A 57671-nucleotide genomic window follows, 5' to 3' on the forward strand; every position below is an offset into this window, starting at 1 on the left:
GTCTCTATCTAGTCTCACGGGATATGTGATCGCGGCACTTGCTGGAGCTCCGCTGCCCCGTAACACCCATAAGCACTTGAAAACCACGTAGAGACATGAGTACAATCGCGGAATTCAGTATCCCGGCGGAGGAGTTCGCCTTATCCGAGACGTTGGAGCGCCTGCCCGAGATGATGTTTACAATCGACCGGGTAGTCGCACACGAAACTGATCATGTACTGCCGTTCGTCTGGGCATCTAACGGTAATTTTGAGACGCTGACAGCGGTACTCGAAGATGACTCAAGTGTTGGGAACGTCGAGCTACTCACCGAACTCGAAGACGAACGGCTCTACCGAATGGAATGGGTCACCAAGACCCAGATCATCGCGTATATGCTGCTCGAACAAGATGCAACCGTGCAGCGGGCAACGGCGCACGACAATGAGTGGGATCTTCGTGTGCTGTTCCCCAAACAGAACAAAATTTCGGCAGTGAGTCAGTATGCGAAAGAACATGGATTCTCGCTTGATGTCTCCCGGATCTACGATGTCGATAGCGCCCAGCGCGTTCGGTTTGATCTCACCGACGACCAACAAGAAGCGCTTGCCATGGCCGTCGAACACGGTTACTATGACGTCCCGCGGGAAATCGATCAATCTGAGTTGGCCGAGAAACTTGGCGTGTCACATCAGGCACTTTCTGAACGGCTCCGCCGGGGGACGAAGGGCATCCTCAAGAAGGTCATCCCAAATATCCCTGGCGATGAGAATACGGGTCGTAATCGCTAACGGAGAATTTTGGATTCGACTTCAGTCTCGGACGTGAGATCAGTAGAACCAACCAACATCTATTTTATGTATTTTAAATTTCTAGTAATCCTAACGCCGGCTCTATTGAGGTTATTCCCACGCCGGTGGCTGAATACCCAAACGCTCAAGCTATCGAGTGACCAAGAACTGATGAGTAGTCATGGTAATATTGGATACTGTTTTCGACCTCTTCAGTAAAGAACGGCGACGATACGTGTTGTATTATCTTGACCAACAGGGAGGATCTGTTTCTGTAGAGGAGGTCATTGAACAAGTAGCTGACTGGGAGACTGAAAACTCACATAAAGATATCCCTGATGAAAAATTTGACCGAATTGAACTCTCACTTCGTCATACTCATCTCCCAAAAACAGCCGAGGTTGACTTTATTGAATATCTCCCTGATGAGGGAACCATCAATGTCCATGGTTCACCGACTGAATTCGATGCGATTGTTACCATTGCAAAGACTATCGAACAGCCAGATAAGAGTAATTGATTGGTTACTGATCCTGAGAGATCATAGTTGTGGGCTTCTGCCGCCCCAATCCCGAAACAGCCACCACTTTCCTCGGGTATCGATACCCGCCTCAGTTTTCCGTGACCGTGGAGAGATAATGTACTCGAGGGGCGTGAGTAAATTCGGTGTGAAGTCTGGAAAAGCATCTGATCCGATGCAACTTGGAAAGCACATGATTATCTTCGAAAACTCGGGTACTTTTGAGACCGCTCCAGAAGGGGCCGTTGATTCAGATGCGACAGTACGAATGCCGTTCGAGTGAATCTTCTCCCTTGTTCTGACAGATTCACCCTCCGAATCATACTCAGATAAATGATTAATTTAGATCCTATATATAAAGAAGTGGCTCCAGTGAGGGGGATTCACTTCCCCCCCTATGACATCGATATCACCTCCTGACGACGCTGATCGTGTATCGCACAGCAGACGGGCGTTTCTCGCAACAACCGCCAGCCAGAGCGAATGTGAATGCGCCAAGGTGGCTTTGTTGAAACCCTCAGACAGTGATAGGTTTCAGCGGGCGTGCGAGATACAACGCGCGTATCGATCACAGCGAGTCGCCGAACTGGCTCAGTACTCGATTGAACCGCTTGGGCTCCTCATAGGGCGGACAGTGGAGGGACTCACTCTCCCGACGTAAAATGGGTGGAGTCGTCGAACCGGTCGCGAAGCACCTTCTCATCGAACTTGCCCGTCGCGACCTTGGGTACCTCCTTGATGAAGACGATGTCGTCCGGGAGCCACCAGTTCGGATACTTCCCTTCGAGGAACGTGCGGAGATCCGCGACAGTCACGTCCACCCTGTCACGGACGACGCAGCCCACAGGGCGGTCCTGCCAGCACTCGTGAGGGACGCCGATCACGGCCGCCTAGACGACGTCCTCGTGAGCCATCAGATCATTTTCGAGTTCGGTGCTGGAAATCCACTCCCCGCCGCTATTGATCACGTCCTTCGCGCGGTCGACGATCTCGATGTACCCCCTGGTCATCCACGGTGACGATGTCGCTGGTTTTCAGCAACGTTCCGGCCGAGCGACGCGCCCGCGACCCCCCGCTAACGTCGTCTGCTCGCGCGCACTGCTCGCTCCCGCGGTCTGAAGGTGAACTCTCTCGTGCGTTCGGGCGACGATCTCCGTCTCGGGAGCAGTTCCGTGGCCCGCCAGTGAACCGCCTCGGGGTCAAACCCCGAGGCACTCGGCCTGTTCATCCTGTAGAACGAGCGGATGGTCATGTCGGTGAGCATGGTCAGTCGCTCCGGGTCACGGCTTTCCCGGACGTCAGCCGCGGCGTAACCGGCTCCAGAGGCTCCGGATACCGCCGCTGATGCCGTTCTCAAAGAACATCACGACCGCCAGCAGGATGATTCCGAACACCAGCTGCCAGCGGGCCGCGAGCGCCGGGTACTGGTCGATGTACCACCGGAGGTACTCGTAGACGAACGCGCCCACGGTCGGGCCGAGGAACGAGTACGGCCCGCCGATGACGGTCACCAGGACGGGCGTGGCCGAGAACGTCCAGTGGCCGATGCCGGGGACGACGCTGCTCTGCAACGGCGCCCACATCGTCCCGACGAGTCCGGTGAACATCGCGCTGACGACGAACGTCGCCCACGAGTGGCGCGTGACGTCGATGCCGATCGATCGGGCGCGCTCAGGGTTCTCCCGGATCGCCATACAGACCCGCCCGAACGGCGACCGGACGACCCGCCAGAGGGCGTACACCGAGACGGCGAAGAAGAACAGAACCACGAAGTAGAACGCGAGGTAATCGTTGATGTTCATGAACGTGAACGCGAGCCCGAAGAGGTTCACGTCGCCCATCGCCTGGAAGGAGACAGTAAGTCCGTCGTCCCCGTTCGTGGCGAGCAGTTCCCTGGCCGTCCCGTCAAGGCCGACGAGGCCGGCGAACTGTCCCGTGATGTCCTGGAGGAGCATAACGTACACCGCCATGCTGAACGACAGCGTGATCATCGCGAAGTATATCTCCTCCAGCCGGACGCTGAGGTAGCCGATGGGAATCGCCAGCAGCGTGGCGAACGCCACCCCCAGCAGGACGGCGAGCGCGAACGTCGCTAGCACGCTGGCGCCGCCGAACAGCTCCGGGAAGCCCAGCATCGGGCCGATGAGGTTGAACACCTTTGCCGTGGTGTACGCGGCGACCGCCAGGAACATCGCGTGCCCGAACGAGAGCAGTCCCGTGTAGCCGTACAGGAGGTTGAACGCCGTCCCGAAGATGGCGATCAGTAGCATGGTGATGAGCAACGAGGTCTCGACCGGTCCGAGGAACAGGGGTGCGCCGACCAGCGCAGCGGCGACGACGACGCCGGTGACGACGACCGGCAGGCTGCTGTCCCGGAAGCGGTCGCGTACTGTGTCTGTGTAACTCATATTGGAGTAGTGTGGAACTGTGAAGAGCGATTTCCGCTCAGACGCCCGGCGGCAGGTTGGTGTTGGCCTTGTTCAGGAGGTTGGTGAGCGTCTTGCGGTTCGCGCTGACCGACTGGGAGGGCTGGAGGCCGACGCCGTCGTACGGGACGTCGTCCTTCTTGCTGGTGGTTCCGATGATGGTCGGCGCGTCGGCCTGGTGGGAGTTGGGGTCTATCTTGATCGACCCCCGCGGGTCGTCGGCGTACTTCATGCCCTCTAACTGGGAGATGATGTCGCCGGGGTTGGTACCGCCGGCGTTCTCCATCGCCCGCTTGTACATCCAGAGCGCCGACCACGTGCTCGGTCCGGTGAACGACGGGATGCCGATGGTGTCGGTACCCTGGTACTCCTGGGTCCACGCGTCGAGGAAGTTCCGGTTGTTCTCGTTGTCGTACGTGGAGTGCCAGTACCACGAGGAGTAGTTGACCCCCTCGGGCATGGTGTTGCCGAGCGCCTGAAACACCGTCGGGTCGGCTCCGAGCGTGTCGAAGACGTCGGTCGCCTGTTCGAACAGCCCCTGCTGAGTGGCCTGCTGGACGAAGGTGACCCCGTCGCCACCCCAGAACGAGGTGAACACCAGGTCGGGGTTCGCGTTGGTCACCGAGTTTATCTGGGGCGTCATGTCGCTCGCCCCCACCTCCGGGAACTGGCTCTCGACGTACTCGTAGTTGGCACCGAGCGCGTTCGAGAACGCCTTGAAGTACTCCCAGCACTGGTGGCCGTACGCGTAGTCCGGTCCGAGGTTGGCGACGCGCTTCACGTTGAGGTTCTCGTTGGCGTACCGCGCCATCGAGTACGTGTTGACGGCCGTGTTCGCGTTCGTCCGGAAGTGGACGGGCGTCCCCTGTGCATTGTCGCCGTACGTGTCCTCGTCGTGTTCGGTGATGAACGGCGTCCCGATGTCGGTCAGCGTGAGCGGCACGCCCAGCTGGGCGACCGTCGGCGCGGTCGAGAGCGTCACGCCCGAGGAGGTCAGGCCGATCATTGCGGCGACCCTCTCACGCTGGACGAGGTCCCGGAAGTGCTGGTTCGCGGTGGCGGCGCTGTTCTCGTGGTCGCGAACGATCAGCGTGACGTCGCGGCCGAGGATACCACCCGCTTCATTGATCTTCTTGACGGTAAGTCTCGCGGCGGCGACAGAGGCGGCGCCCAGCGACTGGCCGAGCCCCGATAGCAGGTACACCGCCCCGATCTTGATGGGATTGTTCTGCGCGCTCGCGGCACCTACCGCCCCCGTTAGCCCTGCCACGCCGGCCGTGCCCGCCGCACTGAGGTACGCACGCCGGTTCCACCCCGTCGATCCCATTTCCCCATCCCCGCCATGCGGATTGTTGTCAGGTGTCATGAACCCACAAATCCGTAACGATAGAATCAGACATATACCTTCGCATGAGTACGAGGGGGAACCGCTCGCTATTCTATTCGTTAATCCGGGATACTTTTACTTCTTTAGGGGTACTCATCCAAGTTCCTTAGAAATAAAATAGTATCGGGGCATATTCTCATGACTCTCTCCCGATATCGGCGAAACGCTTAATCTCGTTGTTATGGTGGTATGTGATATGGTAAACATTGGCTTACTCGCCGATCAGGTTATCACGGGCCTCAGCATCGGAGCACAGCTGTTTCTCGTCGCTATCGGGTTGAGCCTCATCTTCGGCGTCCTCGACGTGCTCAACTTCGCGCACGGCGCGCTGTACATGATCGGGGCGTACGTCGCCGTGATACTGGTCAAGGGTAGCGATGTGTTCGGCGTACACGTTCCGACCCTCGGTTTCTGGCCCGGGACCGTGGCCGCCCTGATCGTCGTCGGACTCCTCGGCACGATAATCGAGGTTGGGTTCATCCGCAGGCTCTACGGCCGTCAGGAGGAGGTGCTCGACCAGCTGCTCCTGACGTTCGCGTTCGTGCTGATACTCACCGACCTTACGAGGGTCGTTTTCGGCACCGGACAGTTCGTCATCTCACCGCCGGCAGGGCTTCAGGGAAGCGTCCAGTTCACGAGTTCGCTCGCAGTCCCGACCTACCGCGCGTTTCTGATTCTCACGTCGGTGGCCGTGTTCGCCGGGTTGCTCGCCGTCCTCCGGCTCACCAACGTCGGGCGCCTGGTCCGGGCGACCGCGAGCGACCGAGACATGGCTCGACTGCTTGGAATCGATGTTTCCCGGCTGTACACCGGCGTGTTCTTCGTCGGGTGCGTCCTAGCCGGTCTCGGCGGGGCGCTCGCGTCCCCCGTCGGCGCAGTCAGTCCAGCGCTCGGCGATCAGGTCATCATCAACGCGTTCGTCGTCGTGGTCATCGGTGGCCTCGGTTCGTTCACCGGCGCGTTCGTCGGCGCGTACGTCATCGGCGTACTCATCGCCGTCGGGAGCATCGTCATCGCGGGCGCGGGCCAGCTACTCCCGTTCCTCGCGATGATCGCCGTGCTCGTGCTCAAACCGCAGGGGCTGTTCGGGGCCGGGGAGGGGGCGTGACGTGGCGACCGTGCTTAAGACCGCGAACCTGACGCGGGAGTTCGGCGCGCTCGTCGCCGTTGACGACGTGAGCGTGACGATAAACGACGCGGACATCACCAGCATCATAGGCCCCAACGGCGCGGGGAAGACCACCTTCTACAACCTGCTCGCCGGCCAGCTGGTGCCCACGGAGGGACGCATCGCCATCCGGCCTCGACGGGGGGACTCCGTCACCGATGGCGGGACTGCGACCGACGCGACCGGCGAGAATCCCGGAACCGCGACCGACACGAGAGCCACCACAGGCGACGGACTGGTCGACGTGACGGGGATGGAGCCGTTCGAGATCAACCGGCTCGGACTCGCGCGGGCGTTCCAGATCAACAACGTCTTCGAGCGCCTGACGGTGCTGGAGAACGTCCGCATCTCCCGGATTAGCCGCGACGGCCGGACCCTCGACGTCACCTCGGTCGCCGCCAGCGACGACGAGCTCAACGCGGAGGCCCGACGCGTGCTCGAACTGACGGGCCTCGAAGAGGTGGCCGACACCCGGTGTGCGAACCTTTCTCACGGCGACGTGCGGAAGGTGGAGATCGCGCTGGCGCTGGGCACCGACCCGTCGGTCGTCCTGCTGGACGAACCGACCGCGGGGATGAACGCGACCGAGACCCGCCGGATGGTCGATCTCATCGACGATCTGAACGACGACACCGACACGACGTTCGTCGTCACCGAACACGACATGGAGGTCGTCCTCGGCATCTCGGACCGCATCCTCGTGTTCGACAGCGGTCGGCTCATCGCGGACGGCACCCCTGACGAGGTGATGGCCGACGAGCGCGTCCGCGAGGCCTACCTTGGTGGTGAGGGGTGATGGCTCTCCTGGAGATGCAAGATGTGAACGTCTACTACGGCAACAGCCACGTGCTGTTCGACCTCTCGCTCGACGTCGCGGAGAACGAGGTCGTCGTCTTGCTCGGTCGCAACGGCGCCGGCAAGACGACCACGCTCCGGAGCATCGTCGGCACCGTGCCGCGCCGCGAGGGGCGCATCACCTTCCGCGGCACCGACATCGTCGACGCTCCGGTCAACAGGATCAGCCGAATGGGCGTCAAGCTCGTCCCGGAGGATCGTCGGATATTCCCGACGCTGACCGTCCACGAGAACCTGCAGGTCGCGGCCGAGACCGCCGTCGACCCCAGGCCGGTCGAGGAGATATACGAGATATTCCCGACGCTCGACGACCTCCGGAAAAGCCGAGGCCGGGCTCTCTCGGGCGGCGAACAGCAGATGCTCTCGGTCGGCCGCGCGCTCGTCCAGAACCCGGATCTCCTGTTGCTGGACGAGCCGACGGAGGGGCTCGCACCGGTCATCGTCGAGGACTTGCAGCGGGTGTTCCGTGAGATCGTCCGGAAGGACGTGACCGTCCTTCTGACCGAGCAGAACGTCCGGTTCGCGCTGGATCTCGCCGAGCGCGCCTACGTCATCGAGAAGGGTTCGAACGTCTGGGAGGGGAGCGTCCCCGAACTCCGCGAGCGCGACGACCTGCTGGAGGAGTACCTCTCGGTCTCGGTCGCCGAATCCGACTGACCGGGTGCGGCGAACGGTTCGGCTCTGACGGGACTCCTATTACGAACGTTCCCCGAGCTCGCCCTGAAGCCATGCGGAGCCCGCGACGAGCCCGACACCGGCGAGTCCGACGACGCCAGTCGTGAAAAAGACGGGCGTGTAAGTGCCGAACCGGTCGAATCCGAAGCCGGCCGCGAACGGTCCGAGCAGTCCGGGAACCGCGAAGGAGAGCGAGACGAGGCCGAACAGCGTGTTGAGATTACGGTCGCCGAAGAGATCCGCGAGCACGGAGGACAAGAGCGCGCCGGTGCCGCCGTAGTCGACGCCAAAGAATACCGCGATAGAGAGCAGCACCAGCGGCGCGCTCGCCAGCGGGAGTACGCACAATGCCAGCGCCATCGCGGCCCCGCAGACGACGAAGACAGCCAGTCGACCCAGACGGTCGGCGACTCCACCTACGGCGAGGCGGGTGACGGCCGTCGTGCCACCGATGACGCTGAGCGCGAGCACGCCCGTCTTTCGGATGCCCTGCTCTGCGGCGTAGTTGACGAGGTGGTTGAGCAGGACGTACAGCGTCACGTACATCAGCACATAGCCGCCGAAGAGGAGTAGGAAAGCGCGGCTCATGGCGGCTTCGCGGACGACGCGCAACTGATCGCGCCAGCCGTCGTCCGACTCCGGGCGCCCGTCAGGGAACTCGGCATCGACGGCGGCATCGACGTGTGCAGGGTTGTCAGCTATCAGTAGTGCGGTGAGGAGCAACACGAGCGCGAGACCGCCCCCGAGCAGGGGAAACGCCCCCCGCCAGCCGATTCGAGTGACGAGGATGGAGGCCGTCGGCGCGATGACGACCATGCCGACTCCGAGGCCAGCGCTCGCGAGCGCGGTCGCCATGCCGCGCCTGCGCTGGAACCACCGAGGGGGCGTCGCGTAGCCGACGACGAATGCGAGGCTCATTCCGGCCCCCGTTACGATGCTGTAGGTCAGGACGAGCACCGGGAGGCTCCCGACAATCATGCCGCCACCTAGAAGTGCGGCGGCGAGCACTAATCCATGTCGGGGGGCGAGCCACTCCACGAGGCCGCCCATCGGCGCCGCGGCGGTGTAGAGGACGAACAGTTGGGCCCCGAAGATCAGCGAGGTGTGCGCCGTCGAGACGGTGAACGTCGAGGCCAGCGGGTCGAGATAGACGCCAAAGGAGTACGTCATCCCGAAGACGACGCCGGTGACGAGGAAACACGCCGCTACGACGACCCATCCATAGTAGAAATTTCCGACGGCGAGCCGAGTCCGAATGCGAATCATTGTGATTTTATCCGCGGATGGCGCTTTCAACGGGGGCGAGCCACCCTACGCCCCGATCTCGCGGTCCCGGAGCTTGCGGCGCTGAATCTTGCCCGTCGTGGTCTGCGGAAGCTCCTCGACGAACTCGATTTCGCGGGGGTACTCGTACTTGGCGAGGTCGTCGCTGACGAGAGCCCGAATCTCCGCGCGGAGGTCGTCGTCACCCTCGACGCCACTCACCGGCTGGATGAACGCCTTTATGATTTCGCCGCGGGTCTCGTCGGGTATCCCGACGACGCCGACCTGCTCGACGTCGGGGTGTTCGAGGATGGCGCTCTCGACCTCGCCCGGCCCGACGCGGTAGCCGGCTGTGATTATGAGGTCGTCGTCGCGAGCCTTGAACCAGACGTAGCCGTCGTCGTCGCGGGAGCCGAGGTCCCCGGTCAGGTGCCACTCTGCGCCGTCGGGCCCGGTGACGCTGGCGCTCTCGGTCTTCTCCGGTCGATTCCAGTACCCCTCAAAGACGACTGGGTCGTCGTCGCGTTCGACCGCTATCATCCCCACGTCGCCCTGCGGGAGGCGCTCGCCGGTCTCCGGATCGACGACGGCCACCTCGTGACCGGGGACGGACTTGCCCATGCTCCCCGGCCGCGCCTCGAACCACTGCCGGCAGTTGGCCACGAGCAGGTTGGCCTCGGTCTGTCCGTACAGTTCGTCGACGGTGACGCCCGACAGCGCCCCGTCGGCCCAGTCGAGAATCTCGGGCGTCAGCGGTTCGCCGCCGGAACAGATGGCCTTCAAGTCGAGGTCGTACCGGTCGGCGGGGTCGTCGACCTCCATCATCATCCGAATGGCCGTCGGCGGGAGGAACGCGTCCGTGACGTCGAACTCCGTCAGCAGCTCGTAGGCTGTCTCGACGTCGAACTTCCCCACCGGGTAGCCGACGACCGGGCGGCCGTGATGCCACGCCGGGAAGACGAGGTCTCCGAGCGCGCCAATCCACGCCCAGTCGGCGGGCGTCCAGAACACGGATTCCTCGACGTCCAGCTCGAAGTACATGTAGAACGCCGGGCAGTGACCCAGCCAGACCCCGTGGGCGTGAAGGACGCCTTTCGGCGGGCCGGTCGAACCGCTGGTATACATGATGATCGCCGGAGTGTCTGTGTCGGTCTCGGCGATATCGAACTCAGTCGACTGGTCATTGTGGACGGACTCGAACGATTCGACATCCGCCGGCGGGTCGTCCTCGTCAACGGAGATGACGTGCTCGAGGTCTGGGCAGTAGTCGCGAACTTCCTGGACCGTATCGAGAACTTCCTCGTCGGCAACGACGGCGGTCGCCCCCGAATCCCTGAGGCGATACCGGAGTGCGTCGCCCCCGAACAGGACCGATAACGGCAGAGAGATGGCACCTAGTTTCCAACATGCGAGATGCGTTATCGGGTTAGCTGGTTTCTGTGGGACGACGACCGCCACGCAGTCTCCACGTTCGACGCCACGGTGGGATAGACTGCGGGCGAACGCGTCTGTGAGGTCATCAAGATCACGGAACGTGTAAGTCTCTCGCGACCCGTCGGGATAAGCCTGATACAGTGCGGGTCGGTCCGGGTCCTCGTGCTTGCGCAGCAGATCGTGGGCAATGTTGTAATCGGCTGGTATCTGGTCCCACGAGAACACATTTCTGGCTTGCTCGTAGGATTCAGCATCGAGTGTTATACGCCACGGCATGGCATTACTCTCAGTCTCCGAAACAGATTACAACAAGAATAGTATAAAGAGTGGTGGTTGATGGCATTGAGCGCGGACCAGCTAACCGAAGTTCTCGCGATGCTGACGGGAATACCAGGACCGAGGGGATGTATTGGCGCGCTAGTCACCTGGCTGTCCACCCGCCGTTAACGGTGAGGCATTCGCCGGTGACGAACGAGGCGGCGTCGCTGGTCAGGAAGACGGTGGGACCGGCGATCTCCTCCGGGTCGGCGAACCGGCCAAGCGGGGTCCGGTTGGGGATTGACTGCCGGAGGCGTAGATTAGCAACTCAATTGACGTTGTTGTCCACTCCCCCAGACGTTGCTTTATACTATTGTCTGCCCATCTATCCACCGATCGAAGAAATCTCCTCGATCCAATCATGGAACCCCGAATCACCGTCATTACATTAGGAGTCAACGATCTGTATAAGTCAGTCACATTTTACCGAGATGGATTGGGCTGACTGAGACTGGAAACAAAATGGAGTGATAGTAAAGAATTATTCACTCTGATCGCCATCTCTTTGATAGACAGTATTCGTTGTACAATATATCTACTTCCGTGGAAATGTATTATGGATTGCCAGTGAGTAGCTCTACTATTTCTCTGGAAGCAGCGGGTTCTGTCGCGACAAGCAAATTCATCCCTGGCTTGGGCATTGTCGCAGGGCTGACCACCGTTTTTTCATCCATATCTACAACAATTGAGCATCCATCCGGCACTGCAATGTCTCGAATAGCTTTCCCAACAACCGGTGCATCCTCTGTCACCTGTATTTGCAAGAGGTCAATAATACCAGTAAGTTCATCCACAGCGTCCGGAAGGCTTCCTCCTGTAATCGTACTCACGGTTGCGAGTGCGCTCGGTGAATCAACCCGGAGGACAGTTCTCACGCCTTCCATCTTCGAAGCGACCAAACAGACTGCTAAATTACTGCTAATATCGTCAGTGAGACCAGCAACGTCATCAACAGAAGCTAGGCCGGCATTTCCAAGGATTTCAGGATCGTCAGCCTCTCCATGAAGAACCGTACTGAATCCAGCTTCAATAAGCAAGTCACATCGTGTTTGATCGCGTTCGATGATGGTGAGATTGTGTCCCTGTTTAGCTAATTGTTCTGCGGTATAATATCCGACGTGCCCTCCCCCTAGAGGTGGTCACACCGCCCGTCGGCGTTGACCGCTGCTCAAACCAGTCATCCGAGGAAAATAATAGTTATTTATATATAATCACGGGTGAGATACGCTCTTGTTGACTGACGTGAATGATTAACCATGGTCAACGCTACCATCGACGTAATCGACCGTGGGGGATTGGAATGCGACCTCAACTACCTCATCGAGGGGAACACGCTCGGGAGTCGCGATGAACCAAATCTGGACACCAATTACGACGAAATTCCCGTGTTCAATCTCGTCATCGACCATCCGGAGGGGACGATTCTCTGGGACACCGGGAATCACAAGGACGCGCTCAACGGCCACTGGCCGGAGGGGTTGAAACAGGCGTTCTATCCGCACGACGTCCGAGAGCGCAGCCTCGTGGACGATCTCGGGGTCGCGGGGTACGACATCGAAGACATCGACTACGTGTTTCAAACGCACCTGCATCTCGACCACGCGGGCGGACTCCACCACTTCGACGGAACGGACACGCCGGTGTTCGTCCACGAGGAGGAGCTGAAGTTCGCCTACTACAGCACGAAGACGGACGAGGGAAGCAGCGCGTACATCCTTGGCGACTTCGACCATGACCTCAACTGGCAGGAGATCCACCAGAACCGCGAGACCCACTTCGAGGACGTTGAATTCGTCCACCTCCCTGGACACACGCCGGGGCTGACAGGCACGGTCATCTACCTCGATGGTGCGGGGACACTCGCCTTCACGGGCGACGAGATCTACCAAACGGAGAACTACGAGGATGAGACGCCGCTCGGCGCCGGCCTCCTTTGGAGCCATCGCCACTGGTTCGACAGCCTCCAGAAACTCAAGGAGATCGGGCGCAAACACGACGCGACGGTCGTGTACGGTCACGACCCCGACCAGTTCGAAACCATTCGAGAGGGGTGGTCGTAGATGGAGTATGAACGCTCGGTCTCCGCGCCGTCACACGAACTCTCGCCCGAGACGGTGTGGCACATCCAGATGCCACAGATCCGATTCGGTCGAAATGCGACGGACGAACTGGCGTTCCAATTGCACGATCTAGGCGTCGACGAGGGTGCGCACGGTCTCATCGTCACCGACAAGAACCTCGCAAACATCGGCCACGCTGGCCGGATCGAAGACCACCTTACGGAGAACGAGTTCACCGTCGACATTTACGACGGGTCGGAGCGCGAACCGTCCATCTCGGCTATCGAGAACTGCCTGGAGTTCGTCCGCGATGAGAAGAGCGAGGCGGGATACAACTTCTTCGTCGGTCTCGGCGGCGGGAGTTGTCTGGACACCGCGAAGGCGACCCGCGCGGTCATCGCCAACGGCGGCAGTCCGCTCGACTACATCGCCGAACCGACTGGGGAGGGAAAGGCCCTCGACGAGTCAGGCCCGCCGCTTGTGTTGATGCCGACGACGGCCGGAACGGGGGCGGAAATCTCGCCGGTCGCTATTCTCTCAGTGGCGGAAAAAGATATCAAGGAAGGCATTTCCAGCAATCACATCCGCGCCGACGCCGCGGTGCTCGACCCGACGCTTACGACCACGCTCCCGCCGGATCTGACCGCCAAGACGGCGATGGACGCGCTCGGACACGCCATGGAGGGGTACACGACACACGAGTATGACTCGCTCCTCCGGCCGACCGACCCCGCCGAGCGCCCGGTGTACGCCGGTCGGACACCGCTAACCGAGATGTTCTCCAAGAAGGCCATCGACCTGTTGTCGAACAACGTCCGGAAGGCGGTTCACAACGGGGATAACCTCGAAGCGCGGGAGAACATGCTCCAGGGGGCACTCTTCGGTGCCATCGCCGGGCTGACGGCGGGCGCGAGCCTCTGTCACGCGATGGCCTATCCAGTCGGAAACAAGTACCACACCTACCACGGCGAAACCATCGCGGTGTTGACCCCCGCGAGCACTATCGATTACAATTCAGCGAACGACCCGGAACGCTTCGCCTCGCTCGCCCGCCGGTTCGGCGTCGATACCGCCGGAATGAATCCGCGCGAAGCGGCCGACGCCCTAAAAGACGAGTACGTCCAACTTCAGCGGGATCTAAACGTCCTCCCCAGCGGCCTCAACGACCTGGCGGGGATCACCGAGGACGAAGTCGATTGGCTGGCGAAACAGACCGTCGACACGCAGGCGCGACTGCTTCGCTGTAATCCCCGCCCCGTGACTGAGGAGGACGTTTACGATATCTTCGTTGATGCGCTATACAACTGGGAGGACTGACTCGCCGGTTCAGTACCGGGAGGTTTCCCTCTCCCGTCTCGTACGGGACTACCCCTCCGTTTCGCGGAGGTCAGTCCGGCGAATCTTCCCCGTCGCCGTCTTCGGGAGTTCGTCGAGGAATGCAACCCCGCGGGGGTATTCGTACTGCGCTAGCCGCCCTTTGACGTACGACTGAAGTTCATTCGCGAGCGACTTGCTTGGGTTTGCTACAACCGATGTTCCTCTCATTGGTGCGTGCGACGTACAGTTTGATACTGGCACAAGGTCATGGTTTGACTGGTCGTTATCATATTGGGTCGGAATTCGTACGTCATTCTGATGCGAGTGCAGCCTTCGTCTCATCTCACTACGGCTTATAGCCGAAATTTTGGAAATGTTGATCAGTATCAGGACTTCAGCGTCGAAGTTAAACAGCACTTTATAGAATCATTGCGAAAGATCCAGCTGAGTTCACTGTTGACGAGTATGTGGTCTGGGCAATCGTTCTTGCGGCACTACTTGTTGTCTTTGGAGGCGCTATTCGACTAGTGAACTGACTTCTAAATGCGGTTGTTAAGGTCAACAGAGTGAAGAGCATAAAAGTCTAAACACTGCTCCTAGTTATACGTCCAGATTCCTCAATATTGGATCGCAAGTGGCCACCTATAGTGAGGTTGTCAATTGGGATTTAGCTAATATCGAGCCGTGGGATAAACGAGACAGAAGCAATCCACTCCCACCGTCCACTGTCATTGCTATCAGGAATAGTAGATAACATGTGAGTACGAAAATGAAGAGATTCTGCCCATACCCGGCAGTATTTGGCCAGTATGCTGTGTCGAGTAATCGATCGCCCAGTGCCAGTGAGCCACCAATAGTCGCCACTCCAATCGTTGTATAAAGGAGCATTCTGAGAGCCTGTGCGCCGCGAAAGGAAATTGTATTCATGTATGATCATTTTCGTAAGCCGTCCACGTGAGCGCGATCGTGATCTCACCCGTTGCAGGGTCGTATTTGGTGATACCAGCTTATCGTTGCACTCGGTGTGAAACCTCCCAGTCGATTGCTTCGACCGGCAGAGTCGGGAAGTGTTCCGTAATGACATCCACCGTACGTGTTCGCGCTTGATCAAGCGGGGACAATAGTATTTTGGGATAGACAGACCAAGAGGTAAACACAGTAAATAGGTAGACAACGAGACGTCATTTTTCGGGTCGAAAAAGTAAGTTCCAAACGAATCGCCCTTCCAGGTGTGGGAAAATTCGCTGCTAACAGTGGCAAAATATCACTTACGCTGTTTTGCCTCTGCAATTGCATCAGGGGCGTAGATAATACCTGCACCGATGTCGGTGTCACCCTTTCCATTACTATACCGTGCTGTATTCTCAATAATGCTCTGGATTTGGTTTGCGCTCAAGTCAGGATTAGCTTCTCGGATAAGTGCGACGAGTCCAGCAACCTGTGGGGCGGCCATTGATGTGCCTGCATACCAGGCATATGCGGTACCACCATTGAGGTCCGGCGGTACTGTCGAGTAAACTAGGTTGAATGGATACGGCCATTCCGTGTCGTCAGCCAAGGTTTTATCGAGTGTCTCATAGCCTCCACCAGGTGCGCCAACATCGATAACACTGGTACCATAATTCGAGTAAAACACGCGCTTGTTGTTCGGTCCCGTTGCGGAGACACTGATAGATCCCGGAATACTGTTCGGGAGTGTGAAGTAGCCCTTATGCTGAAGGTCTGCGCTGGAATTACCAGCACTTGTCGTTATTACCGTTCCTCGTTGTGATGCACTCTGGATGACTCGCTGGTAGGCGACGTGATCTCCACTTTTGTGCGCTTTACCTTTAATCACGCCACCTCCAAGACTCATGTTCGCTGCGTCAGCCCCGATCCTCGCTGCGTAATCAATCGCACTGAGGATGTCGAAATCGGTTGTGAAAAGCGTTGTAACGGTGACGCTTTCTTCCTGACCATCATCATCAATATCGTACTGATAGTCTGTAAGCTTCTTCCAGTAAAACACTCGAAGTGGGACAACGTCTGCGTCCGGAGCCATCCCTGCAACCCCGAGATCTCCATTTTGTGGAGTATCGTTATTTTTCGCCGTCGCGATCCCAGCACAGTGACTTCCATGAGATTGCACGTCATCTGCAGCCATCTGAGAACGCGTATCTGGCGCTCCAAGATAGGTATATGGAGCAATTTCGACTGTATCGTCGTCTGTTGCAGTATCACTTTGGGCTGCAGTCCCCGGTGGGAGTCGCGCATCAATGGTCGTATCACCGGCGACTGTTGGGCTTTTATCGGGGCTAGAAAGACCGTCAGCACGGAATAGTTGACCTCGCTCAACTTGGTTACGGAGATCAGGATGATGCGTATCAATACCGGTATCAATAATGGCAACTGTCCGTCCGTTTCCGGTTACAGTGTCGTGAGCTTCGAATGCGCCAGTCGTGTCCGACCGCTTATCCCATTGAAGGCTCGCATACTCGTCATCGAACGACTCCGCGGTCGTACGTATTTTCGGACCGACTACCTGATAGCCGACGTTGGGTTCGACGGATTTGACACCAGCAACATTGCGTACAGTAGAATCAGATTCGGCAGCAACGAGCAAAACTCGTCCATCAGCGGTTGTAGCTTGAACATCAACCCCTGCTCGGTTGAGATGCTTCCGAGTCCCTCTCCCGTGAGTAGTAACTACATATTGATTACGGCCATCTGTAGCGTTTGAAACCCCCATCGTAACCAATGCAATAGTGCTGGCTACTGTGCTTTGCAGGAATGTTCGTCGATTTAGATTCGACATATTCTCACACATTATTACCTAGACTACTTATAATTTCCCTATAATTAAGGATATAGGAAAATAGGCGCGGGGATCTATTACAGTAATGCGCGATCCGCCTCTATTACAACGGTATAATCGACTATCTTCACCAGCGACAGTCCAAGGCGACATAATTGAGTACATGTCGAAGTATTCCAAACTGACGAGTCAGCAGTTGGATTCCACCTTCCAACCATCTGTTAGGAATGGTGTGCCAGATATTGAGGATACATTCAGCAATCCGATATTGGCAGAGGAAGTATTTTCAAAACCGTTAGTGATTGACGGTGAGGACTCCAGTAGGAACCATCATCAATTTACGCGTCTCAGGCCCGCCCAGACAATGACGCTTCCCACGAACAAAGCTATCGCACCGATGACCGTCCACTGCACTGATCTTCCAGTGATCGGTTTGCAGTCTGCGACGCACAAAATGGGACCTATCTCGATGATCCCGAGGCCTTGAACTACCCATAACATCCCGAGAAGCGCCACGATGGCTCCGAGGATTGTCAATACAGTCGCTTTCGTGTTCCACGTGTAGATATTTCGATTCTCCATCAGAGAGGAAGAGGGGCCGTTTATCCTCGGGTTTAACGCCGAGCATGCACGCGATCTTTATAACCAGCCGCACTATCGCATTTGCATGATAGCGTCTGTAGCTCTTCAACCTGAGATACGATACGGGAAGGAACGAATAGACAACCGAGTAACACAAGATCGAATATCATGAGATACATAACCGTCGTCATAGCCTTGGGGGAATACATTCGGTCGAAGAACGATCAACGGATGCAGAGAGGTGTCAACGATCCGAGAGAGGTTTGGATCAATGGCACGCTCGTAGCGACACAGGAAGCGATACAGTATCTCAATCTTCTTGATGATGGGACCGTTGTTGGGGTCGCACGGTTCAGAGGCGATGCAGATCAGCTCGCAACGATAGAAGACGAGATTCCGGAGATTATTTCTTGCACTGTGACAGGTGGTGAAACATGGCTGGCGTATATGCACTATGAGCCTGACGAATTTGAAACAGCCCTTCTCGAACGTATCGATACCGAAGCTATCAGTATCGACTGGCCGATGAAGGAGACTGCTGACGGACTGGAAATCACACTTTTCGGTGAAGATGCAGCCCTTCAGCAACTGATCGCTGGCTTCCCTGACAAAGTAGACGTGACTCTCGAACGCGCAGGAGAGTATCAGCCGGACATGGGTGACCCAGCGGGGCAACTCACTGACCGGCAGAATGAAATCCTCCGGACAGCACTCGCCGCAGGATACTATGATATCCCTCGTCGTGCAACACAACGCGACTTAGCCACCGAGCTTGGACTTTCACGGGGAACGATTGGGGATCATCTTCGGCGGGCAGAAGCGAAGATTATCCGGTCGATAATTGTGTGAATCAAGCATCATTTTATCTGAAGTCAGGCGGGTAGGGTAGAAGAAAGGTGCGTACATGATCTCGGTTAGATGGGGTTGCCGATATTTGAAAGGAAACAGCCGAAGTGCGCAGAGCGTTTTTACGAAGCCTTACCATTAGTCAGACAGACTTCCAATGAGCAGGACTGATTCATCTTCGTCATTCGAGCCGGATACAACCGACGTGAGCGAACAACGAAAGTCTGCGTCCACCTTAGAGTTGTTTTTTGATCTTGTGTTCGTCTTCGCGTTTACGCAGGTCACGAGTTTTCTCGTCGAACATCAAACGTGGGGTGGCCTTGCGCGCGGTGCAGCGATACTCGCGGCAGTCTGGTGGGGATGGGCCGCCTACTCGTGGCTGACAGGGGCCGCGTCCGCAGAGGAAAACCTCGTAGAGCGATTATTCCTCTTTGGGCGATGGCGTCGATGGCTGTCGTTGCCTTGTCAGTCCCTGATGCATTTGGGGACACAGCGTTGATTTTCGGTGTTGCGTACTTCGCTGTTCGACTGCTCCATGTTCTGTTGTACCTGATTGTCGCACCGCCCGAAACACGCGCGGCAGTTCACCGAGTTGCGCCTGGTATTTTAGGAGGGCCAGCGTTGATCGTCGTTGCCGGGTTTGTCGATGGCCTGCTTGCGATCGGGCTCTGGATTGTGGCATTAGCTGTTGACTATGGGATCGCGTTATTCGGTAATAACGAAGGGTTCCGCTGTGATATCGGGCATTTCGTCGAACGTCACCAGCTCATCATGATTATCGCGCTGGGTGAGTCAATCGTGGCGATCGGTGCTGGCGTCGGGACGGAAGAGCTTACCAGCGGTCCGATGGTCGTTCTCGCGGTTTTCCTCGGATTTACCCTCATCGTCTCGCTGTGGTGGCTCTACTTCGATTATATTATTCTCGCCGCTGGGCAGCGACTTGCCGAGACGAGCGGGTATGAGCAGATATGACTGGCGATCGAATCGTACAGTGGTCTTCATCTGCCGATTGTCGGCAGCATCATCTTCATCGCCATAGGCATCGAGCAGGCGCTCGCTCACCTCAATGAACGGCTCGGACTGATTGCTGCCATTGGACTGTGCGGCGGCAGCGCGCTCTATCTCCTCGGGCATAGTGCATGGCGATATCATGATCACCGCACTGTGAGCGTTCTCCGGCTCGTCGTGGCAGTCGTCGCGCTCGGGCTGATCGTTGCGGCAGTGGAGGTCACTGCCTTTGTCGTGCTCGCTGCTCTCACGGCGCTCTTCGTCGGACTTGCCGCCTACGAGATGTTGCTTTCCGAAGATAGGAATGCAATCCGTGGACGTCACCTTTCCCAGAGCGATTGAGAAATCATACTTTAAAAAAGAGACTATTTGTGAGATCCACTGCCGCTTATATTGCTCACAGGTAGTAAACCGCCCAAAATCGACCAAATTCGAGAACTTGACCTCGTTGCCGTCGCACGTTCTACATCGGTTATAGAATTAATCAGCCATCTAGAAACGAGTCGAAATCCCAGAAATCAGACTGCTTTTTGTCTGATTGTTCGGAACAGCCGAATCTGATCATCGAATGCAACGACGTTTAGCGCCCTTATTCGACGCAATATTCAGCATCGAACACCCGCCGATAACGCGGGTGAACCCAGTCAAAATACTCCTTGCCAAGCTGTTGCACTGATTCGAGCACCTGCCCTTCCGTCCGTCGCCGGTCGATATGCCGACTCCCATTGCCATCCAATCGATCAGTCTCTATCGGCGTTTGTGTGATCAAATTCATTAATCGATCATAGGTCAGAACCGCTGTTGCGCACTCAGTCAGGCAGATTATGAGCCAGTTGTCCCCGTCATTGTCGAGCAGCCGCGTTGCAAGCCCATCAGCGTCGATCTCGTCGTTCCGCGTCTCGTCCAGGACGACAGCAAGCTCACTGTGGAGCGTATCGAACAGGGTGTCTCACGGAGCATACACAGAATTTTGCTCCGAATCGGTGTAAACAGTCGCCAGCCAAAACGAAAATGGATACGCGAAGGTTAGTATAATATACTTACCTGTAATAGCACCTATACCGCTCAAAAACGAGCGATGAAAAATGGAGGGCCGAAGTGGTGAGGATCAGCAGGTCTTCGGCCGATAAAGAATTCTGTTATCCACACATCAGGGCGTACCGGGTGCAAGCTTCCTATATTTCGAACATTCATAGTATCGTGTCGTTAACTGCTGAAATCATATCAATTCAAAAAGTCCCAGACTCGTTTCATCACTCCTATCAGGCATTATTCATACGTTGGCTTGTTTCCGTACCACATTCTTTACATTCTGCAGTACGATATGGTTCTCGTGAAAACCCATCTCCATCATCTTCGCCTTCTTCGATTATTTCTATGGAAATCTTGTGCGTGGTTTCCCCTTCACAGGTTGCACATTCTTCGACATGGGTTTCGTCATCCATACGAGATCTTCGGTAGCCAGCTATAATTAGCTGCTCGAAAACTCCCAGGCGTAAAGGACAGAATCAGCATCATCGCCATCCTTAGGTGTGACCGTCTGGGTCGTCCAACTACTAGAAATGTGAACAAGACATAGAGACGAATATCGATCTATGACCAGGTATAATAGGCTTGCAAATACAGGCCCTTTCCTTTGCTGCTCAGCGACGAAAGTCACCGTACGATGGTTGGATCTTCGCTGGAAAAACAGGTTGGCGTCACCGTCGGAAAGAAAGCACTGAAGGTTGGCTACAAGCGCTATGGAATTCCTGGTGCGATCGTCACCGGGAGTGTCGCCGCTCTCGGGTATGTTTTGATCAGACGCGCACTCAAGTCCACTACTGGCAAAGAGAACGTCGAATCTGCGATTAATATCGAAGAACTCCAGGCACAAGTGAGAGAGAAAGGGTTGGGCGCAATAACAAATCGAGAGACGTTGGAGTCCGCGATCAATGAGGATGAACTCGACACGAATGTTGAGATTGAGGATGTCCAGTCCGAAGCAGAAGAGGAAACCGATGAATTGGACGAGAATATTCCCGAGCAAAATAGAGAAAGCGAGGACGCTGCATCCGCTTCCTCGGATGCAAGCGCGTCAACTGGTTCGATCACCGAAGAAACCAATGACTCGCCGTCGGCAGCGGAACCAGCTGAGGCAGCAGGGCCCTCTCAAGACGATGATGTTCGCCCCGAAACGGACGATGAGGATAAAAACGAGTCGTGAAGAGCCCTACTGAATACGTTCAATCAGCGGTGGGGAATTATCGCTTTTAATTTCTTGTTTTCCGGTAAGAAAAAGTCAATAGACCACCTATTGGCGCACAATACAAATAAACTGCTTGAGATCGAAACCCCAGTAATAAACCAATTCCTCGTTGGGACTGGGCCTAAGATGGAAGAGAGGACCCTCTACTGCGTGGAATGTCAGTGGATAATCAGCACAAAAGATAATACGTCTGACGAGATAAATCGGCGTGCCATCCAGCATTATCATGCAACAGGTCATCAAATTAAGGATCCTACCTGGTAGCTGGTCCAACGTAGTCGTACTCCATTTGGTATGTTCCGTCTAGCTGTGGATGAAAACAGATTGCTTTGCTATTTTTTCTCCCTTTCATCAGCACCACGACCGATGATCAACGCATTTTTGACCAGACTCTCATGACCACGTCGCAAGCGCTCAGAGAGAGCCTGGTGAGAGACTCCGAGTTCATCAGCAATCTCCTCGGCAGTTGCCTTGCGTGGAATGTTGTAATACCCAGAATCGTACGCCCGTGTGAGTGCTTCTTGCTGGTCTTCCGTGATTCCAAAGCGACCTTGGCGACCCTCGTCAAGTTGGTAGATGGTTAAAATGTCGAACGAGAGCCCGTTATCTTGGCAGTAGTCGTGGGTTCGAGAGAGTGCATCCCGATCTGGAAAGAGGGTACGGAGGTTCCAACTTTCCTTATTGCCGGTGGCGGCGAGAATCGTTGCTTCTTCCGTAATGAGAATCTCCACGAGTGTCTCGATCTCGGAGACCCATTCCATTTGATAGAGCCGTTCACCGTCTACATCAGCCAGTAACTCAAGCTGATCAAGACTCGGATCATCAGCAAGGATTGCTTCGAATTCATCGTGGTCAATGTCCCCTCCACTCACCCACACAAACGGCATAACATGGTTCTGGTCGTGAGCAGCAACTCGCTCAATTTCGAATTCGATTCCCTCGGTGTGAGACAAGGTGTGATAGAGCGCGAATTCATCGGCTCTGAGTTCAACTTCGACGACTGTGGCGGGCATACACCAGAGATAGACTGCACCAATGAAATACCCGTTGACCGGTGTCCAAGCTCATGTCACTAATAAAGGAAACCGTTATTGTAACGGAGTTTTTGTGTATGTTCTCCAAAGTATTAAACACATCTTCCTTTTTTTGAAGGTGTTCCTCAGTCAGCCACTTCATGCAGTTCTTGAAAAATCAGATTTGGGAATTGCAGTCTGGACATTGACTGTGAATCCTTCGATACCTCTCAGTCAACTTGTTTCGACCGGCAGATTAAGGTGTGGTCAGTAGCGACGTCCACCGCATGCTGTTGCGGTCGAGTAGGGCTGTCGGTGTCTCCGGAGGATCCTCGGTCGCAGTGTCCGTGCTTTTCGTGGGCGTTCGCCGGTCGATAAGATTCGAGACCGTCAATTGGCGTACCATGGATAAAAAAGGTTGAAGCGGTTAGTTCGGCAGTTTCTTCTGTCCCGTCCTTACACACCGCCAGCAGAGGAGGTCACCGAGGCCGTCACGAATCTCGACATGGGGAAGCGTTCCGCGATGAGCTCGCGGCCGTCGAAGTTGGCTTCGGCTGCTCGCCGGACGGGTGAGTCGATTCGGTTAGAGGGATGCTGTCGGCGACGATTTGAACAGCATGTCCACGAACATCCGGTGGAACGAGGCGGTATCGAACGACTCGATCACGGTCGTTCTGGCCTCGCCGTCCGTGACGTCGTCCTCGTCCACCAAGGTGTATCCGCGTGTTAGCCCTTCCCGTTCGTCGACATCGACGTGGTACGTCGCGGCCGATTCTATGAGATCCGGTTCGATGAGCGCAGCCATCAGGCCTGCGTCCGGTTGCGTCGTCATGTCCCGACCCTGTGACTCCTTGTTAAACTCGCGGACGGCGTCGCTTATCTCCGCGAAGAACGATGCGAGTTCGGTGTCGGGGCCATCGTCGATTTCGGCCAGCAGCTCGGTGTTGAAAACGGTGTCTCGGATGGTGACGCCCCAATCGAAGAGAACAATATCGAGATCACGAACCGCCCGCTTCGCGGCGTCGGGGTCGACCCAGAAGTTGAATTCCGCGGCGGGGGTAACGTTGCCGAGACAGTTGACGTTCCCGCCCATCACCCACACTTCATCGAGCAATTCGTTCAGGTTCGGTTCTTTTTGGAGTGCGAGCGTGACGTTCGTTAGCGGCGCAATACAGACGAGCGTGATTTCCCCCGGATTTTTGCGAGCCATTTCGACAATATAATCCGCGCCGTGGCGATCGCCGGAGGGAATTCCGGTATCCGGGAACAGGTCGCCGCCAAGTCCGCCCTCGCCGTGAACGTAATCGGCGTACTCGTGCGTCTTCACGAGCGGTGAACGTGCACCTTCGTAGACGGTAACGTCCTCGGTGATTCCCGCCATTTCCAGCGTGTACTTGGCGTTCTCCACCATGTACTCGAATTCGACGTTTCCGGTACAGATGGTAACGCCCTCGACTTCGATGTTGTCGTTGGACGCTGCCAGGAGGAGTGCCTGCGTGTCGTCGCCCGCCGTATCGGTATCGATAATCACCCGTCGCGTTTCCTCGTTCATGAAGATTCCTCGTTCATGAAGACGAGTACGGAGAGGCCTTTCAAGTAAGTGCTGACCGGATTCGTCGCGGACGACGATAGGAGAGACACAACCGAATAGCGAAACCAGTAAGCGCAATACTGCCGAAATGCATCACCGATAACTTCGCGATTGCAAGCAGCACGCCAAGAGAAATATGACCTCATTGGTGACTTCTACTAGGCCGGGGGCATCGATGTCGAAGGAGAACTGTTCGGCTTGTGCGCATTTCTGTGCCGTCTCGGCAGTTCAAGGTCTGTGGGTGATCTTCGCGTAAGAACCAGACACAGTAAAATCTCTCTAATAGGCAGGCGTCATCGGTCGCTCTTTCCAGTGGTTGATTGATTCGCCGTAACGTTTTGAACCCACGACGGCTGGGGAACTCGAGTACTCCCAGCTTTGGCAAAGCGAATAGTTCTATTGCCGGACATAGTCCGGTTGTTCACTTGACCAGTGTAGGTGAGCTGGTACTGATGAATCACACCCCAGCGATCAATCGTCGCTGTCAGTGACGCATTCGTCACAGTTTCGAGAGTGTGATAGTTTGTGATAGGTGCTGGACGCTCAAGTCGTGTCAGTTGGATTTTATAGCGAGGAGGAGATGAATTCGGACGTTCCGTGGCTGTGAAGCCCTGGGTCTGGTTAAACGCGTATAAGACAGCATAGAAATACTCACGTGATGTGAATGTTTTAGCCACCGGTGCTTCAGAGCGATTAAAAACTTTAACTGTCATGTTATTCTGGCCGATATACCTCTGATAAACCGTATCACTCTCTCCATAGTACTCGTAGCGCTGTAACGAAAAAGCAGCAAAGGTAGGTGGTGGAGTGGGGTATCGGATTTGCGAATAAAAGTGCGAACCATTGAAACCACGTCGTGTTCGCCCATGCGACCGGTATCGAACTGTTCCATTTGAATATTGCTGAACATTAGTCCAGGTGACAGTATAGGAATCTTCTTGGAGAATCCGTGCATGGGCATCTGTAAGTGCGCCTACGTCGGTTACGCCTTGAGCAGTCAGCCCAGGGGCGAGTTTTCCCTGAAGGGTTGAGGTAGTCGACGTCTGAGGGTCAGATCCTGGAAGGAGGGAATCGCATCCAGCGGTAAGACAGAGACATCCAACCAGAAGGAGCGCGAGCCAGCGGCGAGGGGTAACCATTGAGATTCAGTATTGGTGACAAGATAGCATAAATCCATTGAATCATTGGATGAGAATTGGGTCGAAAGAAATAGGGATAGTGAACTATCGGCTACGATGATAGACGAGAGAAAGCGCGATACTAGTGGTCAATTTGCAGAGGAAACAACTGACGACGGTATTCTTGTGGCGATGCGCGAGTCGGAGTTTCCGGCAGTGACCGCTCGATGGGTGGCAGATACACTTGGGATTGAGCGGCCGTCCGCGCATCGACGGTTTGAGGAATTATATGAGGATAGAGAGGTTGAGCGGGGGAAGTTGAGTCCCCGGGCGGTGATCTAGTGGATTCAAGAAAAGTAGGGACAATAGGTATCCTCAATGAGCTATTCTCACGTTGTCCTCTCTCGGTTGTGGTGTTCTCATTCAGCAAGAGGAGCAGCACGGACTGCTGCACTCTTCTCCCGACTAGTGAAAGTCCCGACTATGGTCGTTTCTCTGACTGTCTTCTTTTCGAACAGTAGCACAAAGCATATACCGACCCCCATGAAGCCACTGGGTGTGGCGCGGTTGCCTCTGACGCCCTAAATGGGCTCCCACGTGGGTCTGGCGCCATCACTCCTGATCCACCCTCGGCCCGCCACATCTTCCTCCCCTGCTCGACCCTTTGCCATGTCATTCGAGCAGGGACGATTTTCAAGAAAGCAATTGATGAGGATATTCTTTGAGTGATCCGTAAGTCGAAGTTTCCAGCAGTGACTGCTCGATAGTGACGGATATGTTTGATATTGAGCTACCCTCTACGCATCGACGGCTGTACGGCAGTTGTATCGGCGGCTATCGGCTACAAACCAACAAGAGGGGAGAGCTGGGACCGGCCACCGCGTCTGTGGTCGGAGTGGAGCAACGTGATCCCTTAACTGCCCGAGTGTCACATCGGGTTCGCAAAAACGGGAGGAGATTTCTTAGATTGGCACACGAATGGCGATGTAATGAGTATCTTAGCGAGCGATTTCACCGATCTGACGAAGACCACGAATGAAAAAGAACGGGAAGGTGACGCGCTTGCTGGCGAGGCAAACGAGTTTGACGTAGATTCTGTTGCTGCGGGTCGAGAACTTCGGGAACCCGAATGAGGGATTCACTACAGAACATAACTGATTAATAGGATTTCGGCAGAGCCAAAGGACCTAGACAAGCTGTCACATACGGCAAAAAAGGCCAAGTATAGTAGGGGTCAACTGAAATCCAATGATACTATTGTAGCTGGCTTTTTGCGGTACGTTCGCTCTGCATGGCGTAGACCACGCACTGTAGTGTGAACTCCAGCTACAAGCACCACCATTCTACGCGTTGCGTAGTTCTAACCATATCCATGAAGCCGCATCAACCACATGTCGACAGTAGCCAAACAACTGGCACACAACCACCGAATAACACAAGCCCAACGTATTGCCGCTGAGATTTCGGACAGTTCTCTCCCACCGGATCTCCGGAAAGCAGATCGGTATACACTGTTCCGGGGTGAGGATCTGCAAACAGAGCTGCCACTCGCTAGTATGGAGTTCTCAACGCAAAAGGAGTATTCTAACCAGGGTACCTAACAGAATCCCTCGGAGTCCAATATATCCGAATCCACTGTGGATGCTTCGAACAAGTTCAACGGCGGTGATTCTCGGATGACTGAACGCAGCTCCATAAGCAGAAATCCAACGCCCGTGATTTCCGTCCAAGACATCACGAAGGTTTACGGAGAGGGTGAATCGGCACTTCAAGCCGTCGATAGCGTCAACTTCGATATCAAACCCGGGACAGTGGTTGGTATTCTCGGCCCAAACGGAGCGGGGAAAACGACACTGCTCAAAATGATACTCGGATTAGTCTCGCCAACCAGCGGTCACGTTCAATTCGCCGAAACTGGCGAGACAAGCGACCTACTTGATCGGTATCACCACGTCGCCGCGATGCTAGAAGGCGCACGGAATATCTACTGGCGACTAACAGTCCGCGAAAACCTCGCCTTCTTCGCAAGCCTCAATGGCATTGATCCTGCCACTGTCGCAGATCATCACGAACAGTTGCTCGAGCAGTTCGGCCTCACGGAGAAAGCGGACACGCCGATCAGCGCACTCTCACGCGGTATGAAACAGAAAGCATCACTCATCTGTACGCTTTCTCGACAGACAAACGTCGTTTTTCTCGATGAACCAACACTCGGCCTGGACATCGAAAGTTCGCTCGAGCTTCGACGTGAGATCCGTCGACTCACAGAAACTAAATCGATGACTGTTGTCCTGAGCAGCCACAACATGGATCTCGTTGAGGCAATCTGTGATCGTGTTATCATCCTGCATGATGGTCGAATTATAGAGGACAGTAGCGTCGACGAACTCATTGATCTCTTCCAAACCCAGTCGTATCGAATCAGTACCGAACCGTCACTACCAGACCAACTCCGTACAACGCTTACTGAACACTACAACGCACACAGCTGGACACAAACGTCGGATCGGATCCGATTTGACGTGCGACTCCAATCTGGAAATTCGTTCTACGATCTCATGGAGATACTTCACCAGAAAGACATTACAATACTCTCAGTGCGATCACTCGAACAGAACCTCAGTGATGCGTTCCTCAAACTCACAGATGACGCTGCTCCAGCGAACCCAATGCAGGAGGACCACCGATGAGCGCATTCCGAACTCTGATCAAAGCAATCGCAGTGAAGGATTTGACCTTGCTCGTTCGGTATCCAGTCAATAGTCTCTCGCAGTTGCTCACGATCTACGTGTATTTCATCGCTATCTTCTTCGGTGGGCAACTACTCGTGGGGCCCGCAATCACTCAATCATTCGACGGCGTGGTTGTCGGATTTTTCCTCTGGACGATTGCCTCACTCGCGTTTGGCAGTCTCGCTTGGACCGTGACCTTGGAAGCGCAATGGGGAACGTTAGAACAACTCTGCATGTCTCCGTTTGGCCTGCGGGTAGTGATGGCGGTGAAGGCTGTCGTGAACATGCTGTTCAATTTCACATGGGGTGTGATCATGCTCTTGTTGATGTCACTGACAACGGGTAAATCCCTGCACCTGAGCGGTGGCTCGATTCTCATCCTTGGGATGTTAACCCTCTGTTCTGCAGTCGGTGTTGGCTTTGTATTTGCTGGACTTGCCCTCGTCTACAAGCGCATCGAGAGCTTCATCCAGCTGATGAATATCGTGTTCATTGGTCTCATTGCCGCACCAGTTAGATATTTCCCGTGGCTGAAGATGCTTCCGCTTGCGCAAGGAAGTTATCTCCTCCGTCGAAACATGGAACAGAATCGCACTCTGTGGGAACTGCCGTCGGTCGAACTGTTCGTCCTGCTACTCACTGCAGTGGTCTACCTGGGTTTAGGCTATGCTGTATTCCGATGGTCCCAGCATCGTGCCCGTCGAGACGGACTACTTGGACATTACTAAGCAACCTCGTCTCAAAAGGGTCCAAGTCGAGGACAAGTATCTCGATGTCCTCGAGCATGCAAAGAACGTCGCACAAATGAACGACGTGATGGTTTCCCAACTTGGCTATCGAGAAGTCGCGGCACACTACGGGTGTACATACAAGAACGATGGCTATCGGGTGATGGAGGAGATGGCCGAACGTGTCCCCGGGGTGAGCTACAAAGAGTCACGAACGCTGTCCGTGGACGATGCACTGGGCGTTGGTGGTCATCACATCGAAATCACGTTCGGCCATCCCGACCTCGCAGTGTGTATACGAGCACACGAAGCCAGCGCGGAACTAGCACACGGAGGGCGCTAATTATAGCGTTGTAATCACGGGGGTTCTCTGAACCCCCATTTCTGCGACGCCACCACACGAGATTCACACCGTACTGCCGGTGGAACATGGTGGTATTGGTGCGTTGGTTACGGTGGAGTGCGTCTGTCTCTGCGAAAGGGGGGGGTCGCGTGCGCGATCCCCCTCTATTACAACGGTGTAATCGACAACTCCTACTAACGATAGTCAAGGACGGCTTAATTGAGAACGTGTCGAAGTCTTTCGAGCTGACGAGCCAGCCCTTGAACGTCACCCGCCAATTGTCTGTTAGGAATGGTGTGCCAGATACAGAGGGTGTATCGGCCACGGAAGCAGCCTTGAATCGTCAAGTACAAAGGCAACAATCAATATTGTGATTTTCAGCTCTATTCTCCTGCGAAAAACGGATCATAGACACCAGAAATCGACTCTGACGGGGTTTAGGTCACAGAGTCATTATTCAGCACAAAATTTCATCATCCTCTTTGCGGTGGCATTCGTTGGCACGAAATGATGAAGACCGCCACACTAATCGACGCCCACACGGTGAAGATCGACGACACGGAGCGACCAAAGCCTGCTCCGCACGAACTCCTCGTCGAGATCAATGCCTGTGGCGTCTGTACAACGGATTTGCACATGTACAGTGGATCGCTCACGGTCGACTACCCAATGGTACCGGGTCACGAAAGTGCCGGCAAGGTCGACGCCGTCGGCGACGATGTCGACGACTTCCAGGTGGGAGACCGAGTGGCGATCAACCCTTCGGTTCCCTGCAACGAGTGCCGGGCGTGCAAGTCCGGTCGGGAGAATCTTTGTCACGACCTCACCTCCATCGGTGGGGCGGCCAAGAATATCATCGACGGTGCGTTTGCAGAGTATGCAACCGTGCCCGTTGGGAACGTTGAGCGCATCGGCAATCTCGATTACCGAACCGCTTCATTCGCTGAACCACTTGGTTGCGTTATCAACGGTATCGATCAGGTCGACCTGACGAGCGGTGAAACTGTCGTTGTGGTTGGTGGAGGGTTCATCGGCCAGTTGCTCGTCCAGACGCTGCGGACGAGTGGTGCGGGGACCATCGTCCTCTCCGAACCAGTTGCTGAGTGACGGGAAGTTGGCCTCGAAGTCGGAGCCGATCATGCGGTGGATCCGGGCGACAAGAACCCGACGGCCGTCATTCCAGACCTCGTCAGTGACGTCGACATCGCCATCGAAGCTGTCGGATTCCCCGAGACCATCACACAGGCGCATGCCCTCACGGGGCCAGGTGGGCGAACGCTCGTCTTCGGCGTTCCCCCTGAAGACGCGACGGTCGAACTCTCGCCGTTCGATCTGTTCTTCGAAGAGCGCGAGGTTGTCGGAAGTTACTCGCTCACGCCGAACACGTTCTCACGGGCGGTGACACTACTTGATAACGGCCGAATCGATGTCGATACGCTCGTCACCGACGAATTCGGCCTCGAGGGCCTTGAGACGGCGTTCGAGCAAATGGAGGCTCATAAGGGGCTGAAGAAGTTGGTCTACCCTAACCGGTGACCCAGCATAGGACGACCGACCAACGATAGCAAACATGCTACTGAGACACACCACTTGACGAAATCATACGACCGACGGACGATCATAGAGATGACCGCGGCGCGCGCGGTGCCGGCCGCACCTGCGGTGACGAATCGACTCAGACATCGACTGGCTCCGGTGACGAGTCCTCCTCGCAGGAAACTCCCTATCCCGCTGAGCGAGTAAGACGATAATGGCTGTAGGTATCAGCGAATTCCGAATCGAAGGCCGTGCAAGATACGTGTCTTGTATTCAACACGGCATCAGGAACGTATCACTGTATTTTTGGTTCTATGAAGATGCAGGCGTGCAACAGATCCCTCCTCTAAACTTGTACTCGTTAGAGAAATGATTTGCGGCTGATTTCTTCATGGCTCGAAAGAAATTGGTCAACGCGCTTCTCACGCCTGCCAAGCAGCGACAACACACTCGCTGCCGCACGCACGAGCAACTCCCGATAGAAGCCAGTATCATACTCGTCCAACTCCTCACTCGCCAACAGCACCCGCTCACGCGAGCGCTTTGCATCATCAGCTAATACATATGATATACTCTGACCAGGCGCACGCGCTAACCCCAAATCCGCCGCTCGCTCCAGCGCTGCCACACTTCGCGTGTAGTCTTCCCGCTTCTTCGAAACCCGATTCGTGATCACCAACTCACTCGGATCGACCGCCCCACACTCAAGGCGGTTAACCCACGACCGTAATTCCTCACAAACAACTTCTGGATCACAGAACTCATCCACTGCTCGAATCAATGCTTTCTGCGCTTCATCGATATACGACGGCGAACTCCGCTGGCGGCACTCAATGCCCCAATATTTGTACTCGTCTTCACCAGCGACCTTTCCGAAGTACTTCGTCAATGCCCCAGTATCCGAATCACGCAACGGAACGAACGCAATCCAATCATAGTAGGCTTCGTGTTCGAGCCAAATCTCCACTCGAAATTCGTCGCTGTTAGTATTTAATACTAACCAACGGCTTTTCGAGGGATGAGATTTTGCAACCAGAGCCATCTCTCGGAGGAGTCTCGACTTGCTCGCTATGACGATGAGATGCTCGCCTCCGTCACCAATCGCAAGCCCGACGAACTCGCGGGGAAAGCGTGGCGCGAACGTGATGAGGCTGGTCGCTATTCACTCTGGTCGAAAGGGAGCGGTGAGATCCGTGCCTACTTAGACGCTTCAGAGTTAGCTGAATGGATTCGGCTGAAAGAGTCCGGCGTGAGCAAAAAATATTCACAGGAACTTGCTCGCCGGACGATGGATGCGATGCACGAACTCTCGAATGGACGGCTCGGGAAGATCAACCGGCAACGATCCAAAGACGGGTTGAGCTACCAGGAAACGCGGCTCGTGTTGAAGGCAGACGTCGAACTCCCTGGTGAGATCACGGATAAGAACACGGACGATAATCCGACCACAGACGGGGTTGCCGGAGAGTAGCGTGGTCGGATCCAAATCACGCCCGAGAGGGATACAACTCTAACACGAACCTCAGCACAAACGCGGATATGGATGTCTCGAATTGACACAGTTCGGGACGGACGCCGGACGGCTACTCGTGAGTACAGCAGTTGTATCGGTGTCTATCGGCTGCTAGCTAGCGGGAGGGAGAGAGCTGGTACCGACCACCGTGTTTGTGGTCGGAGAAGCATGATTAGGTTAATTGAGATAGTCGCTGTTGAGCTAGCGATGACGATAGTATTCAGATACGGCGACAAGAAATCGAGTTTATAATTAATGGCGAGAACGGACTAGATGTGGCGAGCAAGACGGCCACTGGCTTGCTTACACAACCACGGTCAGCACCCTGCAGATCAACTGTGGGACAGGCCACAAATGTCTGCCCGAAATCCTCCCATCGAAGGAATAGGGGGAGAGTAGGCAGTCCCCGTCAATTGTACGACTGACGACGGTATTCTCGCATCGATACGCGAATCTTTGTTTCCAGCTGCCACCGCTTGCTGGGTAGCGGGTACACAAGCAGAACGGAAAACCGTTATCCGGTCGCCGCGATACCTATCTGGTATGGGATTACTTCAGGACGTTCTGTGCATCACGGGCATCAGGCACGACCACGGCGACGTGCACGGCGGGATGAAGCGCTGTCGGAACTGCGGGAACGTCGAGGAGACCGAGTAGCCCGCAGAACAGGCCGGGGGGCCACGCACGCGACGCCATCGAGGCAGGCTCGTCACACGATGTGGGCAGGAGCCTGCCCGTCAGGATCGAATTCGATGTCCTTATCGAGAGCCAGACGGCCACCTTTTCGCACGGGAGGGATCCATCGGGCGGTGGTTAGTTCGGCAGTTCCTTCCGCCCGGTCCTCACGCATGGCCAGCACGGAAGTCTCCGAGGCCATCGCAGTCACAGTCGTCTGAGTCGGCATCGTCTTCGTCCTCCGAGGGGAAGGCATCGAGCGTGCCATCGTCAGTCGCATTCTCAACGGCGGCCATGTGTTTGCAGTAGGCGTTGGCGGCGTTCCAACCCACGTCTCGCAGGTATCCCCTGTGTGAGAGGAGAGGATATCGACGCAAAACAATCCAGAGAACTCCGAGTCCTTCGCGGATAGGAGTAACGGCCGTGTGGCCCGGCCAGCACTGCGTCGGTGTGCAAACCATACATCTCCCAAACCACCACGCCTCCACGTGTGGGAAGCCCCACCGTTCACAGCGGGGGGAGGTCACACGTCGATATATTTCGAAAACCAGGTCTCCAGAAGGCCGATCAAAACACTCGCAAACCCAGTGCCATCACTCCAGAAGGCGATTTCGTTCTGCATCTCATCTTGGTGAACAGGAACGAGGACACTCATAAGAATAACGTCCGAGTCGATTGCTAAAACTCGCCCACTCCGATCGTCATCAGCATCCTCCGGCTTCATTGGGGAGTGGTGGGCTTCGAGACCGTGCTCTTCAAAATGCTCACAAACGGATGGATTTCCGCTCGTGATGAGAATATCAACACCAGCAGCTCTTGCATTCACAAGCGCATCAATCACGGGTTCGGGTACCATAGATAGGTCGCGAGCACCGAAAATAATCCGCTTATTCGCGTTGCTGATGAGTTGGGCAACGCGATCGTTGATCGTCTTTTGCCCTTTGATCGTCCAGATATCTTCTTGGGTCTCCGTTTCGTCGATCGGTTGTTGTTGCAGGGAACTGAGCGCATCGAAAGCACGATCTTGCTCACGTTCGAGTTGGGCCTGTAAATGTGCACGCGCTTCATCAAGCCCCACTGCCCGGAACTGCTGTGGGCTAGATTGCTGAACGTCCACTAGTCCCAACTCTTCCAACCCTTCAGCAGCACCATATACTTGTGAGCGAGGGACGTCGCTATTATTCGCGATCTCGCTTGCGGTCGCCTTTTCGATCGGCTGTAAGGCACAGAAGACTAATGCTTCATACTTTGAGAGTCCGAGCCGCTGGAGTGCGGCAGCCGCATCAGCCAGAGTTCCGTTAGTCATTTGTCGTACCTACATCATCGATAGTGGATTTATCTGCCGATTCAGAAGTCGTTGCACCACCAGGACCAAGATACCGGGTCCACAGTGCGAGAAGACTGGGAAGCACAAAGACACTCGCGAGGAACGAGTAGATGATTGTGAGCCCCGTGATGATGCCGAACTGCTGAAGCGGTGGCAAGATGGCGAACACAAGGACACCAAAGCCACCCACAGTAGTCGCCGCACTTCCGAGGAGTGCGCCACCAGTCCCAGTGACACTCTTGTGCATCGCAACCCATACAGACGCTTGCTCGTCGAGTTCGTGGATGTAGCGCTCGCTGAGGTGAATACTGTAGGCGATGCCCAGTCCCACAGTGAGACTGGTGATCAAGCCTGTGATCACGTTGAACGGGATCCCAAGGACGAACATCGTCCCAAGGATCCAGGACACACTGAACGCCACTGGAAGCATCGTGATGAACCCGAGCGTCGCACTCCCGTGCAGGAAGTAGTATGTGATCATCAGGAAGACGAACGTTGCACCAAGCGTGATCAGGAGACTCTCGATGACGGAGTTGAGCAGCTGATCCTGGACGATCTTGAAGATGATCGATTGGCCAGTTGCGACTGCGCTGAGACTACTACTCTGTTCGATAGTCCCTGCAACGGCTTTCATCTGCTTGCTGACGGCGTCATCGCTTGCACTGCCCTTAATCGAGACCGTCATATGGATCGCCTTGTACTGACCGTCGTCGGTGCGGTAGAGGACGCCTTTCGCTTGGTCTGGTGCAACCGTGTAGAGTTTGTCATAGACCGCCTTCAGATTGCGATCAGGGACGCCATCACCGTTGGTATCTGCATTCTCGAACGTTGTTTTGAACGAGTCGTTCTCCTCTACGACCGACTGCATGACCGAAAGCGGACTCTGGATATCCGGGTCACCACTCGACAGAACAACTGTCGAGTCTTTCTTCGCCGCCTCGTTTTCCGCTTTTTCGACTGTTTTGAGTGTAGTTGGCTGTGTTATATCCCCGCGTATCAGTATCGCTGCATTGGAATCCTGACGCAGGAAGTTGTTGTTCACGTATTCCAGCGAGGATTTCACTGTATACTCACCTGGAGCAAAGGGCTCTGGCAACTCGGTCATAACACCCGAGGGATTGCTCGCCAAGAAATCCTCCTGTGAGAAGCTGGTGTCGACTTGTGATGCACCAACACCGCCGAGCACGGTGAGTACCACCGCGATAGCGAGTACGATGCGTGGCGCCTTACGAGCTGCCGTTGCACCGCCAGCAAGCACCGCACCAAGCCGCCCACCGCTGGTCCCGAAGGCCCGGTTTTGCCGATCCCAGCCACGAGCTTCTAAGAATGAATCGAGCTCGATTTTGATAGCAGGAATCAGCACACCGAAGATGATCAGTGCAGCCATAATCCCAACCGAACTTACGATACCGAACTGCCGAATCGGGGGTACGTCACTGACAAGGTTCGAGAGGAACCCGATCACCGCAGTAACCGTTACGAGGATCAATGCGATACCCAGACTCGACAGCGTTTCCCTCATCGACGCTGTCACACCCTCAGTGCGGTCTCGCTCTTCGCGATGGCGCATGAAGACGTGAATGGCATAGTCAATCGACAGTCCGATGAGTAACACCGGAACTGCGATGAAGATCTGATTGAAGTTGATACCAGCCCAGCCCATGAAGCCGAACGTCCACATGAGGACGAGGGCGATACCGAAGAGTCCCAAAATAATATCGAGAAGATCCCGATAGGCAAATATCAGGACACCAAGGACGAAGATGATCGCCAGGGGCCCGACGATGAGGATACTGTCGCTCATCGACCGCTGGGTTTCATCGGAGATAATACCGCTCCCGAAGACAAGCACACTCGACTGCTTCGTGTCGAATTGTTCGTGTGCGATCGTCTGCATGGCGAGCTGTGAATTTGTGATGCGATCGCTCACCGTCTGACTACTAGTACTGCCGCCCTCCGCCTTTTGGGAGACAATGATCATCGTCGCATTCGCATCTGTGCTGCCAGCTTCATAGCTGGTAGGCATGAACGCGAAGACACCGCTGCCACCGGCACTGGAACCGCCAAAGCTGGCGTTTTCCGCGAGAACAGTCGTCGTTGCGTTGTGGATCTCCGACTGATTATGAGATTGAAGTATCGACAGCTGCTTGGAAAGCGTGAAATTGGTTTCGTTCTGGAGCTCTTGCTGATCGTTCTTCAGTTTTTGACCGTCCTCTTTCAGGGCTTCTTGAGCCTCTTTGAATTTGTCAAACCGGTTTTGTAACTGTTGCCCTTCCTCTTTGAGTTCTTCAGAATCGTTCTCCAATTCCTTTTGTGCTTCTTTCAGTTCTTCAGAATTTGCTTGGAGCTGCTGTGAATCTTCCTTGAGTTGTTGACCACGCTCATTGAGCTGTTGAGAGTCTTCTTCGAGCTCGGCCTGTTTTACCTGCAGTTCCTCTTTGTCCTGTTGGAGCTCACTAAAGGCGTCCTGTAGTTCCTTTCCTTCTTGTTGCAATTGCTCAGATTGTTCTTCGAGCTCGGCCTGTTCTGCTTGCAGTTGTTCGCCTTTCTCCCGCAGTTGTTTAGACTGCTCTTCGAGCTCCGCCTGGTCTGATTTGAGATCGGCTGCTTGCTGCTCGAGCTGTTGAGCATCTTCGGTGAGCTCCTGTTGATCCTGTTGGAGAGCAGCTGACTCATTCTCGAGTTGGGCTTGGTCAGCTTCTAATTGAGATTGTTTCTCGCGAAGGGAAGCAAGCTGTTGCTGGTATTCCGTATCGTTGAGAGTTCCATTTTGATGGGCCTCCTCGATCGTAGTCTGCCGTTCTTGCAACTCTTGACCCCGTGTGGCAAGCTCTTGCTGTGTCTGATTCAGTTCATCGGCACGCTCTTGCAACTCTGCTCTGCGCTGTTCGAGCTTAGCCTGGCTTTGATTGAGTTCTTGTGCGCGCTGTTGTAGCTCTTGGCCACGTTCTTGGAGCTGTGCTTTGCTCTCGTTGAGCTGTTTGGCTCGTTCTTGGAGCTCCTGGCCTTTTGCTTGCAGTTGTGCTTTGCTCTCATTGAGTTCGTCAGATCGCTGCTGGAGCTGTTGTGCACGCTCTTGGAGATCTTCACCTGCTTCTTTGAGTTTCTCACCGCGCTGCTGGAGCTCCTGCTTGCTCTCGTTGAGTTCGTTAGATCGTTGCTGGATCTTATCGCCACGCGCTTGCAACTCCTCACTGCGTTCTTTCAGACGTTCGCCCCGTTGTCGGAGTTCCTTCTTGCTCTCGTTGAGCTGCTCAGAGCGATTCTGAAGTTGCTTGCCCCACTCTGTAAGATTTTCTCGCCGTTGCTGGACATTCTCAGCTCGCGATTTGACTTCTTCGGCCTTATCTAGCTGAAAAATCGTCGTTGCGAGAACGTTTGCAATGCCAACTGTTGGTGTCTCATCTGTGAGAGTCTTATTGATCGTTCTATTATTTCTCAGTTTTCGCTGTAACTTAATCTGGTTGTGGAGAGACTCTTTAGACAGCGTATTATTATCTCGGACGATTACTTGGACACTCGTTGTGTTGTTCGAATCCGTCGAGAAATTTTCGTTAATATAACTCTGGGCCTTTGCTGCTTGGCTGCTATCGCTTTGGAAAGAGTCCAGAGAAGATGACTGGTCAACCATCGACGCACCCGATCCAAGAATCAACGAAAAGACAAGCAGCGCTACGATGAGTAGGCGACTGTGTTTGATGATTCCCGCACCAAGTAGATCAGACAACGACATCTCTGACACCTCTATTAATCCTTTGTAGTTGCGTTTGTAGTATTCTACTCACGGTTTTGTTGTTACTTAACTACTCACACCTTCCATCATATATCTTCCGATGATTGACGGCGACGGACGTAAATTGCGAATAAGTTGGATACGTGCCCACGAAGCTATCGCGGAGATAGCGAAGGGAGGACGCTGATTATAACGTTGTAATCACGGGGGTTCAGAGAACCTCCATTTCGGCGACGCCACCACCCGAGATCCACACCGCACTGCCGGTGAACCATGGTGGTACTAGTGTGTTGGCTATAGTGGAGTGCGTCTATTTCTGCGAAATGGAGGGGGTCGCGTTCGCGATCCCCCTCTATTATAACGGTATAATCGACAGCACTCACTAGAGAAAGTCAAGGGCAATACAATTGAGAACGTGCCGAAGTGCTGGAGCTGACGAATTAACAATTGGAGTATATCTTCCAGTCATCTGTCAGAGATGGTGTGATAGAGATAGAGTATCTATTCAGCAAATGAGACGAACCGCTCGGTGCCCTTTTTGACCATGTAGGGACTCGCTGGGGAAGACACAGCCCCACCTTGGTTTGCCAATCAGCGGTGATAACTCGGCTAGTTGATTCGATTTTTCCAGCCAGTTTCCGCCCGACATCCGCGGGATCACTCAACAGTGACTCCGGGTAGCCGAGTTCGGTTGCTGAACGAGTGCTCGACAGTGGAGGGTGCATCAGCGTACACGCTACATTCTCGTGTTGCAGTTCCAGCCGCAGGGACCGGACGAGTGCCTCGATTGCGCCTTTCGTTGAAGCGTATCCGGAGAGCCCAGGATGGCCGACGAGCCCTGCCCCGGAACTCACGTTGTGGATGATTCCCTCGTTCCGCTTGGAACGTGGTGAGATCCTCTTGCCTGGGAAAGAGGATTTCGAACTCCCAAGCATGGGAGTTATAGCCGTATGCACTCCTGATAATCGTTTCGGCAGCCGTGAATCCCTCAAAAAATTCGCCCTTAGGGGCACCCCAATTCAGAAGATAGAGACGGCGATCGTCAATCTGCTCAACATCGACAAGTTCTTGCACCTGTTCATGAGCACGAACGCGGTGTTCGAACTCATTGAAATCTATATTCCAGGCCCAAAACAAGGGGATGGCATTTGTTCCAACGGGGACGATTCGTTCGAATTCAATCTGGGTTTCTGTCCCTGCAGTAAGCAATCGACCAAGCGGGAAATCCGTCGCTTGGAGCGAGAGTTCCACAATAATTGCCATCAATTCATCTACTGTACAATCTGACCCATTATAGTATCTCTGGGAGAACGTGGTGCAGTGCAATTCTATTACAGCAGCAAGCTGTCGATAGTGGGAACTTTGGTCACTGGACAAGAAAAGCCGCTACTCCCTGCAATCCTTCTTCGTCTCTATCGATCTTCAGCCTCAACCTCAACGGTCCCGTCACTCGATACTGTCACCCAGTACCCTACATACTGAAACGAGATTTTGCCGTCTGGACGAGAGGACCCGTCTGCTCGAGACGCAAAAAGTGACTCAAGTGCTTCTGTGTTAATCACATTGTATAACGGTTTGAGTTCATCTCCTGACTGCTCGTCTGCCTCTGCAACCGTAGTGATAATTCGTTCAGTGAGAGAATCAGACATTCCAATTGTTGTCTGTCTACTCCCCATGGCTGGTGAATTCATTCCCATATGTCCCTCCTGTAAGAACCCCCACCTTGCATTGGCAAGGTGCTCTTAATGGGATGTTCCTGCTAACTCGGTCAACTGAAGCAGCCGGTAAATAACTAACGGGACATCATTGTACTTTAGCGCTCAAAAGTAATCACCAAGAGGATGTACCGCTAAATATTGTCCACCTAGTTATTCTTATTCTTGATACCGGTACATCTCTAAGAGAATCTCAAGATGATCACTACTATGATAGCGAATGGTCTGATTCCGTGAATCGTATTCGATTATGTTGTAATCAGCCAACTTCGGTAGGTGGCGTTGATGGAGATTTATTTGAAGACGTTCGCGAGTTGTAGTGACGTCTTGTGCAAGTCTGTCAACGAGTGTTGAGAGTGTGAATGCCTCTCCATTCATTGTCGAGAGGTGATAGAGGAGATAACGTCGATGTTGATTTGCGAGTATCTTAAAAAGCATATCGAATGAGGGTTCTGATGATTGCGGAGGGTCGATTGTCATTGTCTAGTCAATGAGGTGGAGGGAAAACGAACGTCAGTAGTGTTGTGTCTGATTCATGATTGTTAGTGTGGTAGGGGGGACTGATCTCCAATTCCGTCTGTTTTATTCCTGTAATCGCACTAATTTTAGTATTCCAGCTATTTAGGAATTATGGAAGAAGTATGGCTAAAGAAGAGACAGTCTAATTGTGTAAGTTGAGTTTTGGAATACTGGTAGAATATCTTAATGAAGACCTTTTATTCGATTGTCAACTGAATGATCGTAAGCTCGGCTCAGTGTACTGCCCTAACTCGTCCTCGATATCCGATTCACGCCACCCAAGCGGCGATAACACACTCGCTGCTGTACGAACTAGCAATTCCCGATAAAACTCAGTATCATACTCGGTTAGCTCTTCACTTGCCAACCTCACTCGATCTCGCGACCGCTTTGTATCGTCGACCACTACATACGACACACTCAGTCCAGGTGCACGCGTCAACCCCAAATCAGCAGCTCGCTCCAGTGCCGCCACACTCCGCGTCGACTGCGTGTAGTCCTTCCGTTGCTTCGAAACACGATTCGTGATCACCAACTCACTCGGATCAACCGCCCCACGCTCAAGGCGGTCAACCCACAACCGCAATTCCTCACAAACTGATTCTGGATCTCGATACTCATCGACTGCTCGAATCAACGCTTTCTGCGCATCATCGATATACGACGGCGAACTTCGCTGCCGACACTCGATGCCCCGATATTTGTATTCATCCTTCTCAGCGACCTTTCCGAAGTACTTCGTCAATGCACCAGCGTCTGAATCGCGCAACGGAACGAACGCAATCCAGTCGTAGTGCGCTTCGTGTTCGAGTCGAATCTCCACCTGCCTAGAAATCTCCGATGCAAGCTCCGAAAGTGACGTCTGTTCCTCGCCTTCAATCGGAGTCACCCACACGCTATCGACGATGCCATGCACAATTCGCCACCCATGCTCCTCAAGTACGGCTTTCGTATCCAACAATATTTCCCGAGCATACGCGTTGATCGCCTCGTGGCACTCAATTCGCCCGAATTTTGCATTCGAAAAGCCCTGATAGCCGAAACACGAGACCAAAATCCACTTGATTGCACTCGATTGCCCTTCCAACTCATCGCGACGATCCTCGTCCTCAGTTGCTCGAATCTTGGCTTTGATCGCATTCCGATCCTCGATCAACGGCTCAAGCACGTCCGGAAGATAGCCACGTTCGTCGCAAATCGAGTAGCCAATCCCCGGCACGTCCTCTCGACCAGCGTGACATTCACATCGAATCTTCTCTGGGCTCACATTCCGCGTGTCGATGATATTCGGATATAACGAGGAGAAATCGAGTTCGTGGACGTCCTCGTGCAACCCGACGTCCGGTGCAAAGGTGAACCCACCCCTATCGGCATCGTGGAGCTGGCGCATCGTTTTGAATTTCTCGTGGCGCCATGAGTGCCATGGGACAAGCACGTCTCGCTCCCGTGCCTCCTGTATCTGAATCCCAGTGAGGATATTCCCGATCGACGACCACGCCAACTCTTGGAGTGGTTTCCCCGATTGCTCGACGAGATACAGGCAGCCATCGAGATTCGTCTGTTTCCACATGAACGTATTCGAGCCGTCGATGATCACCCGACCGGGGAGATTGTACCGTGCTGGTGAGTGCCCGACTTGGCCATAGCTTTCGTACGTTGATTCGCCCGCCAACTGCTGCCATCCTGACCGTCGTCCAAGCTGAAATTCCACATCAAACCGCTCGGCCTGCTGGAAAAGAACTGGAATGAGGTCGCTGGTGTTCAGGAAGAGAATATCCGGATCAACTGACTCAATACGATCCGACAGCGTTGCTAACACGCCTTCGCCACTCCCAGTTACAATCTCATCGTCGATCGTTAGTTCTGTAACCCTCTCACTCGCGAGTTCCGTCTCCGAGACGGCAATCTGCATCTGCGAGAGTTCGTGGTTCGGAAGCGGATCAATCTCCTCTTCGAGACAGTAGCGGAACTCCCGCGAGAAGTCGACGTTGTAGCAGCGATACTCACCGGGTGAGCCCCACTTGCTCACCATCCCTGCCACTGAATTCACCGCGTTGAGGTCGATCACATCCACTTGGAGCACTTGTTCAGGCTCATGCTGGAAGCTCACGCGTTCATCAACAACAGCAACCTGCACAACGGCAGGATGGTCACGGAGTTCAGCATGTGCCGTGGAAAACTCACCGTCATCATTCACCGACACGTAGATTGTCGGTGTATACGATTCATCCACCTCGCAGTTTAGCCCCGTCTCAGTTAGTGACCAGGTGAGCACGTCGCCATCAACGTAGTCGATTTTGTACACCATCGCCTCATCCCTGACTGTTTAAGTCGTCCTCTATGTGATCGAGCCGATCATCCAAGTCGTCGAGTTGTCGCTGCTGTTCGAGTAGAATCGAGATGAGGATCGGTGTCTCGACGAACAGGGGCTTGTGAACTGTACTGGGGTCGGTATGCAACTGGGCATATTCAAAGAGTCGATCAAATACCTCTTGATCAGTCGATCGAAGCGCACGTCGATATTCGTCCCATCCTGTTTCGATTTGGTTGGTGTGGCTCATTGCAGGTAGACACGACCACCGAGGTACCCTTAGGCAAGCCAGGGTCGCTTCCAAATATTCCAATACAGGAAATATCGATAGTAATCGGTATGGGTGTCAGTCGTGCTGGTCGCCACACTGGAGAAAGAAAATACTCTGATCACTCGCTAATTTCGATCAGTCCACTGCATCGATAGAAGCCCGCTAGAAATTCCAGGTATCCCTGAAATTTGGCCAGGTTGAATCCTATATTCCATTCGTAAAATCTCGATGAGGGCGTGATGATATCTAATGAATCGGTCGATGAACCTGTGGTGAATTTCACATCGCTTCTAGGGCTGTTTGAAGGCGGTTGTAGATTGTTCAATACCTCCTAAGTTGACGGCGTTGTGCCCGAATCTGCTATAGTTAGTCACGATTCGAGTTACCAAACAGTGATCGCGAGATTCAATACGTGCCATCTGTTTCCGATTCGGATTTCCGAAACCCTGCTTCTCGACAGACAAGCACTGAATAACAGAACTTACACAACCTGTCGGAAAGGAGGCTAGGGAGGGAAAGTCAGCTCTCACGACCAGCCACGGCGACACTGTCGGGTGATGACGCCAGACTGTGTCGTCGTGCTGGCCTCTGGTGAGAGCGTATCTCCACTAACGGCATCGAGGATAAAATAAGTACGTCAGATATAGATTGATTTTATTATACTATTCCATCAAACAATCCCATATAACTTTTATTGGTCTCGATTTTAGCATTGTTTTCTTTCGATTGAGTGAATTCTGCAGTAAGTGGCCGTTACTCAACTAGCTGGAGGGCTAAGAGTAAGTATGAACAGCGACACAACGAGAGTCAAAACGACCAGCTGGTTTGGCTCCACCACAGAGCACTCTGGACCGAGTCCACCACCTCAATATACATTGATCGCCTACGAGACGATTGACCTCGAATCATCGACTTCGGAGCTGGTTATAAGTGTCGTTGAGGCACTCATTGACGTGATGGAGCCGGCAGCCGGCCAAACGACGCTCACGCTATATGAATATATGAATCCAGATGCGCTCGAAGACATCATCGAAGCAAGTACATCGAAAAAGAGCGACGTCGAAGTCCGATTTGCGATTGAAAACTATCTTGTCACCGTTCGGAGCAACAACACCGTTCTCATCTACGAACCGGTTGGAGTACAACGGGAAACTGATAGAAACTCATGCCCGGCTAGTTGACCAGGATCAGCAGGGTGAGGTAGTTCACTCTCGTGTTTGTTCGGCAATTGCCCGGACGGCGTGTTCGAAGTAATCGCGGTCAGTCTACATGAATAGACGGTCGTTCCGTTCGAGGAGTTCGAAGAGTTTCGCGATCATCGCATCGTACCTCTCGCGTTCTAAGTCGTGATCGATCGAGAAATCTTCGTAATCTCGTTTTGCAACATACGTCTCGCGTAACGGGAGTTCGCCAAGCTCAAGCTCATGACCACCATCATTATCTTCAGCAATAAGAACAGGATAGTCGATGAGAGTGAGAGTATAGCGAAATTTGAGGTAGAAATTCTCCCAATTATCATTCGCTGAGTCAAGGTCGTCAAGAAGAATTGCGACAGACTGTGGATTTGGCTCTGTTGAAACCCTTAGAGTATAACAGGAGTAGCGTGCTGAATACAGAGGGTGTAACTACTCCTCTCAAGCGGGAGTATCTACAATCAGTGACTTGCGCTTCACAGTGAATTGCGTTAGAGCGAACAATATACCCCCAGTAACAGCCACACTGATACCGAATACTAACGGAATCGTAGTCAGTGTCGTCGGGTCATATGTCCATTCAAACGTATAGACATCACCCTTGTACTGGACAGCGTGGTCAGCGAATGTCGTCAATACACGGCCTTCGGCAGGTGCAGCTCCACCATCCTTCACTCGGTCAAACACACCTTTTTCTGTCGATGATAGACTAGAATACAAAATGGGTGACTCATCTGTCGCAGCGCTAACTTGGTCGACCTGAACCATATACGGAGTTGAATTGATCTCTCCGTATGCAGCAAAACCAGTAATCGCAATTCCACCGAGAAACAGTCCGAGGCTGACGACGTACAGTCCGAGACGGAGTCGGGGGGACAAATTCATACCCCGTATTAGTTAATGGCTTATATAAGTGCTTTCACGAAACTATCTCCTTGGTCGATAAACTTGCGCTTTCCAGAGCCTGACGATCAGGTGTGGTCTCACTAACGAAACTGACCTCGTTATTCAGGTCCGTAATCAGTGAGTCGGAGCTTCCCCTCGACCTCATAGAGGTGGCCTTTCATGTAGAGGCGTTCGACGATATCCTTGGCAGTAGGCCGCTCAAGATCTTCTTCCGCCTTGAGAACTGTATATGCTTCTTCATAGGTGAGCTCCCCTTCGCTTGGAGCTGCAGCTGTAAGCGCGTCTAATGCCTCTTGTGCAAGAGGAGTAAGTGGCGATGTGCCATCAGAGACCATCGGTATAACTGAATCTGAGTTCGCGGTAAGTAAATCCTCGGGCGACGTCCCTTCGTGCCTCTTTTTCTCACTGCGACAAGGGGAGTAAGCACACGGCGTGGGATGGTGGGTTTGAGATGAGTACGAAGGCCCACACCGCCTACTGGGATCACTGACTGCATTCACTACTTGAGACGCGATGGATAAAGTCGTAAGCTAACCAGAGCGGGAGTGAAACTAACCACAGACACACGTACTCCAGAGAATCCACGTCTCCAAACTACCCTTCGACGATTGAACGGTACTTCCCTTAGATGAGCACACAACTGACGAGGCGAACAGCTATGGATTAGCATGTTATGCTAACCACCAATGCCAAATAAGATCAAACGGTCTGACGACGGACTTGCCCTCCAAGTCACCAAACCTGCATGAGCAGTAGAACTCGTCGAAGACACCGACGATGAGATCACTTATCTTGCAAAATCCGTGTGTTTGCGTTTGACGATCTTCTTCTGGCCATCGGCAGTGACCGCATTACCGATGAGCACATCGTCGAACTCGCAACAACAGCGGCCCGCGATACAATCTCGATCCATCGAGTGACAGACGCTTCACTCCAAATCGCGGGCAATGGCTATCAAGTGCAACTCCCGGGTGCTGCAGACGCAGGATTTCGCGTCGGTGATCGAGTGCCCTGTACGCCAGCGCCGAATATACTCGTCATCGTAGCAGCGGGATCTGAACGAGTGGCGGCGGACATAGTAACGATTCGAAAAGAGCAAATCTAGAACCAACCATGCATTGATTAGTGTGCCATATTAACTTCATGCTCTCTATCACGGTATACAACAGTCTTGGAAAGCGGTACGCGAGAGCTGAAGTTTACTAGATTAACCCAGAGACAGCTTCCATATTCGTCTCGCATAGTAGACGTAAATCTGGAAACCATGGGCCGAGAACTGCTCAAGCAGTCGCAGCACTCACCACTTGAAGCTCGAATGAAAGCATTTCTCGACGACCATCAGGCTCCAGACGATCTGAAGGAAACACGAAATCACGTAGCCGCAGGTACTTCCGTTTCTGATCTTGTCTCAGAAGACCGCGATGAGCGATTCAAAGTACGAATAGCCGTTCTACTTTTTCGATACCTCTGCCCTTGTCAGCTACCCACCGTTGAAGCGATGGGCTTGTCGGAGGACTCCCATTCGGCCGGCACCGGCGTGTTGGACGCCACTTCAGTAGCGTTCACGGTCATCCCCCCCGACTTCAGGGCGTACTGACTGAACGCCCCTCCAGCAGGGGACTTCTGCCCCTGCTGAAGCTTGTGGGCGAGCTTCCGTGCGATGTTTTTCGCCGCGTTATTATCCGCGTTCGCCTCGTAAGAACAATCCAGACACACTAACTGTTGCCCGTCGCGGTTTTCTTCGAGCATACAGCCGCATTTCGAGCATTTGTTGACTCGTGTACTACCGGTTCACCGTCTCCGCAACGATGCCGTACTCCTCGGCCTTGTACGCGACTGGTTCTTGCAGCGCGTTGAATGCCCACTGCTGGAACTTCTTGCCGTCGCTGATGTGGTCTCGAATCTACTCTAGATTCTCAAACGCAATGCGGGTACAGTCGTGGTGACGAGCTTCAGTCACAATTTCTTTCGAAACGCGGTGGAGGTAGTCGCGACTCCACCTGCTGAACTTGTCACCGATACGCTGGTAGGTGAGGTGGGCACTTCGCGTGTCGGTTTGATGGAGGCTGACGCGGCACTTCTCAAACTCGCGGCGCTGGTGGTCCATGTAATCGGGACAAGAATGCAAAGAACGCAATGAAGGAGTGGAACGCAAAGAACAAGTTGAAAAAGGGCTCACTCAAGAAGTGGAGATAGATCGCTATTCGTCAATTGATGAGAGGAAATCGCTAATGCGAGAATCTTGTTCGAGCACGGATTTGACGATATCTGGTTCTTCGAGGAGACGGTGTTTTGCGTGAACCCCTTGGCCACGCCCACGCCCTCGACGCTCTGATTGAATCACATTCAAGAAATCATGCTCTTTTAAAATCTCTTGAGTACGGCGTTCAGAGAGCATATCGAGACCAGTGCCACGTGCAATCTGTTGATATCGGCGATAAATTTCCTTCGTAGAGAATTCATCTGCTTGTTTGGACTCAGTGAGGTTGGTAAGCGCCAATAGAATCGTTTTTGCTTGTGTCGGAGCGCCAGCGATTAACTCGGCAAATCGGTCGGCTTCCGTCTTTTTCTTCGCCTGGCGAACGTGCTCATCAGTTACGGGGACAGTATCTGATTGAGTTGCAATGCGGCCAGCGTTTCGAAGAATATCGATCGCTTTGCGGGCATCCCCGTGTTCTTGTGCCGCAAGAGCTGCGGTGAGTGGAATGACATCGCCTTCGAGAACACCCTCACGAAAAGCATCACGACGGTTCTCGAGGATATCGACGAGCTGCGTTGCATCGTAGGCGGGGAAGACTAGTTCATCGCGAGCAAAACTGGATTTGACGCGTTCACCGAGTTCGTCAGCGAAATTGATCTTATTTGATATTCCGATAATGCCGATATTCGATTCAGAGATTTGCTGATTTTCTCCCGCACGTGATAGCTTCCGAAGAACCTCGTCGTCCTCAAGAAGATCGATTTCATCGAGGATGAGAATCGCAACGTCACAGCATGAATCGAGAACGCTCCACAAACGCCGATAATAATCACCAGTGGCGAGCCCCCGTTCAGGGATTGTGATGTTACTTTGAGTCGGATCGTTAAGTTCACGCCCGATAGTCTTGACGACGCCAGCTTCGGTATTCTGTTCACCACAATCAATGTAGGCCGCTTTCACAGTGACATCGTCACGCTGCGCTTCTTGGATAACACGTTCAGTAACACTCCGCGAAATCAAACTCTTCCCTGTCCCGGTTTCACCAAAAATGAGAAGATGCGTTGGCTCTCGGCCGAAAATGGCAGGATTGAGCGCCTCTGCAACCTGCTTCATATGCTCATCTCGACCAACGATTCGATCTGAGCCAGGGATATGCTTGATCTTCAAAAGCTCTTCTCGAGCGAAGACCGGGTCATCGTACCGAAAGAGTGGATCGCGGTCGTCTAACTCATCGGAAACCATGGAATTGACTACTACATCTTTCTCATTCGTAATAAAGGCGGGGGAGTCGCGGATGTAAGTCGGAGGAAATTACCACTCCTAGTCCATCGGAATCGCGGTTTGTGATTTCACGGAGATTAGGTGGCATCGCGGATGAAGTTCCGAGAAAATAGTCAGTAAACGTCGTGTCGGACACCTACGCCGCGGATGTAAAAGCAGGAAAGAACGGTGATAGATGACTCATACCGGTCTTCTGTTGATCACTCGTTCCCTTAGAACTTCCCAGAGCACACACACCACCGTCGCGGATGTAACAGAAACAGTAAAAGGATAGGAGATGGTCTGCAATAGTTCATTTCTGTAAATCAGTGAACGAAGAGTGGCCGAAACGATCGACCACTCTTTAAACTGGCCGAAATCGGCTTAATGGAAGATACGCACTCTATGGTTATATATGTTTGGAAAAGGTGTTATGCTGACAAGTGTTTGGTAGACAGAGGGGCACGTCTTGTTGGTTACATCCGCGATGGTGGTGTGTGCCCTACGGATTGGGCTAGCGGTTCCTCCTCTTTTCTCTTACATCCGCGACCGAGGTGTGTCTGCACTTACTCGGGTGAACCGAGAACGTGCTCGTCTATCTTTAAACAGCGAGAGAACCACTGCCGTAAACGGCGGGCAGGATGTCACAGGCAAATTCGGATTGCGTCATGGAGGGCTCTATTGAATCCCGAGATGGCGTTGAATTGACGGTCATTGCTTGATGGCTCGATTGACGTTGTAAACGGAGGCGACGAGGACGAGTTCGCGGAATTGACAAAACCGGGATCACGAGTCGATGATTTCTCGAATCGAGTGCTTGATCGCTGAGTTGACCGACTCGACGAATGCCCGCTGGTTGTATCGATCCTCGTCCAGTCTAGCGTTATCTGAATTGCTGGCGCTAAATCTCCGTCGTTTACGGTGGGGATACAGCGCCGTCATCATCTTGCTTGCACGTGAGACTGCTAACCTGCGGGCCAACGGAATCGATACTTCGTGAGGCCGGCAGCAGAATACTTTGAGCAAGCGTTGCCACCTGCTTGACGAAGCGGAAGAGTGTCTTTCCCATAACACCGTTCTACCACTTCATTAACCTAGTCTTATCGGATTACCTAGACGACTGCTAAAGATTCAATAGAGCCGAACGTCTAAGAGTGAATGATATGGAGTTGCCGCGCCTAGATCATGTAGGTGTTGTTGTCGATGATCTTGACACTATGGCTGCTTTCTTCCTCGATCTGGGATTCGAGCGCGAGGGCGGCGGGCTGGTCGAGGGCCGGTGGGTGGACAAGGTCGTCGGGCTCGACGGCGTCCGATCGGAGATCGTGATGGTGCGGACGCCAGACGGCAGCGGCAAGCTCGAACTCATCAAGTTCCATGCGCCGGCTGACAACGAGGGTGCGCACCCTTTACCGGCGAACCGACTGGGCTTCCGACACATCGCTATCGCGGTCGGTGACCTCAATGCGATCGTCGACGGTCTGCGAGACAAAGGGTTCGACACAGTCGGCGAGATACGTGATTACGAGGACACCTATCGGCTCTGCTATATCCGCGGTCCTGAAGGATTGATCGTCGAGCTCGCCGAGCAGATCGCCCCCGAGGGAGCTAGATAGGCGGCCGTACGGCTCTCCGACTTCCATATCTGGCCACGACGAGCGGCGATATCGCGGACGAGGATCCCCGCTCAACGTCATCGACGGCGCCTGCCTCGGCTACATCCGGCTGTACGCCGCCGATCGATCACGCGTACAATGTCAGCCTGGACACCGATCTACATTCAGTGAGCCCTCGTCGAGTTGGTCAACTCAGCGATCAAGCGCTCGATCCGCGAAACCATCGACGCCCGCAGCTGGTTTCGTCAGGTCCGCGAACTCGTCCTCGTCGCCTCCGTCTACAACATCAACCGGGTGATTCAGAGTTGAATCCCGTCGCCGTCTTGAGATTCAATAGAGCCTATGGAAACAGGACCCGTGATTATCGTCCAGTAATCTTCTTTTTGAAGCCCATACCGATTGCTCTCATCCGAGTTGACACAAGAATTTGCGTTTCCTATTTTCCCATTGTCTGACGTACCTTTTTGTATCTTGTATATGTATACAGCAAATGCATATGGTCACTGTATCGAGCAACCGGATACTACGTGCTGCAACCTACGTTGAGAAAGGCGGAGTCGGGAAGACCACCACGTCTGCACATGTGGCTGTTGCAGCTGTACGGGAGCATGACCTTGATGTGGTCCTCATTGACTTAGCTGGGAAGCAAAATGACTTGTCCACTCACTTTGGGATGAACGACGAGGTCGAAGATCTCGATGCTCCTATCTCTGCCATTTTTGGCGAAGATTGGGGATTTATTCGAGATAATATTCCAGACGTCGTTGATCGCATGGTGCATGATACGGGAGAAGGCATTGACCTCATTCCCGCCGATCCTGGACTCGGCGGGGCAGATAATAATCTCGCAAATGTTCCTGTTGAGGAGCGGTTTTCGAAGCTGGATGAGTTTATCACCCAGGATTTGAGCGACCGGTATGATTTCGTTTTGCTTGACCTGCCAGGCAAGGAGGACAACATTGCGTTGAACGGGTTGTTTGCGGCGAGAAACGTCATTGCACCACTCAAACCTGGTGTGTTCGAGCGGAATCAGCTAGAGAATCTTCGCGCCGATCTTGATGACCTTCACGAAGAACATCCAATTAATCCACGGCTTGTGATGGTCATTCCGACGATGGTGAAGAGCTCGACGAACTTATCAAAGAAATTCGTTGCTGAACTCCAGGAGGCATATCTAGGTCAGGCGGCTCCAGTCCCCGTTCCGAATTCACAGGATATTTCGAAAAAACAAAACGAAGGCTGCACACTCTTCGCTGTCCCTGAAGATGAACTGTACAATACGGGTCAGCGTGTGCTTGAGGCGTATCGAGAGAACACTATTGAACTCCTTAACCGACTCACAGAGACCAATGAGCCAAGACAAAGCAGAAAAGCTCCTCCAGAGCAGTAAGAGCCAGAAACGCTCAACGTCTGAACCGTCACCGAGTGACGAGACAGTCGAACTAACGCAGACAGTTCAAGAAGCCTATGAAGCAATTGACAACGGTGATGTCAGTTCGAACATCACTGTTCGAGATACGAATCTCGCAGCACTGTTTCACGGACTTGAGGAATCTGGCGATCTTGCACACGTTGCAGCCGCTGCTCGCATATCGCTAGACCGTGAAGACAATTCCAATGTAAATCGGAGCCAGACTATTGGGGATCTCATTAGAGTTGGGTTGCAAGAGGTGGCTCCTGAGACGGTTGACCAGGCAATGAAGGCGAAAAAAGAGCACCTCCTGTCTAAAGAAGGCGAATTTTGAGTTCGCTGTTTGTTCCTCTTCCTGATTTTGCATTCTGCATCTATATCTCGAATGTATATACTGGAAACGTATGCTGAATACGTATACTAATCGCTAATGCTAGTTTGCAATCTGTGTCCTAAGATTCTGTAGTCTGAATCAGTCTTTTCTGATCTGAAATCTGTATACGTATATGATATCCGTATGTTGTATACATATTCGACGTCTACTAGTGGTGTGTCTGTTGCTCTAGGATTACAGCCACTGGGCCTTCCTATCCATGCAAATGTGAATCTGGAATGCTTCCTCTGTGCCTGTATACAATATCTGTATACTGCATATGAATTCTGTATCTGGTGACTCACTCGGAAGAAAGACAAGACAATTGGGTTATCACTGTATCCGTCCAGGTGTTTAGTACGCGGCAACATCCCAATTGCATAGACCATTGCCAATCTTTATTGGCGTCGAGTGGTCGTACGGTCAAGGATGTTTTTACAGAACCTTCATATGGGTTGTCGATGCATATGAACTATCGATCATGGCAACGTTACAAACCCATCATGTCGGAGTGGTCGTGAGTGACCTTGATGAGGCCGTCTCGTTCTACCAGGATACCCTTGGCCTCTCCATCGCTGATGAGTTTACGCTCGGTGATGACGGCATCGCCACTGCAATCAATGTTGAGGGGGTGACTGGCGACTTCGTCCATCTCGATGCTGGTAGTGCTCGTGTCGAACTCATCGAATACGATCCTGCCGGCGACGACATTACGACAGACGCCATCAATCAACGCGGGGCAAAGCACATCGGGTTTGCTGTCGACGATATTGATGCGTTTTATGAGAATCTCCCGGATAACGTTGAGCCGATAAGCTCTCCCCAGCCAATCGAAATCGGCACTTCGATCCTGTTCTTCCGCGACCCAGACGGAAACTTTGTCGAAGTCGTTGAAGCATAACTGAAGAACGTACCCTTTTTCTATTATGATTTCGTTCACCAAAGCTTGGTAGAATGTGTCTTGGTGGATGCAGACATGGCGGTCAGAGCTGGATCGAAAATCTGAACTCAACTGTTCAAGGGGTAGAGGACGTCGACTCGTCGTTACGAGTTGGTAGACTCGTATCGCATCCGTCTCGATAATACGATGTAATTTTGGATCCACGGAGAGTGGTTGAGCTTGGATTCTAATCCATCGAACGAGAATCCGGTAGCTCGTATGAAGAACACGAATAATTCTGACTCGGGCTGTTCACCGTGCACAAGTTGAAGTATGAGCTCGGGGACTGTAGCCACAATGTCAACAAGTGGAAGCTGGTACGACTCAAGTCGGAATTCAGCAGTAAGGGGCATGCGTTGCTCAGAAGTTGCGACTGGTGCTCTCAATGCAGAGCGAAACCGGTCTCCTGATCTGGCGAAGCGACTCCTTGTGTTGTCATCCTGAAAGCTATCACCCTCTCAAAAGTGTGCTCGGCATGACTGCGCTTGGTCGGTACATATAAGTCATCAAACTAAGAACAGCTATTCCGGACTGTCTCATGATCCACTTGGCTGCACGTCTGTTCATTCCACTTGTTGCAATCGTCGCGACCGCATAGCGGCCATCGCATAGCAGCAGCACTCGGGTCGTCTCACCTCACTACGGGCTCCGTAGTCGCACTTCTTCAAGGATGAATACTCAAACATATGCAGACAGTCGCCAGGTCTATGATCCACAGCAATCAAAATCCAATTGGAAAACAAATCGATTCGAACCCCAAATCAACACCGATCGATAGGCAGCCAGCAGTCGTACCCCCCAGGGTTCGGAACAGCATCTTCTGTGACTGTGGAATTCCGCCTGCAGTTACCAACGAAACTCAGACGATACACATCTCATCGGGGGCGTGGACATGAGCCAACAACGGGATGCAGTGGACGCTACGGGTGAGGTCTCTTCTCTCTGGAGCAACTGGGATTTCCTACGCCTATTGTTCGGGCGATTCGTCACGAACGCTGGCGATAGTCTTTACACAATTGCTGGAACGTGGCTAATCTACGACCTCACTGGTTCGAGTTTCTATACGGGTCTCGCTGGAGCGTTGCTTCTTCTGCCGCCAGCACTCCAGTTCATGTCCGGGCCACTCGTCGATCAGTGGCCACTCATCCTGAGTATGAGTGTGGCCTTTCCAACGAGCTGGAGCGGTAAATGAAGCTCTGTAATCATCTGCTCCTGAAAGTCAATGTCTTGGACTAGAGGGGGGAATCAACTCTCAAACGTTTGTCGAGATACTCTCGGCCGTACTAAGATTTTCTGAACGCGAGATACAGAGAATACATCTATCGTTCTCTTGCTTATAGAGGGGCATAACAGATAATGCGTTGGCCGACGATTATTGATCTTCATGCTACTGGATGACAAAGTGGCCATAATCTACGGCGCAGGCGGCTCTATTGGTGGCGCCGTGGCTCGTGCCTTTGCCCATCAGGGGGCCAGGGTCTTCCTCGCCGGTCGCACTGAGACGAAGCTTGACGAGGTCGCCGAAGAAATTCGATCGGATGGCGGCAAAGCGGACACTGCCGTCGTTGATGCTACAAACAAGCAAGCTATCGACGAGTACGTTGATGCGGTGGTAGAGGAAGCTGGGCACGTCGATATTTCGTTCAACCTCATCGGATACGGTGACGTTCAAGAACCGCTCACCGAAATCTCGGTCGATGATTTCCTGCAGCCGATCACGACCGCGATGCGAACACAGTTTTTAACGACCCGAGCAGCTGCCCGGCACATGGTCGAACGTGGGTCGGGAGTGATCTTGTTTTTCGGCGGTGATGGCCCGCAGACACTCCCCGGATTGGGCGGCTTTAAGATCGCGCTCGATGCCATTGAGGGGCTGCGCCGCCAGTGGGCCGTCGAACTCGGAGAGCATGGCATCCGCGTCGTCACCCTGAAGACGGGAGGAATCGTTGAGACCATGCCGGAGAATATTCCCGAACGGGACGAAATTGTCGCTGGCATTGAGGAAGAAACCCTGCTGAACCGGACAGAGACACTGGAGGACGTAGGAAATGTTGCATCCTTTGTGGCCTCGGATCAAGCCCGCACCTTGACAGCCACGGAGGTCAACATTTCCTGCGGCGCACTGATGGATTAGGTGGGCTATAGACTAACCGATACGTATGCAGACCTACTAAGCGGCTAATCCACTCCGGAGCGGTGTGGAAGAACGGCTCGCATTATACCCATCTCCGAGGTTGTGATCAGATGCGTTCCTGACAGAAGTTGAGACTAGCGCTCTCAATGCATATGATGTGAGCTACCCGAAGTCCCGTTCAGAAAGATCGTGACTAAACCAGCTAGTTAGTAGATGCGCGTATCGATCGAAACCTCATTTATAAGATAATACCTGCCCCGAATCACAACTCGCGTTTTGCCTCTGGTTAGTCTCGCCTGGACCTGCAACACTATGTATCGCTGCAGAAAACTCTCGTTATGGACACACCAACCGTACCAGAGACATGTAACACCGCGCGAACAGGTTTTATGGTAACTCTCTGATGACACGACACGATAATCGTTTCCGCAAGAACCGATTCGAGACACTCGCCGTCGGGGCAGCTGAGAACGCGACCCACGACGCAGGCGGAACGATCGACGTCATCCCGCCGTTACACCTCTCGAGCACCTTCAGGTGGGCCAGCGGGGATGATGCCAATAAACACGACTACTCGCGTGAGAGCAACCCGACACGCGCGGCCCTCGAGGAGCAGTTAGCCCGCCTCGAAGGCGGCGAACACGGGCTGGCGTTCGCCTCGGGGATGGCCGCCATCTCGACGACGATGCTGTCGCTGGTCCCACCCGGGGGCCACCTCGTCTCGTCAGACTCCGTCTATAGCGGGACCGAAAAGCTGCTCACGGAGCTCGTCGCCGATCACCTCGGTGTCGACGTCGAGTTTGTCGACGCCCGCGAGCCCGAAAATATCACCGCGGCAGTCGATTCGGACACCGACTTAATCTGGGCGGAGACACCGACGAACCCGCTGACGCGTCTATGTGATATTCGCTCGATAGCCGACATTGCCCACGACTACGGCATCCCGTTTGGTGTCGACAGCACCTTCGCGAGTCCGTACTTCCAAGCGCCGCTCGAACTGGGTGCCGACATTGTCGTCCACAGCACCACCAAGTACCTCAACGGGCACTCCGACTCAATCGGCGGTGCCGTCATCACCGACGACGATGAGGCCTATGAGAAGCTCGCGTTTTCCCAGCGAATTGGGCTCGGGAACATGCTCTCGCCGTTCGACTGCTACCTCGTCGCGCGGGGTATCAAGACGCTACCGGACCGAATGGAGCACCATCAGGAGAATGCGATGGCGGTCGCTCGCCTCCTTGAGAACCACGACCGGGTCGCTCGCGTTTACTATCCGGGTCTCGAAAGTCACCCGCAACACGATCTCGCGGCCGACCAGATGTCGGAATACAGCGGGATGCTTTCCTTCGAGTTCGACGGCACGCTCGCCGAACTCGAGGCGTTCATTGATGGTCTCGAGTTATTCACCCCTGGGGCCAGTCTCGGTGGCGTCGAGAGCCTCATCGAGGTACCATCGTTGATGATCCCGGATGAGGTCAGTCACGGGTCTGCCACCGCGGAGATTCCCGAGACCCTGGTCCGGATATCGGTCGGCATCGAACACGTTGACGACCTTTGCGAGGACCTCCGCTCGGCGCTGCCGTAGGCGCGTATTCCCCTTTCTACTTGACCGTCCCGATCCGCAAACAGGTCGCTAATCACCCGTTCAGATCCAAGCCAATTAAGCAAGGTTCAGGATCCAAACGGCAACGATGACAATGTATGCGAGATAGAAACTGTCGACGAGAACCACCTCCCACCGCTTGAATCCGTGTTCCTGCGAGCCCCAGTGGAGCGATGCAGCATAGGCTACGGCAGTAGGATTACGAAGAGCAAATTTACCCAAAACAAGCGGAAGCTCTGCACGGGAACTGTGACGAGTACGAGTGGCACAAACGCAACCGTCATCGTCACCGTATGATCACCAATGACGCTCGCCGTCCCCGCGGTCACTTGGCCACTTCGTGCCACACTCCACGTTGCAAAGACTTCCGGTGTCACAGCCAGCAGTGCGGTAATGAAAAGTCCACCAATCAGGTTCGAGATACCGAGTGCCGCAACAATGTTCTCAGTCGCCCGGACAACGCCATATGCACCGAGTGTGAGAGCGAGTAGACCCGCTGCTGCAGGAGCGAGTTCCATTCGACTCCACTGAACCTCCGTCGGTTCCTCACGGCCTCGAACGACGGCCTGACCGAGAAAGATGAGGTAAGCGCCACCCATGATCATCCCGTCGATTGGCTGTAGACCTCGCCAACCAGGTGGGAGCGTCAGAAGTGCAACTACCACAAGAATAGTGATGTAGGGTAGCGCGAGTACTGTCACTGCTTCCCGTTTAATCCGAAGAAAATTCTGTGTTCGATGGCGCTGGTGCTCCGACGTTCCACCATCGCTGCGTTGTGAGTCCGAAGAACGTCCCGACTGAGGAGAGAGGTTCGCTGTTCGAGTGGCGAGATACGCCGTCGTAATGATGATTGGGATTGCGGCGATGTTCGATCCGAGCATCATCCCGAGGCCGATATCCGAGACGCCACGGGAGGCACCCACGACGTTGATTCCGATTTCGGGACTGGCTGCGGCTAAGCCAACGAACGTTCCCCCGGCCACTGCGCTCAGTCCCCACTGCTTCCGAAGCTTCTTCAACGGATCAGCGAGATGTTCTGCCCCCAATGAGCAGCAAAGATGGCGACTACAAGGACGCTCCCCCATAGTAATAGCGTTATCCAGGCCATACTCGACAATAATCAAGTGAGGTAGCTCCTGTTGAAAGCCGTTGGCCGGATCAGTGGGCTACTTATGGCATGGATTACCGCTATAAATTCTCCATCCAAAATCGTAACGATAGGAAAAGTGGTAGTTCCCT

At 54.1% G+C, this 57671-nt stretch carries 53 protein-coding genes and 6 pseudogenes; 31 read left to right on the plus strand and 28 right to left on the minus strand.

Annotated elements, in window-relative coordinates; genetic code table 11:
- The first annotated feature begins 95 nt into the window (after positions 1–95).
- From LIW51_RS32970 to LIW51_RS32980, 3 genes are all read left to right on the plus strand, one after another.
- Positions 96–770, plus strand: coding sequence for a bacterio-opsin activator domain-containing protein (locus tag LIW51_RS32970; RefSeq protein ID WP_227379708.1), 675 nt, complete (start codon positions 96–98; stop codon positions 768–770).
- A gap of 181 nt (positions 771–951) precedes the next feature.
- Positions 952–1290, plus strand: a complete 339-nt coding sequence (locus LIW51_RS32975; RefSeq protein ID WP_227379709.1) for a DUF7344 domain-containing protein — start codon at positions 952–954, stop codon at positions 1288–1290.
- Between the two features lie 118 nt (positions 1291–1408).
- Complete coding sequence (locus LIW51_RS32980; protein ID WP_227379710.1) at positions 1409–1573, plus strand: hypothetical protein; 165 nt, start codon at positions 1409–1411, stop codon at positions 1571–1573.
- A 361-nt stretch (positions 1574–1934) separates the two neighbouring features.
- On the opposite strand, the pseudogene LIW51_RS32985 reads toward LIW51_RS32980, so the two are convergent.
- The 4 genes and pseudogenes from LIW51_RS32985 to LIW51_RS33000 all read right to left on the minus strand — a co-directional run.
- Positions 1935–2328, minus strand: a pseudogene (locus tag LIW51_RS32985) (AMP-binding enzyme); the annotation flags it as partial.
- A 37-nt stretch (positions 2329–2365) separates the two neighbouring features.
- Entirely contained in the window at positions 2366–2554 is a 189-nt protein-coding gene (locus tag LIW51_RS32990) for a hypothetical protein (protein WP_227380078.1), read from the minus strand.
- A 34-nt stretch (positions 2555–2588) separates the two neighbouring features.
- The gene (locus tag LIW51_RS32995; protein WP_227379711.1) at positions 2589–3698 is read right to left on the minus strand and encodes a branched-chain amino acid ABC transporter permease; all 1110 of its coding nucleotides are present in this window, start codon (positions 3696–3698) and stop codon (positions 2589–2591) included.
- Positions 3699–3735: 37 nt separating this feature from the next.
- Positions 3736–5082: an ABC transporter substrate-binding protein gene (locus LIW51_RS33000; protein ID WP_227379712.1), complete on the minus strand. Its 1347-nt coding sequence runs from the start codon at positions 5080–5082 to the stop codon at positions 3736–3738.
- Positions 5083–5299: 217 nt separating this feature from the next.
- Here LIW51_RS33000 and LIW51_RS33005 point away from each other — a divergent pair, with 217 nt between their 5' ends.
- Genes LIW51_RS33005 through LIW51_RS33015 form a run of 3 tightly spaced genes read left to right on the plus strand, consistent with a single transcriptional unit; the run spans position 5300 to position 7783 of the window.
- Positions 5300–6211 (plus strand): branched-chain amino acid ABC transporter permease, encoded by a 912-nt coding sequence (locus LIW51_RS33005; protein ID WP_227379713.1) that lies wholly within the window; start codon positions 5300–5302, stop codon positions 6209–6211.
- A gap of 1 nt (position 6212) precedes the next feature.
- Complete coding sequence (locus LIW51_RS33010) at positions 6213–7067, plus strand: ABC transporter ATP-binding protein (RefSeq protein ID WP_227379714.1); 855 nt, start codon at positions 6213–6215, stop codon at positions 7065–7067.
- Entirely contained in the window at positions 7067–7783 is a 717-nt protein-coding gene (locus LIW51_RS33015) for an ABC transporter ATP-binding protein (protein ID WP_227379715.1), read from the plus strand. Before LIW51_RS33010 ends, LIW51_RS33015 begins: the two co-directional genes overlap by 1 nt.
- 39 nt (positions 7784–7822) lie before the next feature.
- Here the strand turns inward: LIW51_RS33015 and LIW51_RS33020 are convergent, their stop codons facing one another.
- The 3 genes and pseudogenes from LIW51_RS33020 to LIW51_RS33030 all read right to left on the minus strand — a co-directional run.
- Positions 7823–9067 (minus strand): MFS transporter, encoded by a 1245-nt coding sequence (locus tag LIW51_RS33020; RefSeq protein ID WP_227379716.1) that lies wholly within the window; start codon positions 9065–9067, stop codon positions 7823–7825.
- A 45-nt stretch (positions 9068–9112) separates the two neighbouring features.
- On the minus strand, positions 9113–10774 hold the full coding sequence (locus LIW51_RS33025; protein ID WP_227379717.1) for an acetate--CoA ligase: 1662 nt from the start codon (positions 10772–10774) through the stop codon (positions 9113–9115).
- Positions 10775–10919: 145 nt separating this feature from the next.
- Positions 10920–11081, minus strand: a pseudogene (locus LIW51_RS33030) (SDR family oxidoreductase); the annotation flags it as partial.
- Between the two features lie 96 nt (positions 11082–11177).
- Here LIW51_RS33030 and LIW51_RS33035 point away from each other — a divergent pair.
- Positions 11178–11258: pseudogene (locus LIW51_RS33035) on the plus strand (VOC family protein); the annotation flags it as partial.
- Positions 11259–11370: 112 nt separating this feature from the next.
- Here the strand turns inward: LIW51_RS33035 and LIW51_RS33040 are convergent.
- Positions 11371–11937, minus strand: a pseudogene (locus LIW51_RS33040) (NAD-binding protein); the annotation flags it as partial.
- Positions 11938–12072: 135 nt separating this feature from the next.
- Between LIW51_RS33040 and LIW51_RS33045 the strand changes: the two are divergent.
- Entirely contained in the window at positions 12073–12876 is an 804-nt protein-coding gene (locus LIW51_RS33045) for an N-acyl homoserine lactonase family protein (protein ID WP_227379718.1), read from the plus strand.
- Positions 12877–14193 (plus strand): hydroxyacid-oxoacid transhydrogenase, encoded by a 1317-nt coding sequence (locus tag LIW51_RS33050; protein WP_227379719.1) that lies wholly within the window; start codon positions 12877–12879, stop codon positions 14191–14193.
- Between the two features lie 48 nt (positions 14194–14241).
- Here the strand turns inward: LIW51_RS33050 and LIW51_RS33055 are convergent, their stop codons facing one another.
- Positions 14242–14421 (minus strand): AMP-binding enzyme, encoded by a 180-nt coding sequence (locus LIW51_RS33055; RefSeq protein WP_227379720.1) that lies wholly within the window; start codon positions 14419–14421, stop codon positions 14242–14244.
- 1036 nt (positions 14422–15457) lie between these two features.
- Positions 15458–16795, minus strand: a complete 1338-nt coding sequence (locus tag LIW51_RS33060) for a S8 family peptidase (RefSeq protein WP_227379721.1) — start codon at positions 16793–16795, stop codon at positions 15458–15460.
- 942 nt (positions 16796–17737) lie between these two features.
- Here LIW51_RS33060 and LIW51_RS33065 point away from each other — a divergent pair.
- A complete protein-coding gene (locus tag LIW51_RS33065) occupies positions 17738–18418 on the plus strand; it encodes a helix-turn-helix domain-containing protein (protein ID WP_227379722.1) in 681 nt (226 codons plus the stop codon).
- 154 nt (positions 18419–18572) lie between these two features.
- A pseudogene (locus LIW51_RS33070) lies at positions 18573–19765 on the plus strand (low temperature requirement protein A).
- Positions 19766–20012: 247 nt separating this feature from the next.
- Here the strand turns inward: LIW51_RS33070 and LIW51_RS33075 are convergent.
- On the minus strand, positions 20013–20198 hold the full coding sequence (locus tag LIW51_RS33075) for a hypothetical protein (RefSeq protein ID WP_227379723.1): 186 nt from the start codon (positions 20196–20198) through the stop codon (positions 20013–20015).
- A gap of 487 nt (positions 20199–20685) precedes the next feature.
- The gene (locus LIW51_RS33080) at positions 20686–20868 is read right to left on the minus strand and encodes a DUF7835 family putative zinc beta-ribbon protein (RefSeq protein ID WP_227379724.1); all 183 of its coding nucleotides are present in this window, start codon (positions 20866–20868) and stop codon (positions 20686–20688) included.
- Between the two features lie 221 nt (positions 20869–21089).
- On the opposite strand from LIW51_RS33080, the gene LIW51_RS33085 reads away from it, so the two are divergent.
- Positions 21090–21629, plus strand: a complete 540-nt coding sequence (locus LIW51_RS33085) for a hypothetical protein (protein ID WP_227379725.1) — start codon at positions 21090–21092, stop codon at positions 21627–21629.
- Between the two features lie 374 nt (positions 21630–22003).
- Here the strand turns inward: LIW51_RS33085 and LIW51_RS33090 are convergent, their stop codons facing one another.
- The gene (locus LIW51_RS33090; protein WP_227379726.1) at positions 22004–22684 is read right to left on the minus strand and encodes a helix-turn-helix domain-containing protein; all 681 of its coding nucleotides are present in this window, start codon (positions 22682–22684) and stop codon (positions 22004–22006) included.
- Positions 22685–23267: 583 nt separating this feature from the next.
- Positions 23268–24236, minus strand: a complete 969-nt coding sequence (locus tag LIW51_RS33095) for a nucleoside hydrolase (protein WP_227379727.1) — start codon at positions 24234–24236, stop codon at positions 23268–23270.
- A gap of 1274 nt (positions 24237–25510) precedes the next feature.
- Here LIW51_RS33095 and LIW51_RS33100 point away from each other — a divergent pair.
- From LIW51_RS33100 to LIW51_RS33130, 7 genes and pseudogenes are all read left to right on the plus strand, one after another.
- On the plus strand, positions 25511–25735 hold the full coding sequence (locus tag LIW51_RS33100) for a hypothetical protein (protein WP_227379728.1): 225 nt from the start codon (positions 25511–25513) through the stop codon (positions 25733–25735).
- Positions 25736–26382: 647 nt separating this feature from the next.
- On the plus strand, positions 26383–26526 hold the full coding sequence (locus LIW51_RS33105) for a hypothetical protein (RefSeq protein ID WP_227379729.1): 144 nt from the start codon (positions 26383–26385) through the stop codon (positions 26524–26526).
- A 543-nt stretch (positions 26527–27069) separates the two neighbouring features.
- Positions 27070–28083 carry an ABC transporter ATP-binding protein gene (locus LIW51_RS33110; protein WP_227379730.1) on the plus strand — a complete coding sequence of 338 codons (1014 nt, stop codon included), beginning with the start codon at positions 27070–27072 and terminating at the stop codon, positions 28081–28083.
- Positions 28080–28853, plus strand: coding sequence for an ABC transporter permease (locus LIW51_RS33115; RefSeq protein ID WP_227379731.1), 774 nt, complete (start codon positions 28080–28082; stop codon positions 28851–28853). Before LIW51_RS33110 ends, LIW51_RS33115 begins: the two co-directional genes overlap by 4 nt.
- Positions 28819–29196 (plus strand): hypothetical protein, encoded by a 378-nt coding sequence (locus LIW51_RS33120; protein WP_227379732.1) that lies wholly within the window; start codon positions 28819–28821, stop codon positions 29194–29196. The genes LIW51_RS33115 and LIW51_RS33120 overlap by 35 nt, the downstream gene beginning before the upstream one ends.
- A 510-nt stretch (positions 29197–29706) precedes the next feature.
- Complete coding sequence (locus LIW51_RS33125; RefSeq protein ID WP_227379733.1) at positions 29707–30303, plus strand: alcohol dehydrogenase catalytic domain-containing protein; 597 nt, start codon at positions 29707–29709, stop codon at positions 30301–30303.
- 15 nt (positions 30304–30318) lie between these two features.
- Positions 30319–30732, plus strand: a pseudogene (locus tag LIW51_RS33130) (zinc-binding dehydrogenase); the annotation flags it as partial.
- A 361-nt stretch (positions 30733–31093) separates the two neighbouring features.
- On the opposite strand, the gene LIW51_RS33135 reads toward LIW51_RS33130, so the two are convergent.
- Entirely contained in the window at positions 31094–31699 is a 606-nt protein-coding gene (locus tag LIW51_RS33135; RefSeq protein WP_227379735.1) for a hypothetical protein, read from the minus strand.
- A 51-nt stretch (positions 31700–31750) separates the two neighbouring features.
- Between LIW51_RS33135 and LIW51_RS33140 the strand changes: the two genes are divergently transcribed.
- Positions 31751–32203 (plus strand): DUF8008 family protein, encoded by a 453-nt coding sequence (locus LIW51_RS33140; protein WP_227379736.1) that lies wholly within the window; start codon positions 31751–31753, stop codon positions 32201–32203.
- An 884-nt stretch (positions 32204–33087) separates the two neighbouring features.
- Here LIW51_RS33140 and LIW51_RS33145 read toward each other — a convergent pair.
- The 4 genes from LIW51_RS33145 to LIW51_RS33160 form a co-directional block, all read right to left on the minus strand.
- Entirely contained in the window at positions 33088–33381 is a 294-nt protein-coding gene (locus LIW51_RS33145) for a hypothetical protein (protein WP_227379737.1), read from the minus strand.
- Between the two features lie 62 nt (positions 33382–33443).
- Complete coding sequence (locus LIW51_RS33150) at positions 33444–34226, minus strand: TrmB family transcriptional regulator (protein WP_227379738.1); 783 nt, start codon at positions 34224–34226, stop codon at positions 33444–33446.
- Entirely contained in the window at positions 34219–37980 is a 3762-nt protein-coding gene (locus LIW51_RS33155) for an MMPL family transporter (protein ID WP_227379739.1), read from the minus strand. Before LIW51_RS33155 ends, LIW51_RS33150 begins: the two co-directional genes overlap by 8 nt.
- 440 nt (positions 37981–38420) lie before the next feature.
- Positions 38421–38915 carry an SDR family NAD(P)-dependent oxidoreductase gene (locus LIW51_RS33160; protein ID WP_227379740.1) on the minus strand — a complete coding sequence of 165 codons (495 nt, stop codon included), beginning with the start codon at positions 38913–38915 and terminating at the stop codon, positions 38421–38423.
- Here LIW51_RS33160 and LIW51_RS33165 point away from each other — a divergent pair.
- A complete protein-coding gene (locus tag LIW51_RS33165; RefSeq protein WP_227380079.1) occupies positions 38881–39267 on the plus strand; it encodes a hypothetical protein in 387 nt (128 codons plus the stop codon). The two genes, LIW51_RS33160 and LIW51_RS33165, sit on opposite strands and share 35 nt — an antisense overlap.
- A gap of 125 nt (positions 39268–39392) precedes the next feature.
- Here the strand turns inward: LIW51_RS33165 and ddfA are convergent, their stop codons facing one another.
- From ddfA to LIW51_RS33180, 4 genes are all read right to left on the minus strand, one after another.
- Positions 39393–39677 (minus strand): DdfA family disk-determining factor, encoded by a 285-nt coding sequence (ddfA, locus tag LIW51_RS33170; protein WP_368411890.1) that lies wholly within the window; start codon positions 39675–39677, stop codon positions 39393–39395.
- Between the two features lie 177 nt (positions 39678–39854).
- The gene (locus LIW51_RS40210; RefSeq protein ID WP_438267473.1) at positions 39855–40175 is read right to left on the minus strand and encodes a DUF7344 domain-containing protein; all 321 of its coding nucleotides are present in this window, start codon (positions 40173–40175) and stop codon (positions 39855–39857) included.
- A gap of 247 nt (positions 40176–40422) precedes the next feature.
- Positions 40423–42522 carry a type B DNA-directed DNA polymerase gene (locus LIW51_RS33175; protein ID WP_227379741.1) on the minus strand — a complete coding sequence of 700 codons (2100 nt, stop codon included), beginning with the start codon at positions 42520–42522 and terminating at the stop codon, positions 40423–40425.
- A 4-nt stretch (positions 42523–42526) separates the two neighbouring features.
- Positions 42527–42775 carry a DUF8156 family protein gene (locus LIW51_RS33180; protein ID WP_227379742.1) on the minus strand — a complete coding sequence of 83 codons (249 nt, stop codon included), beginning with the start codon at positions 42773–42775 and terminating at the stop codon, positions 42527–42529.
- Positions 42776–43542: 767 nt separating this feature from the next.
- On the opposite strand from LIW51_RS33180, the gene LIW51_RS33185 reads away from it, so the two are divergent.
- The gene (locus tag LIW51_RS33185) at positions 43543–43977 is read left to right on the plus strand and encodes a HalOD1 output domain-containing protein (RefSeq protein WP_227379743.1); all 435 of its coding nucleotides are present in this window, start codon (positions 43543–43545) and stop codon (positions 43975–43977) included.
- Positions 43978–44430: 453 nt separating this feature from the next.
- Here the strand turns inward: LIW51_RS33185 and LIW51_RS40590 are convergent, their stop codons facing one another.
- Together LIW51_RS40590 and LIW51_RS33190 are read right to left on the minus strand one after the other, a co-directional pair.
- The gene (locus LIW51_RS40590) at positions 44431–44874 is read right to left on the minus strand and encodes a DUF7979 domain-containing protein (protein WP_497007412.1); all 444 of its coding nucleotides are present in this window, start codon (positions 44872–44874) and stop codon (positions 44431–44433) included.
- 119 nt (positions 44875–44993) lie between these two features.
- The gene (locus tag LIW51_RS33190) at positions 44994–45230 is read right to left on the minus strand and encodes a hypothetical protein (protein WP_227379744.1); all 237 of its coding nucleotides are present in this window, start codon (positions 45228–45230) and stop codon (positions 44994–44996) included.
- Positions 45231–45700: 470 nt separating this feature from the next.
- On the opposite strand from LIW51_RS33190, the gene LIW51_RS33195 reads away from it, so the two are divergent.
- Positions 45701–46000 (plus strand): hypothetical protein, encoded by a 300-nt coding sequence (locus LIW51_RS33195; protein WP_227379745.1) that lies wholly within the window; start codon positions 45701–45703, stop codon positions 45998–46000.
- A 371-nt stretch (positions 46001–46371) separates the two neighbouring features.
- Here LIW51_RS33195 and LIW51_RS33200 read toward each other — a convergent pair whose 3' ends face one another.
- On the minus strand, positions 46372–46644 hold the full coding sequence (locus tag LIW51_RS33200) for a hypothetical protein (RefSeq protein ID WP_255767667.1): 273 nt from the start codon (positions 46642–46644) through the stop codon (positions 46372–46374).
- 451 nt (positions 46645–47095) lie between these two features.
- The gene (locus tag LIW51_RS33205) at positions 47096–48337 is read right to left on the minus strand and encodes a Cdc6/Cdc18 family protein (RefSeq protein WP_227379746.1); all 1242 of its coding nucleotides are present in this window, start codon (positions 48335–48337) and stop codon (positions 47096–47098) included.
- A 1181-nt stretch (positions 48338–49518) separates the two neighbouring features.
- Here LIW51_RS33205 and LIW51_RS33210 point away from each other — a divergent pair.
- The 8 genes from LIW51_RS33210 (at position 49519) to LIW51_RS33240 (ending at position 56414) form a co-directional block, all read left to right on the plus strand.
- Positions 49519–49971 (plus strand): VOC family protein, encoded by a 453-nt coding sequence (locus LIW51_RS33210; RefSeq protein WP_227379747.1) that lies wholly within the window; start codon positions 49519–49521, stop codon positions 49969–49971.
- Between the two features lie 183 nt (positions 49972–50154).
- Positions 50155–50280, plus strand: coding sequence for a hypothetical protein (locus LIW51_RS38855; protein WP_255767668.1), 126 nt, complete (start codon positions 50155–50157; stop codon positions 50278–50280).
- Between the two features lie 187 nt (positions 50281–50467).
- Entirely contained in the window at positions 50468–51361 is an 894-nt protein-coding gene (locus LIW51_RS33215) for a ParA family protein (RefSeq protein ID WP_227379748.1), read from the plus strand.
- Positions 51321–51716, plus strand: coding sequence for a DUF8115 family protein (locus tag LIW51_RS33220; protein WP_227379749.1), 396 nt, complete (start codon positions 51321–51323; stop codon positions 51714–51716). Before LIW51_RS33215 ends, LIW51_RS33220 begins: the two co-directional genes overlap by 41 nt.
- 520 nt (positions 51717–52236) lie before the next feature.
- On the plus strand, positions 52237–52656 hold the full coding sequence (locus tag LIW51_RS33225; RefSeq protein ID WP_227379750.1) for a VOC family protein: 420 nt from the start codon (positions 52237–52239) through the stop codon (positions 52654–52656).
- A gap of 931 nt (positions 52657–53587) precedes the next feature.
- Positions 53588–53887: a hypothetical protein gene (locus LIW51_RS33230; protein ID WP_227379751.1), complete on the plus strand. Its 300-nt coding sequence runs from the start codon at positions 53588–53590 to the stop codon at positions 53885–53887.
- A gap of 192 nt (positions 53888–54079) precedes the next feature.
- A complete protein-coding gene (locus tag LIW51_RS33235; protein ID WP_227379752.1) occupies positions 54080–54829 on the plus strand; it encodes an SDR family NAD(P)-dependent oxidoreductase in 750 nt (249 codons plus the stop codon).
- 403 nt (positions 54830–55232) lie between these two features.
- Positions 55233–56414, plus strand: coding sequence for a trans-sulfuration enzyme family protein (locus tag LIW51_RS33240; protein WP_227379753.1), 1182 nt, complete (start codon positions 55233–55235; stop codon positions 56412–56414).
- 203 nt (positions 56415–56617) lie between these two features.
- Here the strand turns inward: LIW51_RS33240 and LIW51_RS33245 are convergent, their stop codons facing one another.
- The gene (locus LIW51_RS33245) at positions 56618–57517 is read right to left on the minus strand and encodes a sodium:calcium antiporter (protein WP_368411891.1); all 900 of its coding nucleotides are present in this window, start codon (positions 57515–57517) and stop codon (positions 56618–56620) included.
- Positions 57518–57671: the final 154 nt, after the last annotated feature.

The sequence above is a fragment of the Haladaptatus halobius genome (genome assembly GCF_020618475.1).
In the GTDB taxonomy this organism is placed as follows: Archaea; Halobacteriota; Halobacteria; order Halobacteriales; family Haladaptataceae; genus Haladaptatus; species Haladaptatus halobius.

Coding starts and splice junctions, on each gene's coding strand:
- LIW51_RS33115 (WP_227379731.1), top strand. CDS start 28,080: ATGAGCGCATTCCGAACTCTGATCAAAGCAATCGCAGTGAAGGATTTG.
- LIW51_RS33020 (WP_227379716.1), bottom strand. CDS start 9,067: ATGATTCGCATTCGGACTCGGCTCGCCGTCGGAAATTTCTACTATGGA.
- LIW51_RS33005 (WP_227379713.1), top strand. CDS start 5,300: ATGGTAAACATTGGCTTACTCGCCGATCAGGTTATCACGGGCCTCAGC.
- LIW51_RS33155 (WP_227379739.1), bottom strand. CDS start 37,980: ATGTCGTTGTCTGATCTACTTGGTGCGGGAATCATCAAACACAGTCGC.
- LIW51_RS33090 (WP_227379726.1), bottom strand. CDS start 22,684: ATGCCCGCCACAGTCGTCGAAGTTGAACTCAGAGCCGATGAATTCGCG.
- LIW51_RS33045 (WP_227379718.1), top strand. CDS start 12,073: ATGGTCAACGCTACCATCGACGTAATCGACCGTGGGGGATTGGAATGC.
- LIW51_RS33055 (WP_227379720.1), bottom strand. CDS start 14,421: ATGAGAGGAACATCGGTTGTAGCAAACCCAAGCAAGTCGCTCGCGAAT.
- LIW51_RS33015 (WP_227379715.1), top strand. CDS start 7,067: ATGGCTCTCCTGGAGATGCAAGATGTGAACGTCTACTACGGCAACAGC.
- LIW51_RS33245 (WP_368411891.1), bottom strand. CDS start 57,517: ATGGGGGAGCGTCCTTGTAGTCGCCATCTTTGCTGCTCATTGGGGGCA.
- LIW51_RS33000 (WP_227379712.1), bottom strand. CDS start 5,082: ATGACACCTGACAACAATCCGCATGGCGGGGATGGGGAAATGGGATCG.
- LIW51_RS33075 (WP_227379723.1), bottom strand. CDS start 20,198: ATGAATTTGATCACACAAACGCCGATAGAGACTGATCGATTGGATGGC.
- LIW51_RS33150 (WP_227379738.1), bottom strand. CDS start 34,226: ATGACTAACGGAACTCTGGCTGATGCGGCTGCCGCACTCCAGCGGCTC.
- LIW51_RS33240 (WP_227379753.1), top strand. CDS start 55,233: ATGACACGACACGATAATCGTTTCCGCAAGAACCGATTCGAGACACTC.
- LIW51_RS33220 (WP_227379749.1), top strand. CDS start 51,321: ATGAGCCAAGACAAAGCAGAAAAGCTCCTCCAGAGCAGTAAGAGCCAG.
- LIW51_RS33210 (WP_227379747.1), top strand. CDS start 49,519: ATGGAGTTGCCGCGCCTAGATCATGTAGGTGTTGTTGTCGATGATCTT.
- LIW51_RS32990 (WP_227380078.1), bottom strand. CDS start 2,554: ATGCTCACCGACATGACCATCCGCTCGTTCTACAGGATGAACAGGCCG.
- LIW51_RS33215 (WP_227379748.1), top strand. CDS start 50,468: ATGGTCACTGTATCGAGCAACCGGATACTACGTGCTGCAACCTACGTT.
- LIW51_RS33125 (WP_227379733.1), top strand. CDS start 29,707: ATGAAGACCGCCACACTAATCGACGCCCACACGGTGAAGATCGACGAC.
- LIW51_RS33205 (WP_227379746.1), bottom strand. CDS start 48,337: ATGGTTTCCGATGAGTTAGACGACCGCGATCCACTCTTTCGGTACGAT.
- ddfA (WP_368411890.1), bottom strand. CDS start 39,677: ATGGGAATGAATTCACCAGCCATGGGGAGTAGACAGACAACAATTGGA.
- LIW51_RS33225 (WP_227379750.1), top strand. CDS start 52,237: ATGGCAACGTTACAAACCCATCATGTCGGAGTGGTCGTGAGTGACCTT.
- LIW51_RS33080 (WP_227379724.1), bottom strand. CDS start 20,868: ATGGATGACGAAACCCATGTCGAAGAATGTGCAACCTGTGAAGGGGAA.
- LIW51_RS33050 (WP_227379719.1), top strand. CDS start 12,877: ATGGAGTATGAACGCTCGGTCTCCGCGCCGTCACACGAACTCTCGCCC.
- LIW51_RS32970 (WP_227379708.1), top strand. CDS start 96: ATGAGTACAATCGCGGAATTCAGTATCCCGGCGGAGGAGTTCGCCTTA.
- LIW51_RS33235 (WP_227379752.1), top strand. CDS start 54,080: ATGCTACTGGATGACAAAGTGGCCATAATCTACGGCGCAGGCGGCTCT.
- LIW51_RS33105 (WP_227379729.1), top strand. CDS start 26,383: ATGAGTATCTTAGCGAGCGATTTCACCGATCTGACGAAGACCACGAAT.
- LIW51_RS33175 (WP_227379741.1), bottom strand. CDS start 42,522: ATGGTGTACAAAATCGACTACGTTGATGGCGACGTGCTCACCTGGTCA.
- LIW51_RS40590 (WP_497007412.1), bottom strand. CDS start 44,874: ATGAATTTGTCCCCCCGACTCCGTCTCGGACTGTACGTCGTCAGCCTC.
- LIW51_RS40210 (WP_438267473.1), bottom strand. CDS start 40,175: ATGACAATCGACCCTCCGCAATCATCAGAACCCTCATTCGATATGCTT.
- LIW51_RS32995 (WP_227379711.1), bottom strand. CDS start 3,698: ATGAGTTACACAGACACAGTACGCGACCGCTTCCGGGACAGCAGCCTG.
- LIW51_RS32980 (WP_227379710.1), top strand. CDS start 1,409: ATGTACTCGAGGGGCGTGAGTAAATTCGGTGTGAAGTCTGGAAAAGCA.
- LIW51_RS33145 (WP_227379737.1), bottom strand. CDS start 33,381: ATGGTTTGCACACCGACGCAGTGCTGGCCGGGCCACACGGCCGTTACT.
- LIW51_RS33110 (WP_227379730.1), top strand. CDS start 27,070: ATGACTGAACGCAGCTCCATAAGCAGAAATCCAACGCCCGTGATTTCC.
- LIW51_RS33160 (WP_227379740.1), bottom strand. CDS start 38,915: ATGCTTGGGAGTTCGAAATCCTCTTTCCCAGGCAAGAGGATCTCACCA.
- LIW51_RS33190 (WP_227379744.1), bottom strand. CDS start 45,230: ATGGTCTCTGATGGCACATCGCCACTTACTCCTCTTGCACAAGAGGCA.
- LIW51_RS33230 (WP_227379751.1), top strand. CDS start 53,588: ATGAGCCAACAACGGGATGCAGTGGACGCTACGGGTGAGGTCTCTTCT.
- LIW51_RS33095 (WP_227379727.1), bottom strand. CDS start 24,236: ATGAACGAGGAAACGCGACGGGTGATTATCGATACCGATACGGCGGGC.
- LIW51_RS33065 (WP_227379722.1), top strand. CDS start 17,738: ATGAGATACATAACCGTCGTCATAGCCTTGGGGGAATACATTCGGTCG.
- LIW51_RS33025 (WP_227379717.1), bottom strand. CDS start 10,774: ATGCCGTGGCGTATAACACTCGATGCTGAATCCTACGAGCAAGCCAGA.
- LIW51_RS33100 (WP_227379728.1), top strand. CDS start 25,511: ATGATAGACGAGAGAAAGCGCGATACTAGTGGTCAATTTGCAGAGGAA.
- LIW51_RS32975 (WP_227379709.1), top strand. CDS start 952: ATGGTAATATTGGATACTGTTTTCGACCTCTTCAGTAAAGAACGGCGA.
- LIW51_RS33180 (WP_227379742.1), bottom strand. CDS start 42,775: ATGAGCCACACCAACCAAATCGAAACAGGATGGGACGAATATCGACGT.
- LIW51_RS33085 (WP_227379725.1), top strand. CDS start 21,090: ATGGTTGGATCTTCGCTGGAAAAACAGGTTGGCGTCACCGTCGGAAAG.
- LIW51_RS33200 (WP_255767667.1), bottom strand. CDS start 46,644: ATGCTCGAAGAAAACCGCGACGGGCAACAGTTAGTGTGTCTGGATTGT.
- LIW51_RS33140 (WP_227379736.1), top strand. CDS start 31,751: ATGAGATTTTGCAACCAGAGCCATCTCTCGGAGGAGTCTCGACTTGCT.